Source organism: Planktothrix sp. PCC 11201, assembly GCF_900009135.1.
Lineage (GTDB): Bacteria > Cyanobacteriota > Cyanobacteriia > Cyanobacteriales > Microcoleaceae > Planktothrix.
In genome coordinates, this window is record NZ_LT797693.1 from 293,377 (window position 1) to 351,047 (window position 57,671).

A 57,671-nucleotide genomic window follows, 5' to 3' on the forward strand; every position below is an offset into this window, starting at 1 on the left:
TTAACCAGCACCGACCCCGACACAGGTGATACCTTTACTTATAGTTTAGTCACGGGTACAGGTTCAACAGATAACACCGCCTTCGCTATTGTTGGCAACCAACTCAACATCAACGCCTCCCCCAACTTTGAAGCCAAGTCCAGTTATGCTATCCGAGTACGGACTACCGATCAGGGGGGACTAACTTACGAAACCCCATTGACGGTTACTGTTAATAACCTCAACGAAACTCCTACAGCCCTAGTCCTCAGCAGTACCAGCATTAACGAAAACGTCGCAGCTAATAGCGCAGTCGGTACCTTCACCAGCACTGACCCCGACACCGGAAATACCTTTACTTATAGTTTAGTCACGGGTACAGGCTCAACAGATAACACCGCCTTCGCTATTGTTGGCAACCAACTCAACATCGTTGCATCCCCCAACTTTGAAGCCAAGTCCAGTTATGCTATCCGAGTACGGACTACCGATCAGGGGGGACTAACTTACGAAACCCCATTGACGGTTACTGTTAATAACCTCAACGAAACTCCTACAGCCTTAGCCCTCAGCAATAGCACCATTAACGAAAACGTCGCAGCTAATAGCACCGTCGGTACCTTCACCAGCACTGACCCCGACACCGGAAATACCTTTACTTATAGTTTAGTCACGGGTACAGGCTCAACAGATAACACCGCCTTCGCTATTGTTGGCAACCAACTCAACATCAACGCCTCCCCCAACTTTGAAGCCAAGTCCAGTTATGCTATCCGAGTACGGACTACCGATCAGGGGGGACTAACTTACGAAACCCCATTGACGGTTACTGTTAATAACCTCAACGAAACTCCTACAGCCTTAGCCCTCAGCAATAGCACCATTAACGAAAACGTCGCAGCTAATAGCACCGTCGGTACCTTCACCAGCACTGACCCCGACACCGGAAATACCTTTACTTATAGTTTAGTCACGGGTACAGGCTCAACAGATAACACCGCCTTCGCTATTGTTGGCAACCAACTCAACATCAACGCCTCCCCCAACTTTGAAGCCAAGTCCAGTTATGCTATCCGAGTACGGACTACCGATCAGGGGGGACTAACTTACGAAACCCCATTGACGGTTACTGTTAATAACCTCAACGAAACTCCTACAGCCTTAGCCCTCAGCAATAGCACCATTAACGAAAACGTCGCAGCTAATAGCACCGTCGGTACCTTCACCAGCACTGACCCCGACACCGGAAATACCTTTACTTATAGTTTAGTCACGGGTACAGGCTCAACAGATAACACCGCCTTCGCTATTGTTGGCAACCAACTCAACATCAACGCCTCCCCCAACTTTGAAGCCAAGTCCAGTTATGCTATCCGAGTACGGACTACCGATCAGGGGGGACTAACTTACGAAACCCCATTGACGGTTACTGTTAATAACCTCAACGAAACTCCTACAGCCTTAGCCCTCAGCAATAGCACCATTAACGAAAACGTCGCAGCTAATAGCACCGTCGGTACCTTCACCAGCACTGACCCCGACACCGGAAATACCTTTACTTATAGTTTAGTCACGGGTACAGGCTCAACAGATAACACCGCCTTCGCTATTGTTGGCAACCAACTCAACATCAACGCCTCCCCCAACTTTGAAGCCAAGTCCAGTTATGCTATCCGAGTACGGACTACCGATCAGGGGGGACTAACTTACGAAACCCCATTGACGGTTACTGTTAATAACCTCAACGAAACTCCTACAGCCTTAGCCCTCAGCAATAGCACCATTAACGAAAACGTCGCAGCTAATAGCACCGTCGGTACCTTCACCAGCACTGACCCCGACACCGGAAATACCTTTACTTATAGTTTAGTCACGGGTACAGGCTCAACAGATAACACCGCCTTCGCTATTGTTGGCAACCAACTCAACATCAACGCCTCCCCCAACTTTGAAGCCAAGTCCAGTTATGCTATCCGAGTACGGACTACCGATCAGGGGGGACTAACTTACGAAACCCCATTGACGGTTACTGTTAATAACCTCAACGAAACTCCTACAGCCTTAGCCCTCAGCAATAGCACCATTAACGAAAACGTCGCAGCTAATAGCACCGTCGGTACCTTCACCAGCACTGACCCCGACACCGGAAATACCTTTACTTATAGTTTAGTCACGGGTACAGGCTCAACAGATAACACCGCCTTCGCTATTGTTGGCAACCAACTCAACATCAACGCCTCCCCCAACTTTGAAGCCAAGTCCAGTTATGCTATCCGAGTACGGACTACCGATCAGGGGGGACTAACTTACGAAGCCCCATTGACGGTTACTGTTGCTAATGTTAATGAAACTCCTACAGCCCTAGCCCTCAGCAGTACCAGCATTAACGAAAACGTCGCTGCTAATAGCGCCGTCGGGACATTAACCAGCACCGATCTGGATGTCGGTGATACCTTTACTTATAGTTTAGTCACGGGTACGGGAGATACTGATAACACCGCCTTTACCCTTGTGGGTGACCAACTGAAAATCAACGCTTCCCCTGACTTTGAAACTAAGTCCAGTTACAGTATCCGACTGAAAACCACTGATGCTGCGGGACTGACTTTCGAGAAGGCATTGACAGTTAATATTAATAATCTCGCCGACCAAACCCCTACTAATCTCACTCTCAGCAGTAACAACATTGATGAAAACGTGGCTGCTAATAGCATCGTTGGGACATTAACCAGCACCGATCTGGATGTCGGTGATACCTTTACTTATAGTTTAGTCACGGGTACGGGAGATACTGATAACACCGCCTTTACCCTTGTGGGTGACCAACTGAAAATCAACGCTTCCCCTGACTTTGAAACTAAGTCCAGTTACAGTATCCGACTGAAAACCACTGATGCTGCGGGACTGACTTTCGAGAAGGCATTGACAGTTAATATTAATAACCTTAACGAAAAGTTAGTCTCCCTCACACCCAATAACGACATTTTCAATGGGACTGCTAGTGCCGACCAAATCGACGCTTTAGCAGGCAGCGATCGCATCTACGGTGAGGGCGGAAACGATACCATCGATGGTGGCGAGGGCAACGATATCCTCTACGGTGGTGATGATGATGATTTGCTGCACGGTGGCAATGGCAGTGATCGCCTTTATGGTGATGCAGGTAATGATCAACTTTATGGTGATGCGGGTAACGATATCCTCTATGGCGGCGACGGTGACAATCTCCTTGATGGCGGAGCGGGTAGCGATCAAATTTATGGTAACACCGGGATTGATACTTTTGTTCTAGCTGCTGGAATGGGTCAGGATCTGATCAACGGTTTTGAAGATGGCAAAGATAAAATCCGATTAGATGGTGGTTTGACTTTTGCCGATTTAAACATTACCACAAGTGGCACTTCTACCTTAATTAAAGTGTTAGCAAGTGGAGTAACTCTTGCTTCTTTAATTAACGTAAATTCAACCCTGATTGGGTCGGCTGATTTTATTTAATGTAGACTAGAAAACCGAAAGTTCGTTGATTTCTTTATAGTCTTAGACCCCCCTAGCACCCTTGGAAAAGGGAGATTTAGGGGGATCTAATCTCAAGGTGTAATCGGGGTTTAAAAACTGTTAACTCATTTCTATAATTTCCAGCGAGTGAGGACACTCACACTACCACAAAATACTCTAATTAACAGTCCTCTAATTCCTAATTTATTTTAACTTTTAAGTCAGGATGTTTTAATTGTAAAAAATTTGATATTAGAATTTGTTACTGTATTTACTATTATATCAACCCTCGATTTAATTGATTTATAATCATGAACTTTCCCCGAATAATTCTTAACTTTGATCCCCGTATTTCCACAACATACAACCGTACTATTTCCCTCGGTTTAACTATCTTTAGTATTGCAAGTGCAGCCCCAATTTTTGCACAGACCGAATCCAATTTACCCAACAATAACCCAGATCAAAATGCCTCAGAGATCAGGGTTCCCGAGTTTCCAGAAGCCCTCTCCTTGTCACAAACACTCCACTGGTCTCATTCTGCTATAGACCTGCAACCTTTATCACAAAATTTATCACAAAATTTAAGCACGGAACCCAACCCCAAAGAACTATTTTTAAATAAAAAGTCTAAAGGTTTAACTACCTCCCCCGACCCCAATTATATTATCCCACCGCGCATTGATCCTAAAGAAAAAATCAACCCAGGAACGACAACGTTACCGCTTAATGATATTCCCATTAGTCACTTAACAGAATGGCAATTGAGTGCTTTACAAGCCTTTGCTGAGACTACAAACAGCGATATTTTTTTTAATGGTACGCTCAAAATTCAGAATCGAGTTATTGAGAGTTTAACCCGCGATAATATTTATACCGTAGATCAAAAAGGAAGTTATTTTCAATTGCGAACTGTTCCCTTAGAAAGAACCATTACCACCACAACCATTGAGCCCCAAACCATGACGGGTTTAGAACTACAAATGAGTTTAACCGGGGCTTGTATTTTTTCGGGAACGACCCCTAATCAACAATGTACTTATATGCCTGGTTTAGTAATTGATCGCAATAGTATTGATCCCAAATTTTTTGTCCCCACTCGCGTTTTTCAAACCTCGACCGTGGGGGAAGTTCTCAAATCAGAAACCTTAGCTTTTGTCGAGCGTCCCGGCTTTCAAGGAGGAACAAGTAGTCAACCCATTGGCGTAGATTTTTATTTTCCAAATACGGGTGCTTTCCCCGGAAATAGTCAATCTCAAGAAACAGATTTTCAGCGAAAAGAAGAAATTAATTATACCCTTGTTGGGACATTTTCCAGGGTGCGTCAAGTCATTAAAGCCAATGATACAGAAGCTGTTTTAGGGAGAACTATTCGAGGATTTACTCTATTTTTTGATGACGAAAATCGCTGGAATAATACGATAATTCAAGCTGGGGCGCAATTGTTACCCGATGTCATTCCTGATTTAGAAGGCAGTGAAAAGCCGGCTAATCCTAATATTAATCTTAACTTATTTTTTGCTGCTAATAATACTCGTTTACCCAGTAGTAGTTTTACTATTTATTCCGCCGGACTTGGACGTGCCGAAAGTTTAACTTCTAATATTACTAATTTAAGCCAAATTCCCAGAGCAAATTATCATAGTCTTTGGTTCGGTCTTTCTCCCGTTATTAAACGCAACTTTGAAGATAGTCAATTTTTTTACCAGCCCACAGGCCCACAATTTACCCTTGCCAATGCGGGTGCAGAAGGTGGGGCAAATACGGATGTTCAGTTAATCTCTGCAGTGAATCAAGATACCTATTCAACGGCGAATCTACAAAATTTTTATGCTCAAGTTTATTTAGGTTTTTTCCAACAAAATGTTAACTTAGTGACGGAAAATATCTATCGAGAAAAAATGGGTTATTATCCCCATTTAAGCTTTACAGGAGATTGGACAGGTAGCCAATATATTCTCCGATATTATACGGGTATTATTGCGTCAGAAGAAGTTAAACCTTATCTGGGTACTGATTATACCAGAAACACGGTTAACGGTTGGAATTTTCGGGGTGGTGCAATTGGTTATATTAATCCCGATCAGGATTATTATAGTCAAGTTTGGGGTGGTGTCGCCAAAATAATTAGCTTTAGTAAAAGTGCTAATTTAACTTTATCATCGGGATTCAATTATGCTATCGATCGGGATACAACGATTGGTGATGTTGTTAGTATTTCACCCGCGAGTGAAGTTGCCGTTGCTGCGCGCTTAAATTGGGGAATTGTTTTTATTGGTTTAAGTAACTATTTTGGCGGTATTCTTCCTAATTCCTACGATAATCGCTTACTTGCTGAATGCAGTATCAGTCCGACCAAAACCCTGACTCTCTCTGGTTATATCGCACCCATTGATGAAACTTCTAATCGTTCTCTCTATGGTGCGGGTATCATTTGGCAATTCAAAAACCAGTATAACAGTCCCACTTTATCCTTTAATTGGCAAAATCAACAATATGATTATGGGAATGATGTTTTCGGGAATAAATTATTAGTTAATGATAATATTTTTACGGTGTTATTTCGAGTCGGTCATCCGGGTAACCCATTCCAGTCGGGGCGCGAAGCTCAGGGCAAGAATTAATCAAGTTTAAGTCCCATTTAAACAATAATCCCACGCCAAAAAAATCCGTATAGCGTGGGAAAAGTTATAAAAAATTGCAATAGCAAAAAAACGTTAAACCAAAACCGGAATAATCTGAGATTCTTCCGGGAAATAAGGACAACTCAACTGAGGGTTTAAGCCACTTCGTCAGCCACCCCTGAAACTAACTCTTTGAAGGCTTTACCCGCCGAAAATACCGGAACAGTGGTCGCCGGAATGGTCATGGGTGCACCCGTACTTGGGTTACGACCCTCACGGGCTTTACGTTCTCTGGCTTCAAAGGAACCAAAACCTACCAAAGTCACTTTTTCCCCATCCGCCACCGCTTCCATGATGGACTCACAAATGGCTGAAACAATTAAATCCGCTTGTTTTTTAGTCACACCAGCTTTAATGGCCGTGGCTTGAACCAGTTGTTCTTTATTCATCTGATATGAACCTCATAAATTATGTGAGCAAGTCTGCAAATAGTGAACTACTCACCGCTAACCTGGAGTACCAGGCAGAGCGGAAGTTTCTGTACTTACACCGCGAGTGCCTCAAGACAGACTTGCGTCCCCCTTTTGGTCTTACCTCCCCTCAACCAGCATCAAACGGCTGAACCATCCGTCTTTAACATTCTGATGCCTTCTGCTCTGATATTGATCGCTGCGTTTCCATCTCGGTCGTGATCGGTACCACAATGGGGACAAGTCCATTCACGAACATCCAACGGCATCTCACTCACCTGGTTACAGGTAGAGCGGGGGACTTGCCGGCGGTGTAAGTTAAGGCTGATGGCAGTGCTAGCACAACCCCATCAGCAATTGGCAAGCCCAGAAAGCCTCAACCACCTTAACCCTAAGTAAAGTTGGTGTTTTTGGGTTCTCCGTCGGTAAAGCCCGAGTGGATGATGGGAAGTCATCCTGACAGAACACCAATTTACCGCTTTTGTAGAGATTAGCATTGATTTGAGGGAGTTTTGACACTCTTACGAATAGAATTTGAGAGATTTAAAGCCCAAGTAGAAGGACGGGGCTTGATAGCCTATTTTTGGGCGACAATAGAATAGACCCTAGACTGGAAAAGATCAAATATGACGGCTGAAGAACTTTTGATGGCTTATGCCTCTGGAAAGCGGGATTTTCGGGATACAGACCTATTTCGGGCTGATTTTAATAATGCTGACTTGAGTGGAGCCAGCCTATTTCGATGTCACCTGTTTCGGGCTAACTTATTTCGGGCTAACTTGATTGGGGTGAATTTATACAATGCCGATCTCGTTGGTGCTAACCTCTACTGTGCTAATTTAAGTGGGGCTAACCTGAGTGGGGCTAATTTGACGCGGGCGGATTTAACCGGGGCTAACCTGAGTGGAGCCGACTTAAGTGGGGCGGACTTGAGTGGAGCCACTTTATCCCTGGCAAATTTGAGTTATGCTGATCTGAGTCGAGCCACTTTATTAAAAGTCGATTTGGTGGAAGCGAATTTGAATCATGGGAATCTCAAAGGAGCTAATTTGAAAGATGCTAATTTCACGGATTCAACGGTTCAGGACGCTAATTTTACGGGTGCAATTAATATAAGTTTAGATTTACTCAGTTACCTGCAACAGCAGGGGGCAATTCTATCGAAATCGGAGCTTTCGGTGACTCAGTGCTAGACCCTTGAACGTGCGGACTTGGCTTCCGCACCCAGCCCCTCAAAATCGTGGCAATATTCGGTGTGGCTTCTTAATCCCCCCAATGCTCTCTATCGCGCGCTATACGACCTTGGAACCAACTCCCCACTTAGTCTTACATACCGAAGGTGGTAATCGCTATTTACCACTGATGGGTAAAAATTACTGGACATTGGGTCGCAGTGAGGACAATACTTTTGTCGTCAAAGACCGATGGATGTCTCGTAACCATGCCATGTTACAACGCATGGAAAATGGAGAGTTTTTTTTAATTGATTTAGGGAGTCGAAATGGTTCCTTTGTCAATGGTCGGCGGGTGACAATTCCGGTTACCCTTCATAATGGAGATCATATTGTTTTCGGACAAATGGAATTAGAATTCTATTGTCCTGATGTCACCCAAGAAACTGACCCTTCCGAACCTGAATCGGAAGATTTTACCGCTACATTAACGGTTCGCCGTTTGATATCAGTCATGGTGATGGATATTCGGGATTTTACCGTATTAACCCGACAATTAGATGAACGGATTTTATCAGAAGTGATCGGTCGTTGGTTTCGTCACGCCGGACAAATTATTCGAGAAAATGGCAGTTGGGTAGATAAATATATTGGAGATGCGATTATGGCGGTTTGGTTTCATGGAACCCAAGGAGTCACTCCCCAAGAAATGTTAAAAATTGCTAACGCATTAAGTCAATTACATAAAATTACAATAGAACTGAGTAATCATTATCCCTTGCCTTTCCCGTTGCGAGTCGGTGCTGGAATTAATACCGGATATGCCATGGTCGGTAATACTGGAAGCGGTGGTACTGCTGATTATACAGCTTTGGGAGATACGGTAAATGCAGCCTTTCGTTTAGAATCTTCGACCAAAGAAATTGGTATGGATATTGCATTAGGAGAAACTACCTATAAATATCTATCCCAGGCTTGTCCTCAACAAAATTTTCAACAATATACTGTTAATCTTAAAGGCTATGATACCCCTACAATTACCTATGGGGGAACTTTTGCCAATTTAGATGAGTTTTTGGAACCGAAATCATAATCTTGTAAAGTGTATAATATTAAATCAGAATATTTTACCTACTTGATCATGAAACTTGCCACCGACATCAAAATTCCCTTCCCTCGTCCCCTAGTTTTTAGTACCTACAGAGACAATTTAATGGATGTGGTCAACTCATTACCCAATAAAAATGATGTTAAATTAGTCTCTCATCGAGTAGAAGCCGATACGGTTTATACTGTTTATGATTGGCAATCGGATGAAGATATTCCCGCCCTGATTGAAAATATATTAAAACAGGATAAACTCCGTTGGACAGAATACGACACTTGGAATAATCAAGATTTTACCTTAGATTGGAAAATTCAAACCCAAATTTTTACAGAAGCATTCCAATGTTCAGGAAAAAATACCTTTTTAGAGGATAAAAATAATACCATAATTCAAACCCGAGGCGAAATTCAACTAGACCCGAACAAAATAGATGGAGTTCCCGATTTTCTCAAGACTCAATTAGCCAGTTTGTTTGAACAAATCCTAGGAAGTAAACTCGAACCCAATTTAATTGATATGGGGAAAGGAGTACAAAAATATTTAGAAAAACACAAATAATAGGTCTAGGGTGGGTGAGTTTCTAGTCGTTTTTTAATCAAGATAACAGAATCACCCACTTTAGAAAAACAAAAATCAACGATAATGTGTCTACCTTCGGAGCACTTTCTAATTTTTAGAATACTCGGAGAATTGCAAGTTGTTAAGGGCGATCGCAGATACACAGATTACTCTATATCAAAAGCATTTCACTGCGCTGGCACAAAATCATAACCAGTACCAGAACGAGAGTTTTCGTCCCCAATAATTTTCACGAGTTGAATTGGGGCGTTACGATCGCCTGTTGGCAAAAAGGTCACGACTCCAGAAGCACCTTGAACAGAAAAGTTGGGCGATGAAAGCGCTTTTTGCACCCCACTGCGAGTGGGATTTTCCTGTAAAGCAGCAATTAATGCTTTAGTTGCATCATAAGCCATTGCGGTGCGCCAGTTAACGTCTGCACCCCAAAGGCGATCAGCATCTGTAGTAAACTTTTCTTGCAAATTTGCTTCTCTATGCCAAGGAATTGCTAGTACCATGCCCATAACATTTTCTTTACCTACTTTTAATGTATCAATATGGTAAGCACTGTCTCCTCCTAAAAGTGGTAGTCTTCCCTGGTTTACTTGCACTACTTGTAAAGATTGATTGCGTGTCTTCTCATTGGGCAATAAAGTAATGACTTCTGCTCCCTGACTAATTGCCGCGTCTACGTTAGCTTTAGGGCTAAAAGATGTATTACCCAAGTCAAATTCTGCTACCACATTGCCATTATTTTGAGCCAAATTTTTTGTAAACTCATTTTTTATTGATTGGCTATAGTTACTAGAAGAATTAAAGAAAATAGCAGTTTTTTGTAGTCCTGATTTATTAGTCAGGTAGTTGCCAAGAGCTTGACCAGCTAATTGATCGCTTGGTACTGTGCGAAAGATATAATTGCCTAAGCTAGAAAGTTTAACTGAAGTGCTAGTCGGCGAAATCATCGGAAATTTGGGTAGAAACCCCGTCCTTTTAGGACGGCTTTATATTTAGAGGTTTTCGCTATATACTAGAGGAATAGTGAAACACCTGAGAAGATGTACGCCACTCAAAAGAACCAACTTAGACGACTTAGCCAGCAGGAATTTAACGCCCTGACTGTTTTGTGTCGTTTGAGCAAGAATCTTTTTAATGTGGCTTTGTATGAATGTAGGCAGTATTTCTTTACTCAAAGAAAGCGACTGACCTATGAATCTAACTACCATATTTGCAAGTCTAATGAGAACTATCGGCTTCTTAATACCGATATTGCTCAACAGACAATGAAGGTGGTAGATAGAAGTATGCGGTCTTTCTTGGGACTTCTTCAAGCCATCAGTATAGGACGCTGTGAACAAAAACCACAACTGCCTAAATACTTGCCCAAAGATGGTTATTTCCCTTTGATTATTCCGAGAATTAAAGTTAAAAATGGGGTGTTTAATATCCCCATGTCTCAACAATTTAAACAGGAATATGGGGAAGTGAAAATCCCACTCCCAGAAAGACTGAAAGACAAGAAGATTAAGGAGGTACGAATACATCCGAAATACTCGGCTCGATGGTTTGAGATTGAGTATATTTATGAAGATGAAAAAATCGAAACATCTGTTGATTCCGAAAAAGCGATAGCTATTGACTTGGGGGTTAATAATCTGGCAGCTTGTTTTGACACTGATGGGCATCAATTTTTGATTGATGGCAAAAGACTTAAAAGCATTAATCACTGGTATAACAAGCGTAACGCCCAGCTTCAATCTGCCAAAGACAAGCAAGGGATAAAAGGGATCACAAATAAACAGGCACGACTTAATCAAAAGCGGAATGACTCTATTCGAGATTATTTGAATAAATCGGCTCGAATAATAATCGACCATTGTTTGACTTATCAAATTGGTAAATTGATAGTTGGTTACAATCCGGGTATCAAGCAAGAGATTAATATCGGACGTTCTAATAATCAAAACTTTGTCCAGATTCCTTTTTGGCAGTTGAGACAAAAACTTAAAGCTTTGTGTTGTCGATACGGAATTGAGTATGGTGAACAAGAGGAATCTTACTCCTCTAAGGCTAGTTTTTATGACCAAGATGAGATCCCTATTTACAATGCCGATAATCCCAGTAAACAGAAGTTTTCTGGTAGAAGGATTAACAGAGGATTGTATAGAACAAAGGATAGACATCTGGTTTCTGCCGATATTAATGGTAGTGCCAATATTTTGGTTAAAAGTAAGCACAGACTTGATTTTGAGCGAGTGTCTAGCGGGTTTTTGGCTAACCCTTTAAGGATTTACGTCTCTTAAGAATCCCCGCCGTTTTACGGCGCGGGAGTGTCAATTACCAAGAAATTCGGGAAGATGGTCTCCTTGAAGGTCTCCAACAAGGAGTCCAACAAGGAAGACAACGGGAGGCGATGTCATTTGTTACTCGCTTAGTGACTCGACGAGTCGGTGCGATCGCTCCTACAATACAAGAACAAATTCAGACCCTATCTGTAGAACAATTAGAGGATTTAGGGGAAGCACTTCTGGATTTTTCAGAAGCAACGGATTTAGAAAATTGGTTGAATCAAAGTCAGCCTTAATGAGTACAATAGAGGTTCATCTGTTTAAAACTTCACCTAATACTTTAAGGACATTTAACCCATGACCGTTGATGAAGTTCTTGCGATCGCAGAAGTTGTCCTTGATGGGGAATGCTTAAACGACGTGCGAGAGCTAATATTTAGACAATGTTGGGAAGGTAGATGCTCCTATGAGGAAATTGCTAAACTTTCCAAGTATGATGATGAATACATAAAATCCATTGCTGCTAAACTAGTGTTGGGTTTTGTTGTCACTCAACCCAACCAAATATTAAGAAATAATCTAAGAAGGAATTTTAACAGTTTCCCCTAATAAACTCGACATTCGTGCTGCCTCAGCAACTTTCAGGGTAGATAAACTGGCTTCTGGGCTAACATAAAGGGGCGTTCCTTCATAGAGACAATCTAAAACCATCTGAGTATCTTTAACAAATAATCCCCGACGGGAAGCCACCTCAATATTTTGAACAGTATCCTTTTGAATCAGTTGACCCTTTTCGGGAGTAAAAATTAACGTTCCCTGTTCACCATAGAGGGTAAAAGTGTTATCAGACTGCCAAAAAACTTCTCCTTTTCCATAAACAGACTCTCCCAGGATGCCATTATTAAAAGTTAACCTAGCATTACATAAACAGGCTTTGTAGAGATCCGGTTCAATATCCCAATATTGGACTTGACAATTGACACTAGCTACTGTCCCAAATAAATCGGTAAATCTGTGCAAACGGGACAAAGCCCCAGTTATCGGAAAACCAAATAAAGAGGGCTGATATGTCCATTTAGCCGGGGCTGGATTTTGGGGGTTAATAGTGACATAACGAACATAGAACACTTGACCAATGGCCTCCAGGGACGCTTTGATAGCATTGTGCATTCCTCCCAACAGTTCAAGATGTTCGACATGGAGGAGTTTATTTTTCTCTTGCGCCAGGGCAATTAAAGATTCTGCGTCCTGGGGATCTAAACTCAGGGGATATTCAACGACAACGTGTTTATCCTGTTCTAAAGCATAACGAGCAATCTTGCCATGATCTCGATTTACCGTGCAAATGATTACCAGATCAATATCTGGCCGTTCGACTAAATCAGCCCAGGATGCAGATACCGTAACATCAAATTCTTGACTAAAGGCAATTGTGGAGGCCGGGGTATTACCCGCAATGGCCACAAGCTGCGATCGCAGATCGGCAATTAGAGCCGCCGCCCGCATTTTCGCCACATATCCACTGCCAACAATTCCCACTCGTAGAGGATGGGAAACCTTACTAACAGAAGAAAATAAAAATCGACTCATGATATCAGGGTTAGGGACAAGGGTGCTAGATATAAGTAATCAAGATGCAATTAGAAAAATTTATAATAAATCCCATTCTAAATCTAGGTTGACAAGGTTTTACAACTTCGGCTTTTTCTCCTAATATCGAGATGTGAAAAAAATCTGTGATGCAGGCAAAAGCCCATTAATGCTTTTGGTTTGTATAAGGGATTTTTATATTTTTATCGAAATTAACGAGAGGAACACTACATGGCTAGTTATAAAGTCACATTGAGAACTCCAGACGGCGAGAAAACCATTGAAGTCGCTGATGATGTTTATATTTTGGATGCGGCGGTAGACGACGAAGGTATTGATTTGCCCTATTCCTGTCGTTCGGGTTCTTGCTCATCCTGTGCAGGTAAACTTGTTTCCGGTACAGTCAACCAAGACGATCAGAATTTCTTAGAGGATGACCAAATCGCAGCAGGATACGTTTTGACCTGCGTGGCCTACCCCACTTCTGATGTTGTGATCGAAACCCACAAAGAAGATGAGGTGGAAGCCTAGTCATTTGCGTGTTCGTTCAAAGTTCAACGGTGATGGTTATTATCGGCGTTGAGCTTTGAATTCATCAGGGATTGACGGGCTGAAGTTCGGTTTTTGGGAATTAAGAGTTTAGTTACTCACTACCCTAACTTCGCCTGTTGATCCGATTCCCAACCCAAGTCTTATATAAGGAATCAAGATGTAATTGGAAAAATTTATAATAAATCCCATTGTAAATCTGGATTGATCAGGTTTTACAACATCGGCTTTTTCTCGTAATATCAGAGGGGAAGAAAATTCCACGATGCAAACAAAGCCTAATCAAGCTTTTGCTTGCTATCAGGGGTTTTTAGAGTTTTTATCGAAATTCGTGAGAGGATCACTACATGACTGCTGATGCTACTGCTATTTACAAAGTCACACTGAAAACACTAGAAGGCGACACCATAACTGAAAATACGATTGAAGTCCCCGATGATGAGTACATTTTAGATGTAGCAGAAGAAGCCGGACTGGAACTACCGTCTTCTTGTCGTTCAGGTGCTTGTTCTACCTGTGCGGGTAAAATTGAATCGGGTACTGTTGACCAATCGGATCAGTCTTTCTTGGATGATGACCAAATCAAAGACGGATATGTTTTAACCTGCGTTGCCTACCCGACTTCTGATTCCGTGATCTGGACGAACAAGGAAGATGAATTATATTAATTGAGGTTTGACACTCCCTGTGCCTAAAGGCGTGGGGATTCTTTGTTCATAGAGCTAACTTAAAGGTTTACAATAAAAAGCCGTCGTAGAAGGGTTTTAAACCCATTTTTCCGATAATCATTATCACCTATTTAGCTCTTTATTTCTGTTTAAGTCCCACTAAGCGTTATGGCCACTGCTATATCAACGGCGTTGAACTCTAAATTTTTTTTAATTCTCCGACAGCAGGGATGAATTTAAAGGTTGCAGTTGGGTTCCTGGGAAGTAAAAGTTTAAAATTTGTTCACTTGACCATCCTAATTTAGCCAGATGATAAGATCCTGTCTGACTCATTCCTACTCCATGTCCGAAACCACCTCCAACAAAAACATAACCTTTAAGGGTTTTATTGGGATTGTAAACGGGATCAATATAAAATAAAGTGCTAATCGGGGGTAAAAATGCACTTTGAATTTCATCTTTAGCAATTTCTAACACCCCTTGATCTGTCGTTACTGTCATTTTCAATATCCGCCCGGTTTGCGATCGCTTTACAATCTCAACCTTTTGAACTTTCTTAAAATTAGCTTGAGGCAAATTGCGCCGTTTTAAGTAAGATCGCAATTGTTCTGCAATGGCTTCTAAAGTAGCTTCTTCCCGCCAACGAAAATCAAGTTCTCCGGTTTCATTAAATCCGGTTTTTAGATTGATAAACTTTCTAAAATTAGGTTCGGAAGCTAAATTTTGTTGAGATAAATCCCAAATTTTATTCGGGGCATCAATTACCCCTAGCAAATAGGGCCGGGGTTCTCCATTCCAAATATCATTATAATTTGCCGTGACTCCCCCACTGGCGGAAAAATACACCGCATCTGTCAAGGTATTGTTATGGGTTAAAACTAAACCCTTAGTCACCTCAATAGCTTGATCCGTACTCCCATAAACTTCCGTTAGTCCTCGATAAACTTGACAGTCTGTATTAGCACAAAGATGATAATTGTCCGCTTCAAACCGTTGTAGGTTTCGCAAGGCGTAGGTTCGCGCTAGAACAGCCTGGGCTTCGATGGAGGCTGCCGGGGGCCAAGCCCCAATTTCATGGGGCACGACGCCCCGCAAATAGGTCTCTAACGGCACGTTATTAACCAGGGTATAGGTTCCATAAGCGTCGGGTTGTAGTCGCAAACTCCCCCCATAGACCAGAGGTTCGGGGTCATTGGTTTTTTGACTAACTTGAATCACATTCTGGGGACTGGTAATCTCCAGTTGATTGCGGTTATAGCGATATCCGGCTGCCGTCCAATAGGGGGTACGTTTTTGGGTGAGAATTTGGGTTTCCAATTGGGGCAGTTTATGGCCTTGGGCTTGTAAACTATCGATTAACCACCGTCGCAACAGGGGGGTATTATAAACACTGCGTTTGGCCCAAACTTGCCAGCGATCTGGTTGGGCTAATTCCACTTCTAAACCCAGCGATCGCCATTGTTGAGCATCTTCTTCGGCATTTTCATAGCTGCGGTGGGTACTCAAAACCACTCTTTCTTCGACTTCTGGTTCCAGGAGGGGTTCAACGCCCATTTTCAGGAGCACACTCTCAGTCTGGAGTTGTTTTTCCCCTTGGGGCGTCTGAAATTGCAGGGTTAAGTAGTCTCCCGGTTGGGCTTTGAGAATTAATTGATCACTGGGTTTATCCCCAAAGTGTTGCACTACACCGATTTTTAATGTCGGGTTGAAGTCTTGATCTTGGGGTTTTTGTTCTTGGGCACTGGTGGGAGTGGGGGAGAGGATCAAAAAGCATAATATACTGAATACCTTTGGAGGGAAAAATAATATCATCTTAGCCATATTAATTACTGCTATAGTTGTTGATTGAGTTATTCTTCTTCAGGTGATTCTTGATCGGAAAAAACAGCTTCTATATTGCGATAACCACTGACTATCCGAACAATTTCTACACCATTTGAAATCGGGCGATAAAATATTAAATAGTCTTCTACTGGAAATCGTCGTAGACCTTCTGATAGTTCATTGCAGCTTTGTCCCATGTTAGGAAAATCCGCTAAACGTTTAAATTGTTGTTGGATTTTTTCATTAATTTGTCTAACTGCTACGGGACTAAAACGGGTGAGGTAGTTGTTGATTTCTCTTAAGTCTTGCTTGGCTGGAAGTGTAATTAAATATCGGCTCATGATATTACTTCCTCTGCTTGAAGTTCAGCTTCCATCCGTTGCAAATCGGCTTCTAATTCAGCAAAAACTTCTTCCCCATCAAATACCTCACCTCGTTCTGAAGCTGCAATTCCCTCTTGAATTTTAGCTTTTAATTTGGCTAACTTAGCTTCCCGAATGCGATCGCGTTGATCTAATAACATTAAGGCTTCCCCAATGACGTCACTGACAGAAGCATAGCGACCGCTATTAACTTTATCCTGAATAAACTCTGTTAAGTGCTTCGTTAATGGAATTTGCATGGTTTAAATATCCTGAAGTTGTCTTGACCATCAATTTATATTTTAATCGTTTTTTAGGATAACTGCAAATAAAATCCGGCTATCTTTGGGAGACAAAATCAAGAAAACCGGATTCAATTAATACTAACCTATTAAGGATTAATTAATAGGGGTTTTTTGTCGCGATCCCATCCATCGGGGAAAACCATTTTCATCGCGTAATTGTAAGGTTTGATTTCCTTTTTTAATCTCTCCAACAATTAAATTGGGTTGTCCTCCCCAGTCAACTCGTGTTCCCGTAACTTCTACGGTGTCATTGGGTTTAATTTGAAAGTTTTGTTGTTCTAAATACCACACGGGGGCAACATGAAGCCCGAGGGTTTCTGTATTCGTTTTCATCAATAAATACATACCGTGAGGCATTTGATTTCCTCGATTTTCTGGTTGTATTTCTAATATCGTTCCTTGAACTGTTTCTACATGACTAGGATCATACATCATCCCAGAATATCGCCCTTTTCCTCCTGAACGATTTCCCCTTCCACCTTGACCCATCATCGGATGATTTTGTCCCATAAGTTGTTGACAGGGGGGATAAAAATTATTGCCATTTGTAGGAGTAGGTTGGGGAGAATTTGAGTTAGACTGTGCAAATAAAGGTGGGGAATAATTCAGGGAAATAAAAGCAATCCCCGTGGCAATTATAACCCCTTTAACTTGAGTTTTAGATAAATTAGTTTTCATGGTTCAGTCCTCCTGGTGAATAATTAACCAGTTTTGCTGATAGATATATGATAAAGTATCCTGTAAGTGGAGAGTCTAGTTAAGTTGATAAAACTTTATAAAAAACAGCAAATCTTCATCAGATTAAGATTCGAGATTGTTCAGTTAAAGGAATACCAATTCCCGATAAGCCTGGTAATAACCAATCAAAAATAACTAAAGTGTATTGTGTCCATTGATTTTCCAAATAATCCCAAGCTTCCATCTCATCCTGAACCCAATCTACAATATATGCTTTTTGGGTTAATATTCATTTAATGGCTTCCCCTAAATTGGGTTCATCTTCCACTAGCAAAATTCTCATGGTTTAAAATCCCTAAAAGGATATAAAATTTCTTCCAGTATAACCCACAAGAACAGTGCTATGATTCGACGACGTTCAACTCCTTGGATTCATCAACAATCGAGATTTATCATTGCTAGTGTAGCTGCTTTTGGTGCAGTGATTGCCGCCTATTTAACCTTTGTCAAACTGACAGGAGGAAGTGCGGCTTGTCCGACAACAGGTTGTGATCAAGTTCTGGAAAGTCCTTATGCCATTGTTTTTGGTTTACCTCTACCTCTGTTTGGGTTGGTAGCTTATATTATCATGGCAGGCATGGCAGTTTCCCCTTGGTTAATTAATTCTGAAACCCAAAAAAAATTAAGAATAAAAACAGAAGATTGGACATGGCTATTGATGTTTGCTCAAGCATCTGCCATGATGATTTTCAGTTTTTATCTGATGTATATAATGGCATTTGTCATTAAATCCTTGTGTATCTATTGTACTGCTTCTGCAATTTGTTCTATTAGTTTATTCGTTTTAGCTTTATTAGGTAAAGATTGGGAAGATCGAGGTCAAATATTTTTTATTGCGGTAGTAGTAGCAATGATTACTTTAATTGGAACCTTAGCGGTATATGCTCCCATTAATAGCCCTCGTGCCGAAAAAAGCACATTTCAAATTACAACTACCTCTGACCCCGCTAATATTGAACTGGCGGAATATTTAACCCAGTCTGGAGCAAAAATGTATGGAGCTTTTTGGTGTGGTCACTGCCATGATCAAAAGCAATTATTTGGTCAACAAGCAGTGGATAAACTGCCTTATATTGAGTGTGACAAGGAAGGTAAAAATCCTCAACTTGATTTGTGTAAAGCCAAGAATATTGAATCTTATCCTACTTGGGAAGTTAAGGGTCAGATGTATGCAGGAGTTCAGAGTTTAGAAAAGTTAGCAAAGGTTTCAGAATATAAGGGATCTCGGACTTTTGGTGTTCGTTAATAGACTCTCAAAACCTAACCCCAAATCAAGTAGAGACGTGCCAAGCGCGAATTGTGCCGTTAGACTGTTGGCGCGTCTTTACAAGAGTCCCTATCGGGGAAAAAAGCACTCAATATTCAGATCAAATTGCTACTTGAGGACTCTTGTAGCATTGAAAATTGCCAGTAGCGCCACTCCCACATCGGCAAATACTGCCTCCCACAAGGTGGCAATTCCGATCGCACCCAAAACAATGAATAATCCTTTAATCGCCATCGCCAATACAATATTTTGCACGACAATTTTGCGAGTCTTTTTAGCGACTTGAATCGCCTCTGCTACTTTAGACGGGGCATCGGTCATAATCACCACATCAGCCGTCTCAATAGCCGCATCTGACCCTAATCCTCCCATTGCTATACCCACATCGGCTCTAGCAATTACAGGAGCATCATTGATACCATCGCCCACAAATGCAACTTTGCCTTTTCCGGCTCCACTCAGCAACTTCTCGATCGCCTCTACTTTTCCTTCGGGTAACAATTCAGCAATATAGGAATCTAAACCCAGACTTTCTGCTACGCTTTTAGCAACAGCCCGGTTGTCACCCGTAAGCATCATAATTCGCTCGACTCCCACCCTTTTAAGATCTTGAATTACCTTAATCGCATCGTCCTTAATTTCATCTGCAATTAAAATGTAGCCCCCATAGCATCCATCAATCGCAACATGAACAACAGTACCCTCTAAATTGCAGGTATCGTGATCAATATTTTCTCGATGCAAGAGACGATCATTCCCTGCCAAAACCACTTGATTTTTCACTTTTGCCCGAATACCATGACCCGCAATTTCTTCGTAGTCCGTTACATCCCCGTCATCAATAAGTTGACCGTATGCTTCTCGAATTGACTGTGCTACTGGGTGGTGAGAATGAGATTCCGCTTTGGCTGCCAACTTCAGTAATTCCGACTCAGAAAAACCGTTTTGAGTTACAATTCTCGTCACTTTAAACACACCTTTGGTCAAGGTTCCAGTTTTATCAAAAACAACGGTTTTAACAGCAGTCAAGGTATCCAAAAACGTCGAACCTTTGACCAGAATTCCTCGTTTGGCAGCACCTCCAACACCACCAAAATAGCCCAAGGGAATACTAATCACCAATCCACAGGGGCAGGAAATAACCAGTAAAATTAGGGCGCGGTAAACCCATTCTGTGGAAGTTGCACCGGGAATAAACAGGGGGGGTAAAAGGGCTACAGCTAAAGATAAAACGACTACAACGGGGGTATAGTAGCGGGCAAATTGGGTAATAAATTTCTCGGTTTCTGCTTTCTTGCTGGTAGCATTTTCAACGAGATCGAGAATTTTGACAATCGAAGATTCCCCAAAAGGTTTGGTAACTTGAATCGTTAAAACACCACTTTGGTTAATCGTCCCTGCTAAGACAACCTCTCCAACTTTCACCCGGCGCGGAACAGATTCTCCAGTTAATGCTGAAGTATCAATCTGAGAATTACCTTCGATAATTTCACCATCTAAGGGAATCTTTTCTCCGGGTTTGACTAGAATAATATCTCCCACGTTGACGGTTTCTGGGGAGACTTGTTTGACTATTCCATTAACTTTTAGATTGGCAGTGTCCGGGCGAATTTCCAGCAGAGATTTGATCGTGCGGCGAGAGTGACCCACAGAGTATTCTTGAAACAATTCTCCGATTCGGAAAAACAGCATGACGGCGACCGCCTCCGGGAGTTGATGAATGGCGATCGCTCCTACCGTCGCAATGGTCATCAAGAAGTTCTCATCAAACACCTGTCCCCTGAGAATATTCCGTCCAGCCGTTTTCAACACCGACCAACCACTCAGTAAATAAGCGGGGATGAATACGGCATATTCACCCAAGCTGTAGGGCGTATTATGCAGGGGTTTCTCAAAAACTATTCCTAAAACAAGTAATGTGATTACTGCCAACACCGAGGGAAGTTCCCGTTTTAGGTTAAACTCCCCTGAACCGTGATTATGCTCGTGGTTATGGTCATGGTAGTGAGTCTCTAAATGAGATTCTGGGCTGATGATGGTGAAGCCCAGAGAGATGACGCGATCGCAGATTTCCTGTTCATTCACCTGCTTTGGGTCATACATCACCCTTAAGCGTTCCGTCGCAACACTGACGGATATTTCTGCCACACCTGGTATTTTCCCAACACCTACTTCGATCTTAGTGGCACAGCTACCGCAATCCATACCGCCGATCTGCATCTGTTGAGTTTTAAGGGAAGGAGTCTGAGTCATTGCTCATTTGCTGAATAGATCGTAATTACCAGCATTGTAATCCAATTCATGAAATATATGAGCAGTTGTTCAGTTATTAAAATGATTCTCATTCTATGTTTATACTGAAGGTGTATGAACAAACCCAACCCTTTACAAAAGTCACTATCCCAGGAGTCGGACGCACCAAGTTGTGAGTCTCACCTGGTCAATTTAGACAACGTGCGCTCCTTACAGCCAGAAATCTTGCCACTTGAGGAAGCACAGCGCATGGCGGAATTTTTTGGCGTACTTGCCGATCCGAGCCGTCTGCGTCTCCTCTCTTGCTTGGCAAAGCAGGAGTTATGTGTTTGTGACTTAGCGGCTAGCTTAAGGATCAGTGAATCTGCCGTTTCTCATCAGTTGCGCCTCCTGCGAACCTTGCGCTTGGTTAAGCATCGCAAAGAGGGTCGTAACGTCTATTACAGCTTGGCAGATAGGCACGTTATCAATCTGTACCGTGAAGTTGCAGAACATCTAGGTGGGACAAAATAACCCTAAGTAAATTAGTGATGTTTACCTCAAATTTACTAATCAGATATTCTGACACCTGCCCCGACAATCCAATCTAATAAAATAGGATTAACTAATTCTGGGGCTTCATCTTGGGGACAATGACCCACACCTTCTAATCGAATAAATTGTTTTACCGTCGAATAGTGTTGAAATTGTTCAGCAATTTCTATCGGTTCCCAAGGGTCATTCGTTCCCCATAATATTATCGCTAAACAGGGTAATTTTGGCAATAAATCCTCCGGCAATGGCCCTTGGGAATAGCGAGTAAAGGCGGCGAAAACCTCAACCGCTCCTTGATCTTGGGCAGGTTTTAATAACATTTCTACTAATTCATCCGTAACAGCTTCATCCCGTTTATAGGCTTGTAATAATACTTTTTTAACGGTTTTTGGGGTAGCTAAAAGATTAAAAAAAAATTGATTAAACCAGGAATACTTTAATAACTCCTGAACCACACTGGAGCCATAATTTCGATACCAAGGAAGTTCGGAGCGTTTGCGATCGTGTAATAATCTTAAAGAACAGTTTAATAAAGCAATTTCTCGAACAATATCAGGATAATCAATAGCCGCCTGCATCACTGCAATACAACCAATGGAATTTCCTACTAAAAACGCAGATTCTTGAACAATTTCTCGACAAAAATCAGCGATTTGTTCTCCCCAAGTTTCAAAGGTATAACCCATTTCTGGACTCGGTTTCGGTTTCGCTGACCCCCCAAACCCAATTAAATCTAAAGCAAAGACTCGACAATGTTTTGCCAATTCAGGAATATTTTTTCGCCAATGACCCCAAGATGCCCCAAACCCATGAATTAAAACCACCGCCGGGCCATTATTACCTTCGCTGACATAACAAATCGGGTATCCTTTCCAAATCCAAGTTTGTGGTACAGATGAAGTAGTTAACATGAGTTTAAGGGAATAGGGATCACGGATTTAAGAGGATTTCACGGATTTTAATTTGTGTTAATCTGCGTCATCTTTTTAAATGCGTGATCGGTAATGGGTAAGGGGATTGATTTTTTAACTGTTATAATAATAGCAATAAATTATTCTATTTTCTAATTCTGTGTCAAAATTAAAAGTTGTTAGTTTCCTAAATTAAAATGACATCAACTCTCCCTCAGACTACGACTATAGACTTTCTGGGTTCGGAAATTGTCCCGGAATATGAAACCGCTAAGGTTGTGATTTTACCGATTCCCTATGAAGCCACAACCAGCTATAGAAAAGGATGCGAGAACGGCCCTGATGCGCTGTTAGAGGCTTCCCATCAGTTAGAATGTTATGATGAAGAACTAGACAGGGAAATCTGTTTTGATGCGGGAATTTTTACCCATGCTCCGATTGCAGATACTCGCCATGGAAAGACAGTTTCAGACACAGAAATGTTGCGGGTAACCCAAGAAACCCTCCAGTCTTTAATTGAACAGAAAAAATTTGTGATTTCCATTGGGGGAGAACACAGTATTACCGAAGGAGTGGTACAGGGATATCGTCAAGTCTATCAAGAATCTTTTACTGTAGTTCAAATTGATGCCCATGGGGACTTAAGGCATGAATATCAGGATACAATTCATAGTCATGCCTGTGTTATGCGTCGAATTGTGAATATGGGATTACCGACGGTACAAGTGGGAATTAGAGCCATTTGTCAAGAGGAAGCTGACTTAATTAAAGAGAAAAATTTAACGGTTTTTCGGGCGAGAGAAATGGCATTTAATCTGGATTGGATTGAAAAAGCGATCGCCAGTATTCCCACCGAAAAAGTCTTTTTAACTATTGATGTTGATGGCATTGATCCGAGTTTAATTCCTGGGGTGGGAACTCCCGAACCCGGGGGATTAAATTGGTATTCTACCCTAACCTTTTTACGCCGTCTATTTGAATCTAAAGATGTAATTGGGTGTGATGTAATGGAACTAGCTCCCGTGGTTGATTCAGTGGTTTCTGAATTTACCGTTGCTAAATTAACCTATAAATTAATTGGCTATCAAACTTTAGCCAAAGGATGGATTAAGGATTAAAAATTAAGGTTTGATGGTTGAGGGTTGAGGGGAGCCAAAGCGGGTGAGCTTCAGCCCAAAATCCCTAATAATAGCAGTCGCGCAACCCTGATATTTGACAAAGACCGATCTAGTAAACCAGACGATGAAGTCTTCTACCTCTAGTTGCTTTTCCCTGCTACACCTTAAGCGATTGACACCGTTGATGAATCAAACAGATAGTCCGTTTCCACCAAATCCCAAGCTTTACCATCTAATGCCATTTGTTCAATTAAACTGGCCAGACGTAAGGCTTTTAAGGCTTGTTCTCCACCCACGGATGGTTGATTTCCACCCCGAACACAACTGACAAAATGTTCTAATTCAGCGTGTAGGGGTTCAATATTACTGGTATGAACTTTTTGAATTAACCCATCTTGACGATAGAGAACTTGACCATAATCCGTAACATAATTAGCCGTGGTTTGTCGATGAATTAAAATTTCATTATTGAGAAAATCGGCTTCAGTTAAGGAATTTTTGCAATGGGCAACAATAGAACGTAATTTGCGATGGGTGACTTTACTGCTAATTAAATTGGCGATCACGCCATTAGCAAAACCAAGGGTAGCGGTCACATAATCTAAATAGCCAGAGTCCGAAGCCCGACTACCACTAGCCGTTAATTTAACAACGGGAGCAGCCACTAGATCTAACATCAAATCAATATCATGAATCATTAGATCTAAGACCACCGAAACATCATTAGCTCGGTTAGAATAGGGACTCATCCGACGGGCTTCTAAGGCTAAAACTTCCTCCGTTTTTAAAACTTTACTAAATTCTTGAAAAGCGGGATTAAACCGTTCAATATGACCCACTTGCAAAATTCGTTGATAATCCGCCGCCGCATTGACTAATAATTCAGCCTCACCAATACTTGCAGCAATGGGTTTTTCAATTAAGACATGAACCCCGGCTTGTAAACAGGCCATCCCCACAGGATAGTGTAACCGGGTGGGAACTGCGATACAAACGGCATCTACTAAGGGTAAAAGGTCTCGATAATCTTCAAAAAACCTCACTCGGTACTTACTCGCCGTATCGAGTCCCCGTTCAACACTGAGGTCGGAAACTCCCACAAGTTCCACGTCCTTAAGCATACTCAAAACCCGGGTATGATGCTGCCCCATATTACCGACACCGATCACACCAACTTGAATCGGGTCAAGGTAATTTCTTCCAGCCATAGCATTTGAATATCCAAGGGACATCCTATTTTGCACTCCTCTACTCTCCTCCACCACAGAAATTAAGCCCATAGGCTGTCCATCAGCAGTGTAAATCCATCCAGATACTATCACAGCCTTGGATTTTGTAAAGAAATTTTAATTAGGGGTGGGCGGTTGGGGTTTGAGCCAGGAAGGACGCACTCCCCCTGCCTCCCCTACTCCCCCTGCTTACCACCCAATATTGTCTTTACTTATTGTTACAAAAAGAGATTTTTCTGAAAATGGTATTTACTAAAGATCCAGTTTATTTTATAATTTGTTTAGCTTTAATCCAAAATTAATGCCTAACCCCTCCTTAATTGAGTCAAAGGTTAGGGAAATTTCAGCGATGAAATTAATAACAGGGTTAAGTATAAATCAAGAATTCACCCTGTAAAAAAACTAGGTATTTATCATGACAGTTAGCTCATCTACACCAAAAAGGGGGGATGCTGGGAAGCGAACCAGTGGAACAGCAAACTCAAATCAAGATAATAAAACTGAAGCGGATCAGCTTAAAGTAGATTCTGTTGAAAACGAACCAACCCCAAATATGAGCCAAGAAACCAAGTTAGATATTGTGGACAAACCTGCAAAAAAAGGCTCTGAAGCCAATACTGCACCCACTCAAATTCAAGTCGCTTCAATGGCGACATTTATGAATCGTCCAATTGAACATAGCCATCTTGAAATTTCAGGAATGCTGTCACCAAGACGTCCTATTTTTAAAGCGAATAGTGCTAGTAATGTAGCCTTTATTCATTTAGAAGATGCGGTGGGAGCTTTAGCTAATCGCCCCATTGAAGTCAGTCATTTACAAATTACTTCAATGATCATGAACCGTCCTATTGCCACTAATGATGTTGATGATCCCTTCACTTTAATGGGATTTCTGGATTAAACACCAAATTGAATCATTTTTCATAGAAATCGGGTTTCTGAACCAAGGCTTATGTTTTAATTCATGAGTTAGATAGTGGAAATCCGATTTATTTTGTAAGGAAAGTTGGGCAGGTTTAGAAAGGTTATGGGTGGGAAGCATAGATTTTTACCGAACCTGCCCCTACAGAGCATTATAGATTAGTTTAGATAAGTTTTTAAAGTAAAAACCCACCAATCATTCCCCCTAATAAAATAAAACCAATTCCCACATTATTCCGAAAAATTTTAGCATAAATAGGTTTAGGAAGATCGGGATTTAGCAGTTGAAAATATTGCCTAGACCATAGTATAATAGAAAGGATTAGAGTTAGCCAATATTCCCAGTTTAATTGAAGATTCCAGCCTAAAATTCCCAATAATATTCCCGTCCCTAAAAACAAAATTCCCACGGCATTCGCAGATTGATCTCCAAAAAAAATAGCACTGGAATTAATACCCAAACGCTGATCATCTTCCCGATCGCTCATGGCATAAACCGTATCAAATCCCAACGTCCATAATACCGTGGCTCCCCATAAAAACCAAGTAGATGTTTGTAAATTTCCTACCGCCGCCGTCCAACTAATTAATACCGCAAATCCCCAAGCAATTGATAATACTAATTGCGGCACAGGAAACACTCGTTTTGCCAAAGGATAACCAATAATAACTGGAACTGCGGCGACCGATAAACCCAAACTCAAGGGGTTTAAATAGACCGCCAGTCCCGCCGCGCAAATAAAAGAAATCAAAGCGATCACAATAGCCGTTTTGACCGTTAACGCCCTCGAAGCCAGGGGACGGGTACGGGTGCGTTCGACTTGGGGGTCAATATCCCTATCCCATAAATCATTCACCACACAGCCCGCCGCACTGGTGGCCAAAGTTCCAAAGACAATAATTAAAATTAGGCTTAGGGGCGGTGTGCCATGGGTAGCCAGAAAAATTGCCCACAATGCCGGAATCATCAAAATTAGACGTCCGGCGGGTTTATCCCATCGCAACAGCCGCATAATCGTTTGCCAAGTGGGTTCGGGGGGATTAGATTGGGTCAGCATTGCAGGTTGAATCAAAAAAATTGAATTGAATCTTCACAATATTTTGTAACATAGATCCGCCCTCGGTTTAAAATTAAAAGCAGTAGCTTTTTAGAGACTAATTATGGTCACATCAATGCCTTTGGTGAGAGGATATGAACCCACAGACGACCGAGATCGAATCCTAGCCGCCATTGATTTAGGCACGAATTCTTTACACATGGTTGTGGTGAAAGTGCAACCTCAATTGCCTACCTTTACGATTATTGCCCGGGAAAAAGAAACCGTTCGTTTGGGAGATTGTGAGGAAAAAGGCAATCTCAAACCGGAGGTAATGGAACGAGCTATTGCTTGTTTAAAAAGGTTTCAAGGTGTGGCTAAAACCTTTAACGCTGAACAAATTGTGGCGGTAGCCACCAGTGCAGTTAGAGAAGCGCCCAATGGTCGGGAATTTATTAGCCGAGTCGCCGATGAACTGAACTTAGAAATTAGTTTAATTTCCGGTCAAGAAGAAGCCCGACGCATCTATTTAGGGGTGCTGTCGGCGATGGAATTAAATAACCAACCCCATATTATTATTGATATTGGTGGGGGGTCTACGGAATTAATTTTAGGGGACGGTTGGGAACCTCGATTTTTAAGTAGTACAAAAGTCGGTGCTGTCCGATTAACCAAGGATTTTGTTCATAGTGATCCCGTTAGTCGCACGGAGTTTTTGTATTTACAAGCCTATATTCGCGGAACATTAGAACGGGTTGTGGACGAATTATCTTCCCATTTACAACCGGGTGAAATTCCTCGTTTAGTCGGAACTTCTGGAACTATTGAAACCTTAGTGGCAATTAAAGCCAGGGAAAAATCAGGAATAGATCCGACTCGTTTGGGGGGCTACGAATTAACCTTAGAAGAATTAAGAGAATTTGTCAATAGAATTCGCAAATTATCCTATCAAGAACGATTACAAATTCCGGGTATGGCTGACCGTCGGGCGGAGATTATTGTCGCCGGAGCCTTGATTTTACAAGAAGCCATGACCTTGTTAAATATCCCGTCTTTAAAGGTCTGTGAACGGAGTCTGAGGGAAGGAGTAGTTGTAGATTGGATGTTAACCCATGGGTTAATTGATGATCGTTTACATTATGGCAGTTCTGTTCGAGAAAGAAGTGTTTTAAACATTGCTCAAAAATATCAAGTTGACTTAGAACATAGTCAACGGGTTGCGACTTTTGCTTTAAGTTTATTTGATCAGACTAAGGGATTATTACATAATTGGGGATTGGCCGAACGGGAGTTATTATGGGCGGCGAGTATTCTGCATAATTGTGGATTATATATTAGTCATTCAGCCCACCATAAACATTCCTATTATTTAATTCGTTATGGGGAGTTATTAGGATTTACGGAAACGGAAATTGATGCGATCGCAAATTTAGCCCGATACCATCGCAAGAGCAATGCTAAAAAGAAACATGAATCCTATCAAAATTTACCTCGAAGGTTTCGACAAGTCATTGATCAATTGCATCCTTTATTAAGGTTATCAGTCGCCTTAGATAGACGCATGATTGGTGCTATCTCTCAAGTGGTTTGTGAATATAAATCCATGACCCGAGAGTTTCATTTGAAGTTAAAACCGACCCATGCTAATGATGATTGTGCATTAGAATTGTGGAGCTTGAATTTAAAAAAAGAAGCCTTTGAAATTAACTATGGATTAAAGTTAGTAGCTAAATTAGAATCTAGCAATCATTCAAACCCCACATTCCCCCAGTAGAGACGTTATATACAACGTCTCTACTATTCTTATTCCCAGGTTTCTAATTCTGCTATCCAGTTATTCCAAAGGGTGATTAACTGTTCTCGACGGGTTTCAAAATTAGCTGCAATCCACATTAAAATCACCCCTAAAATAAACAAAATTATCCACTTGATAAAGGAATAAACGGAATTAAGAATAATCAGTTGATTTACAATATCAATTAAAAATATTGCGGTTCCAATATAGAGAAAAGCTCTAATTCTTAATCCTAGTCCGACAAAAATTGTAACTAAACTTAAAATTCCTGGGAGAATTCCAGTTCCTTGGAAATTACCCAGGGAAGTTCCACATAAAAGACCCGTCCCCAAAACCCGTAACCCATGACGTAAATTCCGATTTTCTTCTAATTTTAGAGTGGGTTCAACCTGGGAAAAATAGAGTAATGAGCAGGATATCGGGAGAGTAAAAATAAATATATCATCTATTGAGCCTAGCCAATCATAAAAGGTAAAACTGATTAGGATTAAACTTAGGTAGGTTAACCGAATATTTTGAGTAAATTTTGCTAAAATAATATAGAATAAAGTTCCAAAGATTACTGAAAAATACCAAGTTAACTGTTGTTCTGGTTGCAGAATAAAATGGGAACCGATAAGGGTGATTACAGGGAGAATAATAGCTGTTCTTTTCCAAGGTCTAACTGGCCATCCCCAAGTATTCCAAGGAAGAATATAAAAGAAATAAGATAAAATTGAGACTAACGACCCCGACCAGGGAATCAAAAAGTTACTTAAATCGACTAAATGCTGTAGATAAATTACTAAACCTGTTGCTTGGATTAAACCAATATAAACCCAAGTTTCTGCTATATCTAAATTTGAATTATGGCGACCTTGGAATAGGGCATAACGAATTAATAATACACTAGTTCCAATCGTTAATAAAAATTGGGGGTTAATGGGAATTAAAGTCACTAAACCTAATAATATACTACTGATAAACCAATGCAAATGGGCAATGTTTTTAATTTCGGCTTCAGGAATTCGTAAATACCCTGTTAACCAGGGACTGAGAATTCGGTAACCATACATTAAACTGGTTCCTAATGTGGCAAAAGCAATCCATTGTTCTGTTAAAGTTTGGGAATTAATTTGATATAATAATATTTCATAGGTAGAAACAGAAACCCCGATTAATCCTAAATAAACTAGAGGTTTAGCTTCAATATTTCTTCTGCCAATCCCAATTAAAATTAAGGCGAATGCTAGAGAAATTAATCCCGTCCAGTTAGCGGAGGTTTGAACTCGAAAAACAATAGCTAAAATACCGTAAATAATTGGAATAATTTGCCAAGGATTAGGCAATTTTTCAATTTGATAATGACGTTGCCACCAATCCCCGAATAGTTGGGTAGTTAATCCTAAAATAATATTAGCAACCGCCAAACTAACTAAAGATTGATTGCCAGAAATCAATATTTCAACAATGAGTAATTCTACAGCCAAAGCTAAACCATATAATATCCAAGGAGAGAATCCAGACCTAGCTATTTTCCGAGGGTTTTCCCAATCTAATCCTCGAAAAATCAAGGCTGCAATCAAAATAATTAAGGTAGAAGTTAGGGTGAAGTTTCTAGGGATTTTATACAATAAAACTCCAAAGGAATTAAGGGTTATGATTGATATTTCAAATCCCAAAAAAGTCATAGCCCAACCATCAAATGCTTGTTGATAAAGTCTAACAATATTGGATTGAGTCACACCATAACGGAATAACATAAAACGGAATACCCATAATCCTGCGATGGTTAAACTTAAAAACATTAACCATCCTTCTATTGTGACCAAATCCTTGACGGATAGGAATAAAAAAGCTAATCCTAAACCCACGGTAAAAACCGATGAAAATAGGGTTTTAATAACTTGAGTATTAACAACCATGAATACTGTTGTTAAGCCTAAACTCCATAAACGAATTTGAGGGTGGGGTAGGGTTAAAACCTGAACTAAACCACAGGCTATTATACTAAAAATAACGGCTTTTTTTTGTTGAGATTCTCTGGTTTGTGTCGCGACATAGGTTAATCCTAGGGGTGTAATTAACCAAGCCATTGTTGAGGAATGGGGCGTGGAAAAATCAAAGTTATTTAAAAATAAAATATAACTGATTCCCGATAATAATATTCCTAGGTTTAAGGCATCTTTACGGATAACAGTTGCCACTGGACTATTGACCGTAAACAATATAAATTCACCCACCATTAAGACTAATAAAATAATCGCCCAATCCTCTAGGATTAAGTTGGGAAATTGCCAGTAAACCAGATTAGCAAAGGTGACTAACCCCAAAATATGGGTTGCCAAAACAACTATCGGTTTTAGGGGTTGACGACGACTGATAACAATTGCTAAAGTAATAGTTGAGGCTAATAGATTTAGCGATCGCAATGCCGGATTCAATAGAGACAAATAGGTTAAAAATGCACCAAATCCTAAACTCAGCAAATCTCCAAAATGGGCTACCTTTCGTTGTGGACGGTGATAAATCCAATCGGTTACAATCACCATAAAAATCAAATATGGAAACCATGTTAAACTCAGTAATGCCCAAGGAGAATCCTGAGAACTGGATATTTCTACCCCTACGCTAATGGCAGTTTTCCTTAATTCTCGTGGAATTAAACGACCGACTAAATCCACCATTGATAACCCAAAACCAAATATTGCCGCCAAATCTCGCCGTTGCCAATATTTTAATAAATGATTACTGAAAATCCCCACACCAATTCCACTCACTAAAAACCCCTGCCAAGGTTGGATATAAACAGTTACTAACCAACCAAACAATAAAATAAAATAGCTAGAACGATGTAAAATTAATGAAGAAGAAATATAGAGAAATCCAGCAAAAATTCCCAAAGCTAATCCCAGTTGACTAATATCAACATTAACCACAAAAATCGCCCGTCCGAAAAGCAGAGTTAAAAGATAAATAACAACAATTTTAAAATCAATCTTTGGGTTAGGATGGGAGGACGAAGTAGGGGGAGGGTTGGCAATGGTTAAAAATCCCGTAATAATAATCCCCAAATAAACAGCAATGAGAGAAAATCCAGGAATTTGCCATCCCCAGTTTAAATAACTTAATCCTAAATGATTGAATAGAAAGCGGCGTTGGAATTGTCCTTGATTTCGATATAAAGTTACGGTTAAAGTAGTGAGGGCTACCGCAGCAATAGCAATGGTTAATAAACCCCAGGACTCTGACCACAACTTCAACCCATCCATTGCCCAAAAATTCAAGGGAATTAATAATAAAGTGACTAATTTTAAGGCTTCAGCAGTGACGGGTAAACGGGACTGTTGAGCGCCCCATAAACTCGCCCCCCAAAAAGCAAAAGTATAGGCAAATAAAATCAAATATTGTCCAGTGGCGGGAAATTTTTCCCACTGACTCGCCGCTAAAACTCCAGAGGAAACAATGACTAAAAATAATCCTAAAAATAATAGCCAACGAACACTCAACTCGGACTTTAAGGATGCAACTAAATCCGTGGCAAAAGTAGGAAATTGCCAAGCGGGTTGGGGTGATTTAGAAACAACACGCTTTGGAGTTATTTTTTCTGCCAAAACCCGTTGATTATTTGCAGAAGTAACCGTCTTTTTAGGTAAAGGGTCACTCAAATAAAGTTCACCAATTTGACGAACTTGTCTATCGGATAATAAACCCAAATTCAACCAAACTTCTAACCCCTCTAATAACCTGGGATTGGTGCTATCCGCCTGAATTAAAATGCGAATTAAAGGTTTTGAAACAGACATGGGCAAAACCGGGTATAGGGTAGGGGAAAGAAAACTGGGTAGACTTTAATTTAAGCTATTTTTGTATTTTAAAGTATCTATTATGATATACTAAATTGTAGGTATTGATTCAGTCTGCTATGTACCAAACCGACCCCCCACGTTCCCCGAAAGAAGTCCTACCGACAATGTATGACCTAAAAAGTGAAGACCCGCAGGAACCAGGTTTGCCCGACGAATTTCACGATTTACAACCCGAATTATTAAGAATAACTTTCCGTCCCCCGAGTTATTCCCCCGACTCTGTTTTTATTGCCAGTGACCTGAATCTCTATTACGACCCTCGCCATTTTAATTGGTATAAACGTCCCGATTGGTTTGCCGTCCTTGGGGTGTCTCGGTTGTATGAACAGCGAGATTTACGCTTGAGTTATGTAACTTGGCAGGAGGGAGTCAACCCATTTGTGATTGTTGAATTATTATCCCCAGGAACAGAAGCGGAAGATTTAGGTCAAACCCTACGAGAAATTAATCAACCACCGACCAAATGGGAAGTTTATGAACGGATTTTACGCATTCCCTATTATGTAGTTTTTAGTCGCTATACCCATCAACTTCGGGTCTTTCAAAATAGTGCTAGTCGCTACCAGGAACTCACGGTTTCCAACTCGCGGGTTTGGATGCCGGAATTAGAATTGGGTTTAGGATTATGGCAGGGATGCTATCAAGAAATTGCGGGATTGTGGCTGCGTTGGTATGATCAAAATCAGAACTGGATACCGACACCCACAGAACAAATAGAACAGAAACAGCAAAAAGTTGAAGAACTAGAGGCAATATTGCAACGTTATCGACAGCAATATGGGGATTTGCCCGAATAATTAAAACAGAGAGACGCGCCGTGGCACGTCTCTACAGGTTTTTGTGGGTTTGACCGCAATCTTTGTTAGAATCCGTTACGCGCCCAAACAACCATGGAAATCGAAAAAGTAAATAGCACTAACAGCGAAACCCAACCCAGTGACACAATATCCATAGTGATGTATTAAAAAAACGTGGCAAAATAACTCTACCGTAGATCATAACTTGAAATGGAGCGATCGCATGAACCCTAACTCCTCCTCAAATTTTACGGCTACCGAACGGTTAGAATCCCTAAAGGGGGGTCTTCTGGCAGGTTTTTGTGTGGGACTAAGCCATCTTGTCCTGAGTTGGGTTAACCTCTGGTTGGGGGACACATCCATTAATCTCCTATTTTCGACCCCTCTAGCCGGGTTTAGCGGGTTTTTGTTTGGAGTCACCTATCGCTATATTATTCGCCGAGACGATAACCCCCAGTTAAAATTGGGGGGTATTTTTGCCTTTGGACTGGTACGCGCCCTCGCGGGACTAGAAATTCAACTCCATACCCCAACTTCCCTCGCACAAATAGCCCGGTTTGGGGGAGAAAGTTTATTATTATTTGGAATAGCCGGATTGATTTTAGATATGGCGTTACAAAAAGGTTGGGTCAAACCTTTTAATTAATCTTAAACCAAAATTCCTTCTGCAACTTTGATCACATTTCCCCCCACTTCCACTTGAATTAAATCTCCTATTTTTTCAGCTTTTAATAAAAGCAAAGAAGGACGATCAATTTCATATCCTTGTTCTACCCTAATATTAACTTGATCGGAACCAAAATAATGATAATTTGACAGATATCCAGCCAAACAACCATTAGCACTTCCCGTTGCCGGATCTTCTGTAATTCCTAAAGCGGGGGCAAACATTCTAGCACATAACTGATTTTCGGGATGATGGGTTTCAGGACAAAATAGAAAAATTTCCTGGGCTGTTGTGATCTTAATCAACTCAGTATAACATTCCAAATCAACCTTGGCTTTTCTTAATGCAGACTGAGTTTTTAACGGAACAATAATAAACGGAATCCCGGTAGAAACCTCTTGAATGGGATAGTTAGTATCAAAATCACAGGGTTCTAAATTAAGAACAGGGGCTAATAGTTTATGATCATAACTATTAGTAAACTCGGGAGAATTTTGTCGCATCCAGAGCATTTTTTTTCCTGATGCTTCAGGTTTCCAAGTCACCGGGATTTGACCCACCGCTAAATTTAAAATCACCTGATTAACAGAATCTTTAATTATCTCCTCTGCAATGATATAAGCAGTTCCCAAAGTAGGATGACCCGCAAAAGGTAATTCCTTTTTGGGGGTAAAAATTCGCACAGGATACCCCCCATTTTTAGGTTCAGAAGCACCAATAAATGTGGTTTCTGAATAATTCATTTCTTGAGCAATTTTGAGCATTTCTTGATCAGATAATCGCTCTACTCCTTCCCCCCAAATCACCGCTAATTGATTTCCGGTATATTGGGTTTCGGCAAAAACATCAACAATTGAGAATTTCATAAAATTTGTAATTGATGGAATAGGGAATGCTTTTGCTGGATATGTAGGGGCGGGTTCCATGCAAATTTCTGATCCTCACAGATATCCTTTCTAAACCCGCCCTTACTTTATATTGCGTTAATTTACAACTGATATAAAACAGCCATATTATCCGGTGTTTCCTGTTCTGGTGTTCGGGATTTTAGCGATTAGGAAAGAGTGCTAAAGCACAACAACGGCACAATCATAAACTATTATCGTTCATTCCAAGTTTTTTCTGCATCTGCGATCGCTTGATCAACCGTTTTTTGATTCAACATTGCCGCTTGTAAATTATCATAGATAATTTTTTGCAACTGTTTAATATCTTTTTTCGGGGGAATCAAAACCTGGGCATTTTTGAGTTCTTCTGCACTAATTAAACGGGCTTGATCTGCTACCGTTGAATTAGCAGGAAGGGTGGTAAAATAACTATCTTTAAGAGCTTCTTGAATTGAAGGTAAAACATTAGCAGCTTTCGCAAAAGCCAGTTGATTGGTACTATTAGTTACAAACAAAGCAAACTTTAAAGATTGTTCAGGAACATTCGTAGATCTGGGCATAACTAAATTCATGACCGCCACCGTGGTTTTCCTCGTATCTCCAGTAATTTGAGGAGCGGGAATAGAAACTTGAGCAACCGTAGGGGCGTTTTGACTAATAGCTTTTAAAAACTGTGGCCCCGAGGCTAATAAAGCTATTTCTCCGGCCTGATATAATTCAATTGCCCGGCGATGTCCTTGGGTCAAAACTTCCTTGGGAAGTAAGTCTTTTTGATATAAATTAACCCAATATTCAAAAGCAGCTTTTCCCTCGGGAGTATTAAAAGCTGCTTTCCCATTTTTGTCCAGTAATACCACTCCCATCTGCACCAAAGATTGTAAAATCTGGGCAGAATCTTCCGGCACAAAAGAGACAAAAAACGCATATTTTCCCGTTTTTTCCTTGACTTTTTCTGCGATTTGTGCTAGTTCTTTATAGGTTTTGGGCGGTTGAGTGACTCCCGCCTGTTGCAACAATTGTTGATTATAAATGGTAATTTGAGTTGTTAAATACCAAGGAATCCCAAAGGTAACAGTTTCACATTTATTATTCGGACAAACATCAATTTTATTAGCCTGCCAAATATTCGGTAAATATTGAGATTGCACCGTTTCAGGAACCATTTCATTCAAATTTAACCAGGCATTCCGTCCTGCAAGTAAGGCAGCAAAATCAGGATTTAAATTAATCACATCAGCAGCCGTTTTCGCCGCTACCGCCGCCAGCACCTTACTTTCCATGGCAGACCAAGGAATATCAACCCACTTCACCTTAATATCTGGATTTTCCGCTTCAAAATTAGCAATTAATTGATTAAAATAATCCGTAAATTGTGGTTGAAGTTGCATTGTCCAAAACTCAACTTCCTGCTTGCCATTTTGAGAAGTAGAAGAAGGGCTGGAACAACTAACTCCCCAACTTAAACATAACCCTAAAACCAATAACAAACCAAACCGTTTCCAAGATTTTAATTGTTGCATTTTATTCATAAATTAACTAAACCAGATAAATTTTGTTAAACTACATCTTATATCTTCCTTCGTGTATTTGTGTCTTTGTGGTGACTTATACAGTCAAAAAATCCCAGGTATTGATCAAAAAAACAGGGTAACATAGGGAAAAATAATTGTACCTGTTTACTCGGATCGATCACTCAAACTAAAAATATGGTTAGTCTATTAAAAGGACTGTTTTCCAAGCGCAAGCCGGGAATTGGCATCGAGTTATCCACGGAACGAATTAATCTCGTCGAACTGAGGAAAAAAGGCAACCAATTAAAGTTAGTCACCTTAGCGATTACTCCAGTTCCCGAGGGGATTGTCCAAGATGGTCAAATTGTCGATACCCCAGCCATGGCTGAGTTAATTCAGGCAACCGTCACCGATAACAATATCAAAGCTAAGACCGTTGGCACAGCCATCCCCGGACGGGAAGCCGTAACCCGGATTATTCCGGTTCCGGCTGAACTCAACGACGACGAACTCAAAGACTACATGAACGCCGAGTCGGGACTGTACCTGCCCTTTCCCCGGGAAGAAGGAGATGTCGATTATCAAAAATTAGGGCGGTTTGTGGATGAGGATGGCATCGAAAAAGTACAGGTTTTATTAGTCGCAGCCCGCAAAGAAGTGACGGATACCTATGTAGAAACCTTTGCTCAAGCGGGTTTAAAAGTAACGGTATTAGAGGTGAGTAGTTTTTCTCTGATTCGTACCCTAAAACACCAACTTGAGCAATTTTCCTCCACCGAAGCCGCCATTATTGCTGATATTCAATTTGATAGTACAGAATTAGCGATCGTGGTCGATGGCATTCCCCAGTTTAACCGCACCATTCCCATTGGCCTATTCCAAGTGCAAAGTGCCTTAAACAGTGCGATGAATTTACCTCCAACGAGGGATGTCAGCGAATTACAAGCCATGACCCTTCCGGTGACTGATACAATGGGAGCATTAAATGATCCCAATCCTGGAACCAATGCCATCATTAAGGTTTTCGCAGAATTAGCCGATGAACTGCGTCGTTCCGTTGATTTTTATATTAATCAAAGTGATGGCTTAGAAATGGCCCAGTTACTATTAACTGGCCCAGGTGCTGCTATTGGACAACTCGATGAGTTTTTCATGCAAAGGTTAGCCATGCCCGCCACCCAAGTTGACCCGATTGAATCCCTCGCCCTTACCTTTGAGCGGGAAATTCCCCTAGAACAACGTGCTAGTTTAGGAGTGGCATTAGGTTTGGGAATGCGAATGACCTAAATCCGGGATCACTCGGCCATAAACCGTCAATACTTCAACTGATTATGTATAACTTAGAGATCAACTTTTTGAATGATCGACCCGATCTATTAGAACGGGAAGTTCGACGACAGGTGAGTACCACCGAGAAGGTTGACCAGACCCCTATTTTAATCGGGGTCGGGGCAGCTTTAGCCCTGAATGCCATCATTGGTGGAGCTTGGTTTGTTTTTGATCGACAAAATGCCGATTTACAACGGGAACTCGATACCCTGGTTGCCACCTTGGGAACAAAAACATCGGAGGTACAAGCCTTAGATCAAATTAATGCCCAAACTGCTAAAGCCAATCAGGAAGCGGATGCCCTAGCCACCGTATTTAATCAGATTAAACCCTGGTCAGCCCTCAGCCTAGAATTAGGACAACTGATGCAGATCGCCGGGGTGAGAATTGTTGATGTTAAACAAACCGAACCCGAAATCGCCCCAGCAGCAGCCGCACCCGCAGCAGCAGCCACACCCGCAGCAGCCCCCGCCGACGCTCAAGCCGCGGCTCCGCCCCCAGCATCAGAACCAGCAACCGCTAAACTAGAAATTTCAGGAGTGGCTAACTCTTTTACCCAAATTAATGACTTTGTATTATTACTGAATCAATCCCCCTTCTTTAATGGGGAAAAAACCAAATTGATTTCGGCTAAATTAGAAGACAATCCTACTCAACTTGTGTCTAAACTTGCTAGTAAGGACGGGGAGAATCTTAAACCCCAGTTACAATCGGTGGTCAAATATACGATTGAAACAAATCTCAGTCGAGCCACCGCTTCCGAGTTGTTACCTGAGCTTCAAAGTAAAGGGGCTTTAGGATTGGTAAATCGGATTAAAACCCTTCAGGAAAAAGGAGTCATCAAGCAATGACCGTAGCCAATGAATTTATTCAAGATGTTGAGGGCGAAGGCGGTGGGCCAGTTATCTTTGGTGTTGCCCTAACGCCAAAAGTTATGGGGATTGGTGCAGGAGTTCTCGGTGTACTCCTCGCTGGTTTCTTAATTTATAAATTAGTGCTTCCCACCTTAACCACAGGACAAACTCTGCGGGAAGATATTAAAACTAAACAAGACGAAATTGAGAAACAAGATCAGCGTTTGCGCGAAAAGGATAAGGCTAAAAAAGAATTAGCCGATGCTAAAACTCGTCGAGCTACAGTTACAGCTTTATTTGCCAATGATGCCAGTTTAGAAACCCTGTTATTTGATATTAATGAACAGATTGATAAAATTAACGCTGGGATCATTGATGATCGCAAACGAGCCCAACTCAATCAGTTTAAACCCATTCCCATCGAAAAACCAGAGGATGAGATTGTTAATGATAGTACCCTGGGGCCAGAGGTAAATGGCAAACTCAGAAGAAGGAGGTATGAAGTCGAGTTAACAGGCAGTTTTGAGCAAACTCGCCAGTTTTTAGTAGCATTAGAAAGACTACAACCTCTGTTAGTAGTCAGAGGCTTAAAATCTCAATTAGGAGATCAAACTTCAGTGATTGAGGGAGAATATCGACAAGGGAAATTTGTTCCCTCTCCAAATCAACCGCAACGACAGCTAAAAAGTAGTTTTGAGTTGCAGGTGTTACTCCCCTTGAGTCAAGAAGAAGTGAAAGCGGCTGCGGCGGCTGCTGCTGAACCTCCTAAATAGTTGGAACTTCTGGCCCAAGGTGTTGTAAGGTGTCAGGATATTAGGGATTAATGGGTTGAGGCCTTCAAGCGTGGGCTGTTAAACTAACACCCAAAATTTAGATATTGTGTTGAGGAGCAAACGTGAAACATTTTCAAAGAATTGGTACAGGAATTTTAACTGGTGCTGCGATCGCCATTGTGGCACCAACCCCGGCATTTGCCCAAACTCAAGTCCAGGATATCCGACTGGTGGAAATGAACGGGGAAGTCGCTCTAATATTAGTAACTAAAAGTGGAGAAAGACCGGAAGTTTTTGTGGTCAGACGGGGCAATGATTTTGTAGCCGATATTATCAATACCCAACTTCCGGCCCAAAAACAAAACTTTCAACAAAATAATCCTATCCCCGGGATTGCTTCGGTGGTGGTGACCCAACTCGATTCTACCAGTGTGCGGGTGATTGTCAGTGGAGTGAATAGTCCCCCCGAAGCCCGAATTATGCAAGGGGCTAACGAAGGGATTGTGATTAGTATGGGTGCGTCTGGGGGTGCCGTGGCTCAAGTACCGAATCAAGCTCCCCCAGTAGCACCCCCACCGACCGCTTCTAACCCCCCAGCCAGAAGCCCTCAACCGGTATTAGTTCCCGATCCTCAAATTACCATTGAGGGCCGTAATGCTCCCCAGAGTGGGATTCGCCCTTCCGATGCGGCTCCTCCTTTCCTCTCCCAGGCTGTTGCCCCACCCTTGGGTGATATAGCCGTTTCTAATATTAACGCCGGAGTCCCAACGATTCGACTCAATACCAATCAACGGATTCCCCGCTTAGTATTACGAGATGCCCCGGTGAGTGATGTCTTAGCATTATTAGCGAGAACTGCTGGACTGAATTTAGCAATCAGTAATTTAATCAAAGATTCCGCAAGTGGTGACTTCCGAGCCCCCAATGATGAGAAGGAAGAAAAACAAATCCTAGGACGAAAAATATCCTTAGACATTGAAAATGAATCCGTTGAAGATGTGTTTAACTATGTTTTACGTTTAAGTGGATTACAAGCAAATCGTGTCGGGAATACGATTTTTGTTGGGGTTAAACTGCCTACTGCTGCTAGTGATGTCGTAGTTCGCAGTCTCAGACTGAATCAGGTTCCTGCCAAAACCGCAGCCGGTTTTTTGAGTAGTCAAGGGGCAGGAACTCAAATTCAGGTCGATCAAGTCCGTATTGAGCAGGTGGGAACCGGGATTAATTCAAGAGATGTTGAGACCAGAACACCTGCAATTACATCCTTAGCGGCTAAAGAGTCCGATAGTCCCCTGGTGCTCAGAGGATTATCCATCTCTACCGATGACCGACTCAATTCTATCACCCTCGTTGGCCAGGCGCACCTAGTAGAAACCGCCGTGGCGATGTTGACACAGATGGATTTACGTCAGCGTCAAGTCGCCGTTAACGTTAAAGTCGTTGACGTTAATTTAAGTGGAGAAGAAGCCGCCAGTAGCAGTTTCTCCTTTGGGGTTAACGACACCTTCTTTGTCAATGATGGCGGTGCCGCATCAGTTAATTTTGGTGGATATAATCCCCCCAGTGGGACAACCGCAACCAGTGGGATTAATGCCCGACCGATTATTCGGAACCGAACCAGCGATGGTCAACTTTTAGATAGTCAGAGCCCTTTTTATAATCCTAACGCATTGTCTACAACTCCTTTAACAGCACCCGGAGGGGGCGTTGGTTTAGACCCAATAGCACCCGTAACTTCCCGTCCGGGTCAAATCGGGATTTCTGCGTATGACCCTTACACCCGAGATTTAGCAACTGGAGCAGTGACAGCTTTAGGTACAGTTACGAATAGCGTTTTTCCCTTCTTCCAGTATCCCCGCAAGTTCTTATCCACTTTAACCGCTCAAATTATCAGTGGTAATGCTAAGATTCTCACCGATCCGACCTTAGTGGTTCAGGAGGGTGAAACCGCAAAAGTGGCTTTAGTTGAAGAAATTGTTAAATCAGTTACAACAACCTTTACAGACACGGTTTCCGGCACAAGGGACAACAAAAACTTTACCTTTCAAAATGTGGGTTTAACCCTGGATGTTAACGTGGAACGGATTGATGATAACGGCTTTGTTTCCCTGCGAATTAACCCCACTGTGAGTGCCCCTGGAGATCAAGTCAATGCTGGTGGTGGTGATTTCGCCCGGCAGATTCTCAGCCGGACTGTCGAATCTGGTTTAATCCGTTTGCGCGATGGTCAGACCTTAATTTTATCGGGGATTATTCAGGAAAATGAACGGGCTACGGTTAGCAAAATTCCCCTGTTAGGGGACTTACCCATTGTGGGTTCATTATTCCGCAGAACCAATAAGCAGAATACAAGGGCGGAAGTGATTGTGTTGGTCACGCCTCAAATATTGGATGACAGCGATCGCGCTCCCTACGGTTATCAATATAACGCCAGTCCCGATGCCTTACGGATGATGCAAAAACGATAAATCAGTAATACAGACCTTTTTGCCCCCCTTAAGAGTTGGGCGGGAAGACCCCGCCCCTACAACTTCTTACCAACAGGGGGCTAGGAGGGGCAAAACCTAATTTCAACTCAAATTTCTAGCTTACTGATCGCTTTAAGTTGACAATGATTGGTCACTTCGTTCTTATCAGTTAACAGCCAACAGCTATACTATTGATTGCTTCATGCCAATTTTAAGGAGTAAAAACTCAAATGAACAAAGGTGAATTAGTGGACGCCGTAGCAGAACGGGCCAGTGTAACCAAAAAACAAGCTGATGCGGTGTTAACGGCAGCTTTAGAAACCATCATGGAAGCAGTTTCCAATGACGACAAAGTGACACTGGTTGGCTTTGGTTCCTTTGAGTCCCGCGAACGCAAAGCCCGGGAGGGTCGTAACCCGAAAACTGGGGAAAAAATGGAAATTCCAGCCACCAAAGTCCCGGCTTTTTCATCGGGTAAATTATTCAAGGAAAAAGTGGCTAATACCAAAGCAGAGCCAGACAGTGATGAGGACTAATTTCTAGGCGTGGAAGCAACCCATTCACCCCGTCATGGCGGAAACTTGATTTGGGCTGCGACCGTGGCCGACTGCTCTCCCTTGGATATTCTGGATTTTTCCGCCAGTATTAATCCTTGGGGGCCGCCTGCGTCGGCTCTGGCGGCAATTCAAGACCATTTGAGGGATTTAAAAGCCTATCCTAATCCTGATTATGGACAGTTGAGGCAAGTGATCGCCACTCAGATCAACCGCGAAACCGGATCGAACTTCCTAGGGGCAGATTGGATTTTACCCGGCAATGGGGCGGCAGAGTTACTCACCTGGGCAGGACGGGAACTGGCAGCATTAGATGCGACCTATTTACTGACTCCTGCCTTTGGGGACTATGGGCGCTCACTCCAGGCTTTTGAGGGGAATGTGATCGAATGTCCGCTTTCGATGGCTTCTGGTGGGTGGGATTTCTCTATGCCTCAACCCTTGAGTTCTAACTCGGGGTTATTATTAAATAATCCCCATAATCCCACCGGAAAACTGTTTGCTTCCCAGATGTTATTGGAATCCTTAAAACAGTTTGCTCTGGTGGTGGTGGATGAGGCATTTATGGATTTTTTACTGCCCACTCAACAGCAAAGTTTAGTATCTTGGGTTAAGGAATACGAAAATTTAGTGATTTTGCGATCGCTAACCAAATTCTATAGTTTACCCGGACTGCGTTTAGGATATGCGATCGCCCATCCCCAACGCTTAAAAAAATGGCAACGGTGGCGCGATCCTTGGCCGGTGAATAGTTTGGCGGTGGCGGCGGGAATTGCTGTTTTACAAGATGATAAATTTCAACAACAAACCTGGAATTGGTTAGAAGAATCCCGTCCCCAATTATATCATAATTTAGCTAATATATCGGGATTAAAACCCTATCCAGGTGCCGCTAATTTTATTTTAGTAGAATCTAATTTTTCGGTTTCTCAACTACAATTCAATCTATTAAAAAAACATCGAATTCTAATTCGAGATTGTTTAAGTTTTCCCAGTTTGGGCGATCGCTATTTCCGAGTGGCAATTAGAACTGAAGCCGAAAATCAAAGGTTAATTGAGGCGTTAAAATGGGTAATGGGTAATGGTGATTTATTCGTCAATTAATTGACTCTTACACTGATAACTGGTAGGGGCGGGTTCTTTTAGATCTTTGTTAATCACCGCGCATCTCGATGAACCCGCCCCTACAACTGATAACTGATTTATGGTTTAACCTCTACAGGGTTAGTAGGGTTAGTCAAAGCTTCGGTAACTTCAGGTTCTTGGAGGAGTAAGCGTTGTTTTTCCCGAAATTGAGTCGCCGCATCTTGAATATTTTGGCGCTGTTTATTTCCTACTGCTTCATAATCAACATTAAATCCCCCCAACCGAGAATTATGAATAATATCTAACATTGTTCTCCCACTATTTTCACCACTCAGGGGGTCTGGGTTATCAGAACGTTGAAATTGTTGTAAAGGGGTAGCGGAAGTGGATTGAGCTAGACTGGTGGAAGTGAACCCACAAACTCCCATCCCGACGGCCACAACAGCAGAGGAGCAGATTCCCAGAACCGATTTTAAGGCTTTAAATTGCATGATCACAACCTCACAATTTCAAAAATAACTATAAAAACTTAGATTTCTATAATTGTAGCTATTTTTCTGAAAATTTAACATAAATATTCCCCCCTAACATTGATGAAGGGTTGGGGGGATTAATAGGCAGAAAAATTTTATAAAATTGATGGGTTTGTTTAGGCAAAACGACGCTTTAATAAAGGCTGAATCGATAATAAAGCCACCGTTGCAAACCCGATTAATACCAACAAGGCACCGCCAAAAGTAATCGTAGCAAAGGGGGCTTCCATGACCACACTATTGAACGCCCAATCTTGATGGAGGTATAAATAACGAATAGGTTCAATCGCATAACTTAGTGGATTTAGACAAACCACCACCTGTAACCAATGGGGCATAAAAGATAAAGGAGCCAGGGCGGTACTAGCAAATAAAAGGGGTAAATTGGTTACAAAAATTACTGCAATTAATTCAATATGACCGGGCAAGGCAAAAGCTAATCCCAGACTTAATCCCGTTACTCCCAAAACTAAGAGAAACACAATTAGGGTAATGATACTTAATCCGGCAATTCCGGGTAATCCTGCCCCTAAAACGGCTCCGGCGGCAATAATAACCGAGGTTTGAATTAAACTCAAGGTCACGATATAAATTGCCGAGGCTAAAACAATCGAAAACCGAGAGACTAAAGGGGCGACTAATAACCGATTTAGGAAGCCAAATTCTCGGTCAAACATAATCGGTAATCCTGCATTTAAAGCCCCGGCAAAGGCAGTGAAAACAATCACTCCCGCCCCTAAAAATTGAGCATAATTCAGGGTTCCACCAAATAATCCTTTGGGGGCATTTTGAAATAAAGCTCCAAATAAAACTAACCACATTAACGGTTGAATAATCCCAGCAATTAAGGTGGAAGGACGACGTTTTAATTGAATAAACAATCGACGGGTTAAGGCCATTGTTTCTTGGATAAATTCCCCCACTAAATTCGGTTGCTGATCAACCGTTTGATTCGAGGTTAAAATTTTAACAGAGGTTGTTGAACTACTCATGGTTTTTGAGGTTTTGGCTGTTAATGATATAGAAATAAGGGCGGGTTTTGGTAGATTGTTTGTTGATATCAAAGGTTAACGCGAACCCGCCCCTACGATTGTTTACGGTATACATATCTTACAAAAATTTAGAAAATATTGCCTTAACGCATACTTTTCTTTTTCTCGGCTTTCAAATCTCGATTACTAGAAGCAGCAATTTCAGCATCTAGTAAAGTTCTACCCGTGGCAGCTAAATAAACATCATCTAAACTAGGTCGAGATTGGGCAATCCCAAAGGTGGGTAAACCCGCATCTTTTAACGCCTGTTGAATTGTAAATAAAGCATCACTTTGAGTTTGAACCACTAAATTTAAAGAATTGCCTTGAGCCGGATTAATAATAATCTCCTGTACAAAAGGCAAAGATTGTAATAGGGATTTGGCTGTTTCTGCTTCTGCAACCGGGGAAAATTCTCTAATTCTGAGGGTAATGCGATCGCCTCCAAGTTGATCTTTCAAAGCCGAAGGCGTACCCAGGGCAATCACTAATCCTTGGTCAATAATAGCTACCCGGTCAGCTAAAGCATCCACTTCCTCTAAATAGTGGCTTGTAATTAAAATTGTTGTGCCATTTTCCCGTAATTGACGCAGAAAATTCCAGACCACCACCCGACTTTCAATATCTAAACCGACAGTAGGTTCATCTAATACTAATAAATCCGGTTGATGGAGTAAACCCGAAGCTAAATCTAAGCGTTTGCGAATCCCCCCGGAATAGGTTCCGGTTTTTTGATCTAACCAATCTTGTAATCCTAATAAATCCGTAACTTGATGAATGCGTTCGGCAATATTAGCGCGAGGGATATGATAGAGGGCGGCTTGTAATTGTAATAACTCTCGCCCGGTTAATACCTTATCTAAGGCGACCTCCTGGGCCACATAACCGAGGCGTTGACGAACAAGTCGCGGTTGATCGACCACAGAAATACCAGAAACCTCCAAACGTCCAGCATCGGGAGTAATTAAGGTACACAAAGCCCGTAGGGTTGTGGTTTTTCCGGCTCCATTGGGCCCGAGCAGGCCAAAGATCTCCCCCTGTTGGACATCAAGAGAGACATCTTTAACGGCGGGACAGGTGCCATAGGATTTTTTTAAATTTTGAATCAGAACAGCAGGAATCATAGTCAACGCTTAAATAATCAATTAGCTTAACACTTCTAAACAATTTCCTACTATGGCTTTTCTGTGGTTTTTCCCGCCTTAGCTGCTGATTATTGAGGCTGCGACCAGGCTTTATGGGAGAGCAGGGCTTCGATGACCCTAACGCCTCGTAATTGATTAGATAGGGGAAGATGACCTTTCGGGGCGGTTAAATCCCAGGTAAATCCTTGGGGGTAGCGTGTCCAATTGCGACCTTCACGCCAGCCAATTTTAGGCCATAATTTATCCCAATTTTTATTAACGCCCAACCAAAGTTCTCGCTGGACAGAATAGCCAAATTTACCCTCGGAATGGATACGCCAAAGGGTATCAATGGTTTTTAAATCCGTGATGGGAAAGCGTTCAATTTCGGAAAAATACAGCCATTTTCGTTGCACCGCAGAACTTCCGGCTAATTCACAAAGTTTTTGGACGCTTAATTTATCCGCTTCTAAAAAGTCTTGTTGAGCGAGTAAGGTTTGTAGGGGGATATAATCAATTCCAGCATCGGAGGCCAGGGAAACAATGCCCGTCGGGAAATGAAGTTTTAAAAAATGACTCACTTTTTCAGAAGTGGGAATCGCCCGATATAGAATTTGATAAACCTTGCCACTGACTAGACTTGGGGAGGTAGACTGTTGTTTTAATAAAAATTCCATTAACACCTCCCAAACCGTTTCCCCACCTTGGGTTAATGTTTCTAATAGTTGGAATTGAGCCTTGGATGAGGCACCAAAAAGCCCGGAGCGCAATTCATCGGCACTCATGGCATGGTTTTGTTGGGGGGAAGTGGTCAGGTCAGTCATAGGGAGCGTGGCATTAGGTAATTGGGAGTGACTCTGGAATTCTTAATATCGACTCTTTATTGTACAAGGAGCAGGCAATAGTTAACCGTTGAGAATCCGTTGAATCAGGGCACTGGTGGAGGAGGGGACTTCAATATTAATGAAGGCAACTTGACCTCCATAGGCTTGCACAATCGGGGCTTCTGGCAGGGTTTCTAAGGTGTAGTCTCCTCCCTTGACATAAATATCAGGTTTTAGGGTTTGAATGAGATGATCGGCGGTGGTTTCAGAAAAAATAACCACCCCATCGATGGGCTTGAGACTCGCTAAGACTTCAGCCCGTTGTGCTTCGGGGACGATGGGGCGGGGAGGATGTCCGGGTTTTTGCGGTTTAATCTTTTGGACGGATAAATCGCTATTTAATCCGACCACCAGCGATCGCCCCAATGCCTTAGCCGCTTGTAAATAGCGAACATGACCCGCATGAATTAAATCAAAACAACCATTGGTAAAAACCAGGGGACGCCATCGTTGAGGATTCAGGGTGATGTCTTGTTGTAATTCGGTTAAGGTGTAAAGATAAGCAGTCATTCCAGTTGATTGGGGAGGGGGAATTTACTCAAGTCAATCTATCCAGAGGTCTGAACCGATTAGAATTGTAACGTTTGTTGATCTTAATCTCGAATATTTCCGAGCCAGCCCTACAAACTTAGGGTCAGGGAATATATCAACAAGCCCAAATCGAGATCATAACTTAGTTTACGGATCATTCAATGAAAGCTACTTCTAGCCGTCAATTTTCTTCTACAACCTCTCTCATCCTGAAACTGGTTGGAGTAATTTTGATTTTCTCGTCCCTAGTGGATTTTTTGGTAATTTTGATTCCGCCCAATTTTCTCAACCGAGGCTGGCAAATTAGCGTCACCAGTGATTTAGTAGATCGAGGCATTGTCCCGATGGTGGGCATGGCCTTAGTTTTTATTGCTTTTTGGATGGATGCTGCCACCGAGGGGAATATCAAACCCGCTAAACCCTTTGCGAGTTTAAGATTTTGGGTGGCATTGCTGGCGAGCTTATTAGGGTTATTGTATCTTTTACTGTTTCCTTTGCATCTCAATAATACCCGTTTAGCTAGAGCCGAAGCCCTCACGGAAATTAGTCAACAAGCGACTCAAGCTCAAACTCAATTGGAAAATCAACTCGGAAGTCCCCAATTTCAGCAGCAAATTCAACAGAAAAAAACTCAGCTTAAAGATCAACTTGCGGGGTTAGCACAAAATCCCGAGGCTCTGAATCAAGCCCTTGCCAACCCGAATCTTCCTAAGGAAGTTAGACAAATCTTAGAACAGTCTAAATCTAATCCCAAGGCGGTTGAGGAGTTTTTGAATCAACAGGCGGATAATTTACCCACACAATTGTTAGGTCAAATTCGCGATCGCAAACAAGAACTGGAAAAACAAGCCAAAACTCAATCCTTAAAATCGAGTTTGAGAACTGGAATTAGTAGTTTATTGTTAGCCATTGGTTATATTACTTTAGGTTGGACAGGACTAAAAGGGTTGGGAATTTTACGCAGTGGAAATCGTCGCAAAACACCAACAGCTTAACATTTATCATTTGTAGGGGCGGGTTCATCAAGATGCGCGGTGATTAACAAAGATCTAAAAGAACCCGCCCGTACCAGTTATCAGTGGCAGAAATAAAATCAAGATTTTATTAATCCTATTCCCTGTTCCCTGTTCCCTATTATCATTTTTCATGTTTTCAATTTATATTCTCACCGCCAACGAAGAAATTGATATTGCAGACTGTATTGATTCCGCCCTGTTGTCGGATGACATTATTGTGGTGGATTCCTTTAGTCAAGATCGCACCGTTGAAATTGCCCAACAGTATCCAGTTCGGGTGTTACAACATCGTTTTGAAAGTCACGGGAAACAACGCACCTGGATGTTACAGGAAATTCCGACCAAACACGATTGGGTCTACATTTTAGAAGCCGATGAACGAATGACTCCTGAGTTATTTGCAGAATGTTTACAAGCGATTCAAAGTCAGGATTATATTGGATATTATGTGGCTGAAAGGGTGATATTTTTAGGGAATTGGATTCGACGTAGTACCCAATATCCCCGGTATCAAATGCGTCTGTTTCGCAAGGATAAAGTCTGGTTTACCGATTATGGTCATACGGAACGGGAAGTCTGTGATGGCCCGACGGGATTTATTCGAGAAACCTATCCCCATTATACCTGTAGCAAAGGGTTATCCCGTTGGATTGACAAACACAATCGTTACTCAACGGATGAAGCAGTAGAAACCCTGCGACAGTTACAGACGGGAACAGTTAATTGGAAGGATTTATTATTAGGAAGTTCGGAAGTTGAACGACGACGAGCCTTAAAAGATTTATCCTTACGTTTACCGTTTAGACCTCTGATTCGCTTTATTTATATGTACTTTTTCTTGGGGGGGTTTTTAGACGGTCGTTCTGGGTTTTCTTGGTGTGTTTTACAAGCCTTCTATGAATATTTGATCCTACTTAAAGTTTGGGAAGTTGAAAATTCTCCTCAACTGTATGATCGGGTTTTAGAGACTTCAGAAAAATCAGAGTCCCAGAAAGTTATCTCCAATCTGGGAACATCAGACTCTTAGTTTTTATTTCATGCTTCAGGGTGCTTTTATTTCAGGAACTTACTAGAGCTTTCAGTTCCGATTCTCCAGCTTTTTTCAATAATCGAGTCAGTTGGATATTGCACAGAATAGTGATTAAGACTTGACCCAGAAAACTGGTGATAATTAAAGAAAGTGGAGCCGATGAAACTGAGATGAAAGAGATAGCAGACACCACAAAAACGGCATAATAGTCAGGTTTAGAGGAAAACACCACAACTATAAATAATAGGGGAATAATCATCACCCCTAATACCATACCCGTTGCCCATAAAGTTCGTTTTGGGGTTTTCATCATTGCCATTAATTGAGCGATACTGGCACAAAGCAGCATAAAACTACAATGTAAGGCAACAGCTAACAACATTTCGACTTTTTCCGTGGGTTTAGCCACCAGGAAAATTGTAATTATCCAAATTGTAGAGGCAATCAAAAGATTAATCAAAATTGCCACAATTGCCGGACTTTTTTCACCCGAAATTAAATCTTTTGCTAAATTCGTCCACCAATGTTTTTTTCGTTCGATGCGATAGCGTACCCAATCCTGTAGGGTTTGTCGTTGAGGAGATAGGGCTGAAATTAAAGCCAAAATCAGGAAAATATTACCAATGAAAATAGTCCCATAATAACCATTATTTACTTCAAATTTAGAGAGAGAAAACCCTAGATTCATCAGCGTAAAGTTCAGGGTTAATAGATAACTCTGTTGTTTACTTAAACTCGGAAGATTAGGATGCTGATAGTTGCGTTTTAAGGCTTGCCAAATCCAATAGGTTAAAAACCCATAATTGAGTAAGGCTAATGCTAGAAGGGAAATTCCATTGGCTCCTATATTCAATCCAAACCATTTTAATTGAATAATATTGGCATGATTAAAAGGATAATTGGAGTAATCATTTCCTGTCTGATTAATTAGATAGCGAATCAGACACAGGGGAGAAAATAGATTCAGCCAATCCCAACCTTCAGAGATAATGGGTTTACTATTAGCTGCGGATAGAAAAATTAACGTTATTCCACTTCCAATCCAAGATTGTAACCCATGTAACCAGGTGCTAGTTGTCACTCCGACTAATAAAGCTAAACTATAGAAAAATGCACAACTGGCTACGGTTAAACCATAGAAACTACAAATTTCTAGGAGGGAAATATGAGCAGAAATTCCCGCCCATAAATGAAAGGGAATCGTGAGGAAAACTCCCAGATATAATAAAATGGGTACACCCAATAATTTACCCGTTAAAATATTCTGAGCCGATTGGGGACTTAATCGAATAAAGTTTAGGGTTCCTCGTCGTTCTTCCGTGGCTAAATCATTAATTAGCATATAGGTTCCCAGCACAATTAAGCCAAAAACTGCTACAACACTAATCCAGATAAAAATGCTTGTCCAATAGTCCGTAAACCAACGGTTAAAATCAATTAAATCCTGGGGACAGACCGCATCTCTGATTTTGTCGAGGTCTTGCAGTTGTTTTTCTAAATCGGGACGTTTTCCGGCATTACCTAGGGTATTGATTTGATCATAAATCTTCCAGTATTGTGTCTCAGATTGAGTATATAGTTGGTTTTTAGAAGGACAGTATGGGCTACTAATTACAATCTGATTAATGCCAGGAAATTGGTTCAGGTGACTCAAAAATATAGTCAGTTGGGTGAGGAGAGAAATTCCAATTGTTATCAGAATATTGCGAACTTGAAATCGACCTTTAAATTCTCGAACCAGTTGGGGGTTCCACTCATTAAATTGAGGTAAAGAAAGACGGTTCATGACTTTTTATTCCTACATAAAATTGAACGGTTTATGGCTTTTAAGAGGCTTGTTTGTGTCCGAGTTTTAAGAAAATGGATTCTAAGTTTTCTTGAATTCGATTAAATTCACTTAAAGGAACTTCAGCAGAAATCAGCGATCGCAATAACATTGCTGCATCTTTCTCTGTACCTGAAAATTGAACTTTTACCTGTTGTTTCCCTGGCAAAACTTCCCAACTCTCCACCCCAGGATGATGTTTTAATTCCCCGATGAGTATATCCATTTTACCCAAGGTCGAAATAAAAAGATGCTGCACACTCAAACGTTTATACAAGTCTTGTATTGATGCACTTTCAACCAGATACCCCAATTCCATAATCCCAATATAACTACAAAAATCCTCCAAGTCACTTAATACATGGGAAGAAATCACAATCGTCATTCCCGCTTCATGTAAACTTTTAATAATCTCTCGAAACTGCATTCGGGCAATCGGATCTAAACCGGATACGGGTTCATCAAGAAAGAGTAATAAAGGTTCGTGAATAATGGTGCGTCCTAAACTCAATCGTTGTTTCATCCCCCGGGAAAGGGTAGAAATTAAATGATTACGTTTTTGGGTTAACTGCACGATTTCCAAGACTTCATAAATTCGTTGAGTCCGTCGAGGTTCCCGCAGATAATATAACCGAGCAAAGTAATCTAAATAATCCCAAACTGTCAAATCATCATAGAGAGGAAAATCATCGGGTAAATACCCTAAACGTTGTTTAATTTTAGGATTGGTATGATCCCGGGATACAGCTTCTCCATTAATATAAATTTCCCCTTTTGTGGGTTCTTCTATGGTGGCTAACATCCGCAATAATGTAGTTTTTCCGGCTCCATTGGGCCCAATTAATCCATAGACTTCTCCCATGGGAATTTGTAAATCTAAATCATTAACCGCCAGATGGCGCTCAAATCGTTTTGTTAGTCCCCGGGTTTGAATTGCAAGTTCTTTCGCCATAGCAATATAAGAAGAATTGGGTTTGAAGTTTTAACTTAGATTCCCTCTACAACCTACTCTAACCGATTTACGGAATGTAGAGACGAGCCACGGCGCGTCTCTCTCTATTCTGATTGAACCTGAGCACCATGGGAACGGGGATCACTACTGCTAGGGTTATCAATATTTAGGGGAGAATTAAATGCAGAAACTTGACCACTGGCTTGAGTATAGGGAAGGGGATTTTCTGCGATTAAAGACTCTAAATTGGCTTCTAAAATCGGGCGAGGAATTTCACCGATAGTTTGGGCAATTGTTTCGGCTTTTTGATTCAAATAAACGAAATGAGGAATGCCATCGACTCGATATTTGAGGAGTTCGGGTAGCCATTTACTATTATCAACATTCAACATCACAAAATTGAGTTTTTCAGAATATTTATGTTTGATTTCGCTTAATTCTGGTGCCATAGTTTGACAACTGGTACACCAATTTGCATAAAATTCCATTAAAGTCGGTTTGCTATTACTCAAGGCAATATCTAGGGGAATTGATTCTTCTACGAGTTGAGGGAGGGAAGTGGAGGTGGCTTCGCTACGAATTCCTAAGAAAACCGAGAGACTCAGAATGATAGCTGCGATAATAATTAAAAAGTTTCTGATTCGTTTGGCTAAATCAGAAGGTTCCGTTGAGGAGGTTGAATGTAATGGGTTTTCGTTCATGTTGATATCGTCAAAGATGATAATTATTATTGATGATTTTAGTTTAACAAAATTTTGAACCAAATTGATTAACGTTCTTCTGAAAATTGTTGTAAAATAGAAAAGTCAATGAAATATAAAAGGCATAAAAGTCTGTAGTGCAATACTAACCCATCCTGAAATGGACTATGGGACAGAAATAAATTTAGGACTAATAACATGAAAAAACGAGTGACGTTGACGTTTCCCAAACGTTCTATTCAAATGCCGATTACCTATAGATTAGCTAAGGATTTTAATGTAGCTGCTAATATTATTCGCGCTCAAGTTGCTCCGAATCAAGTCGGAAAATTAGTGGTAGAATTATCAGGAGATATCGATGAACTAGAGTCTGCTATTGAGTGGATGCAAACTCAAAATATTGGAGTTTCTTTAGTCGGACGGGAGATTATCATTGATGAGCAAAGTTGTGTGGATTGTGGACTCTGTACTGGAGTTTGTCCGACAGATGCTTTAACCCTAAATCCAGAAACCTTTTATTTGACCTTTACTCGCTCACGGTGTATTGTTTGTGAACAATGTATTCCTACCTGTCCCCTTCAGGCAATTTCTACTAATCTTTGAAGGGAAATTGCATCTAAAAACTTATTTTTTATCCTAATCTTTCAATGAAATCAAAACAAGAAATTACAATTATTACTTGGTTTTCCTTTGGATTACTTCTCGTGACTTGTCTACATTTTGGTTGGTTTTTATTTGAATCGAGTTGGTATTCCTTAGTTTCTGGTCTATTTTTAGCGTTAATTTGGTTAATTGATTTATTCTTTACCCTACCGTTTAATCAACTTAATTCATTTGTTTTAAAGAAAATCAGAACGGATTTAGGAACATTTTTAATGATTGTGTTCATCTCTATTCTGGGTGTATTTATGCTGACCTGGATCAAGGTTTCTATTAATATTTTATTAATGGTTTCGGCGACAGCTTTAGCTCGATTAGAGCTACAAACTGCCCGATTTAAGGATTGGCACTCTTTTATTATTTTATCAATATTATCTACCCTGGGTTTAATATTAGGATGGGGATTGAATCACTATTTTTCCTTTGGGCATTTAGAATCCCAGTTTTGTTTACCCTTTCATTTAGGATGTATTCATGTTCCCTATCATGGAGAAATTCCCCTCCCTGAAAATTAAATATAAGGAATGGGGAATGGGGAATGGGGAATGGGGAATGGAAAAAATATAAGTTTGATCTGTAAACTCTTTAACTGATAACTGATAACTGAATTAACCGATTATTTTAAATCTAATAATCCACTGGTTTTTAATTTGGGATTAAAGCGAATTTCCTCTTGTAATCCTCGGGTTTTGAGTTCGGATAAAATCTGTCCTTCTACACGACGGGCAATTTGTTTTAAAAGTTTTTCTTGACCGATTTCATCAGTTTTTTGATACTGATCTTGTTCTTCTGGGGTCATAAAAGGTTTAACTTGAATCGGATCATTCCAGAGAGCTTCATCTTCCCCATTTCCGGGAGGAATTGAACCATTTTCATCAATCCAAGCCTTTTGAATCCCTTCTAAAATGGTTCGACTCGGACGTTCAATAGTTTGTAATTTTAACCAATAGCAGCCTTGATTTTGACGAATAAAATGTTGTTTTAAACTCAAATATATATCCCGAGAATAACCTACATATTTTAAATTTTTATCTAAATTAAAAATAGCATAAACTCCGATTTTCCCTTGGAGGAATTCAGGAATTTTGCCATTTTCATCCAGATAGGGGATATAATCTAAACTATTAAGGGAAGGAATTTCGGTGGGAGTAGTCATTGATCCAAAAAATGCTTTCTCCCTAATTTTAAAGGTATTGGTCTCGATTTCTGAAAATTGGATACTAAAGTTTTATTAAGCCAAGCTCCAGATTAAGGTTTGAGTCAGAATTTTTGAACTGGTTTAAGGATTATTGTGGAATTTGAGTTAGCATAACTCTAAGATTGTATTAAGTCAGCCACGACCATGCAGAATAGTGAAGAAGAATTATTAAAACCGTCGCGCCACCCAGTCGATGGGTGGAAGTTAGCAGAGTATGTTTCTATTGCGGGGACAGCAGTGGGAACACTCATTGCTGCGTGGTATCAGCCTATTCTGTTTGCTGGGACTCCCCTAACTTTAGCCTTGATTTTAAATGTGGTGAATCGCCAACGGTTTGAACAGGATATGCGTCAAGATATGGATGCAGCGATTACGGATGTTCGGATGGTGGTAGAATCGCTCCATCAACAAATTCAACTGCTACCCCCGGAGTCGAACGAACTTGATCCGATTACGGATGTCCTGACGGAGTTACAACGGGTGACTAAAGGGTTAGAAAAAAACGCTCTGCGACAGGATGATTGGGAAGTGATGAATGTGCGCTTTCAGTTAATCCAAGAAACAATTGATGAATTGAAAACATCGATGGAGACCTCGGGACTTAATTTTGAAAAAAACGATCAAGAATCTTTAAACACAACTTTAGAAGCATTTGTAAGTCAGTCAATTACAGATTCAGCCACCATGCAAATACAAATAGATCAGATTTCTGAACAGGTTAATGCCTTACAAACGGAACAGCAAACCCTAATTAAACCTTATATTAAACGCTTAGTTAATGCGGTTAAGGAGTTAAAAAATCGTTAAATTTTAATCTTATCCCCCCATTTTTTATGGGGCTTAGGGGGGATTAGTGTGGGAAAATATCAAGGGATTTATCGATATTCGTCACCACAATCACCAATTATTTGCATGAGATCTTGGGAAAGAACAGAATTAATATTTTGATAATCTTCGGGGTCGAGACTAAATTCAAAGACTTTAGCATTATCTTTGATATGGTCAGAAAGCCCTAATCTTGTCCCCACCATGGCTCCAGCAACAGTGGGCTGTTCTAGGATATAACGAACTGCAATATTAGGAATTGTTACTTGGTGTTTTTGAGCGATCGCATTTAAAGTTTTTAAGAGAGTTTGAAATAAATTCCATCCTCCCCAAGCATCAATCATATTTTTATATTTTTTCAAGCTAACGGTTTCCAAACTAAAGCCATTCGGTTCGGATTTTCCCAAATATTTTTCCGATAAAAAACCGCCACAAACCACACCATAGGGAAGTAACTTAATATTATGAGCTTGACAAAATTCGGTCATTTGAGCTAAAGGACGGCGATCAACCAAAGAAAATTGTACTTGATTGGATACAATTTTAATCCCATTTTCAACAATAATTTTTAAGTGTTGGGTATCAAAATTAGTTAACGCTAAATGTTTAATTTTACCTTCAGTTTGTAGTTGCGCTAGATAATTTAAAGCATCTAAATAATTTTGATCTCGATAATCCCACCAATGAAATTGTAGTAAATCGAGACAATCAACTCCCATGCGTTGACGGGAAATATCAATATTTTTTTCCACCAGGGCTTTGGTCATTTTACCAGGACGGGGAACCCATTTCGTAAAGGCTTGTACTTGGGATAAGGCTTCCTGTCCACGGGTGGTAATTAATTGTCGCCTAAATTCCCCAATAAAATCCTCCGCCGGGCCATAATGATCAGCCAGATCCCAAGTGGTATATCCCGCGTCTAAGTATTTAAACATACTCTCAATGGCAACGGTGGGGTTAATTCGACCATGGGCACCGGAGACTTGCCACATTCCGTTTAAAATACGACAAATATTCAGGTCTTCTGTGAATTGAAAACGACTAGAATCAGGAAGTTTCATAGGTTCTTTCGTTTAAACTAAATAGTGATCAATATAACATAAATAACAGAACGTTTAACTTTAAAGATCTATAACATAGCATGACAATTTGATAAATTTAAGCCACAATAGAATTTCTAAGCGTGCCTTGAGTCGCCTTCCCCAAATAAGCAGTTACAGAAAATCAAGTTAATCGTTATGGTTTTGAGCAAAAAATTGTTTCAGACAACTATGAATTCTAGTTTGTTATCAGAAGCCGAACTACGGGCTATTTTTGCAGCCATGTCAGATTTAGTATTAACTTTAGATCATCAAGGACGTTATCTAAATGTGATTACAAATCAGCCCAAACTTTTATATAAACCCGTTGATGAAATTTTAGGTAAAACCTTGCATGAAGTTTTCCCTCAACCCCTAGCCGATTATATCTTAGAGACAATTCAAACTGTGCTTCAAACCCAAGGAACTATTCTCTTGGAATATTGTTTGGAAATTGAAGAAAAAAATATTTGGTTTTCTGCTAATCTTTCTCCATTATCTGATCATTCTGTTGTCGCGGTGATTCGAGATATTGGCGAGCACAAACAGGTAGAAGAAACCCTACAAAAAACGAATTTAGCCCTGGCAGAAGCTCAAAAACTGGCTCATTTAGGCAGTTGGTCTTATGATCTAGTAACTCAACAGATTTATTGGTCAGAGGAAGCCTTTTCGATTCATGGATTAAGTTCTGATCAACCTGTTCCGAGTTATGAGGA

At 41.1% G+C, this 57,671-nt stretch carries 55 protein-coding genes and 1 pseudogene (1 of these 56 running past the window's edge); 29 read left to right on the forward strand and 27 right to left on the reverse strand.

Annotated features, from left to right (window positions below; translation table 11 throughout):
• On the forward strand, nt 1-3,474 hold a 3,474-nt coding region (locus PL11201_RS25865; protein ID WP_369821830.1), incomplete at its 5' end, for a beta strand repeat-containing protein.
• A gap of 311 nt (nt 3,475-3,785) precedes the next feature.
• Complete coding sequence (locus tag PL11201_RS06180) at nt 3,786-6,098, forward strand: hypothetical protein (RefSeq protein ID WP_234996624.1); 2,313 nt, start codon at nt 3,786-3,788, stop codon at nt 6,096-6,098.
• A 155-nt stretch (nt 6,099-6,253) separates the two neighbouring features.
• On the opposite strand, the gene PL11201_RS06185 is transcribed toward PL11201_RS06180, so the two are convergent.
• Complete coding sequence (locus PL11201_RS06185; protein ID WP_079677707.1) at nt 6,254-6,547, reverse strand: HU family DNA-binding protein; 294 nt, start codon at nt 6,545-6,547, stop codon at nt 6,254-6,256.
• 161 nt (nt 6,548-6,708) lie between these two features.
• Nucleotides 6,709-6,831 carry a zinc ribbon domain-containing protein gene (locus PL11201_RS26750; RefSeq protein ID WP_369821831.1) on the reverse strand — a complete coding sequence of 41 codons (123 nt, stop codon included), beginning with the start codon at nt 6,829-6,831 and terminating at the stop codon, nt 6,709-6,711.
• Nucleotides 6,832-7,194: 363 nt separating this feature from the next.
• On the opposite strand from PL11201_RS26750, the gene PL11201_RS06195 reads away from it, so the two are divergent.
• The 3 genes from PL11201_RS06195 (at nt 7,195) to PL11201_RS06205 (ending at nt 9,406) form a co-directional block, all read left to right on the forward strand.
• The gene (locus PL11201_RS06195; RefSeq protein WP_079677708.1) at nt 7,195-7,761 is read left to right on the forward strand and encodes a pentapeptide repeat-containing protein; all 567 of its coding nucleotides are present in this window, start codon (nt 7,195-7,197) and stop codon (nt 7,759-7,761) included.
• Between the two features lie 82 nt (nt 7,762-7,843).
• Nucleotides 7,844-8,833, forward strand: coding sequence for an adenylate/guanylate cyclase domain-containing protein (locus PL11201_RS06200; RefSeq protein WP_079677709.1), 990 nt, complete (start codon nt 7,844-7,846; stop codon nt 8,831-8,833).
• 48 nt (nt 8,834-8,881) lie between these two features.
• The gene (locus PL11201_RS06205) at nt 8,882-9,406 is read left to right on the forward strand and encodes a hypothetical protein (protein ID WP_144017679.1); all 525 of its coding nucleotides are present in this window, start codon (nt 8,882-8,884) and stop codon (nt 9,404-9,406) included.
• 188 nt (nt 9,407-9,594) lie between these two features.
• Here the strand turns inward: PL11201_RS06205 and PL11201_RS06210 are convergent, their stop codons facing one another.
• A complete protein-coding gene (locus PL11201_RS06210) occupies nt 9,595-10,368 on the reverse strand; it encodes an ABC transporter substrate-binding protein (RefSeq protein WP_079677711.1) in 774 nt (257 codons plus the stop codon).
• A gap of 93 nt (nt 10,369-10,461) precedes the next feature.
• On the opposite strand from PL11201_RS06210, the gene PL11201_RS06215 reads away from it, so the two are divergent.
• The 3 genes from PL11201_RS06215 (at nt 10,462) to PL11201_RS06225 (ending at nt 12,300) form a co-directional block, all read left to right on the forward strand.
• Nucleotides 10,462-11,706 (forward strand): RNA-guided endonuclease InsQ/TnpB family protein, encoded by a 1,245-nt coding sequence (locus PL11201_RS06215; protein WP_079677712.1) that lies wholly within the window; start codon nt 10,462-10,464, stop codon nt 11,704-11,706.
• A gap of 44 nt (nt 11,707-11,750) precedes the next feature.
• The gene (locus PL11201_RS27030; protein WP_255377557.1) at nt 11,751-11,987 is read left to right on the forward strand and encodes a DUF4351 domain-containing protein; all 237 of its coding nucleotides are present in this window, start codon (nt 11,751-11,753) and stop codon (nt 11,985-11,987) included.
• A 61-nt stretch (nt 11,988-12,048) separates the two neighbouring features.
• Nucleotides 12,049-12,300, forward strand: coding sequence for a hypothetical protein (locus PL11201_RS06225; RefSeq protein ID WP_079677714.1), 252 nt, complete (start codon nt 12,049-12,051; stop codon nt 12,298-12,300).
• Here PL11201_RS06225 and PL11201_RS06230 read toward each other — a convergent pair.
• Nucleotides 12,271-13,281 carry a Gfo/Idh/MocA family protein gene (locus tag PL11201_RS06230; protein WP_079677715.1) on the reverse strand — a complete coding sequence of 337 codons (1,011 nt, stop codon included), beginning with the start codon at nt 13,279-13,281 and terminating at the stop codon, nt 12,271-12,273. The genes PL11201_RS06225 and PL11201_RS06230 overlap by 30 nt on opposite strands.
• 231 nt (nt 13,282-13,512) lie before the next feature.
• Here PL11201_RS06230 and PL11201_RS06235 point away from each other — a divergent pair, with 231 nt between their 5' ends.
• The gene (locus PL11201_RS06235; protein ID WP_079677716.1) at nt 13,513-13,812 is read left to right on the forward strand and encodes a 2Fe-2S iron-sulfur cluster-binding protein; all 300 of its coding nucleotides are present in this window, start codon (nt 13,513-13,515) and stop codon (nt 13,810-13,812) included.
• A 365-nt stretch (nt 13,813-14,177) separates the two neighbouring features.
• Nucleotides 14,178-14,498 (forward strand): ferredoxin, encoded by a 321-nt coding sequence (locus PL11201_RS06240; protein ID WP_079677717.1) that lies wholly within the window; start codon nt 14,178-14,180, stop codon nt 14,496-14,498.
• Nucleotides 14,499-14,708: 210 nt separating this feature from the next.
• Here PL11201_RS06240 and PL11201_RS06245 read toward each other — a convergent pair whose 3' ends face one another.
• The 5 genes and pseudogenes from PL11201_RS06245 to PL11201_RS06265 all read right to left on the reverse strand — a co-directional run.
• Nucleotides 14,709-16,319, reverse strand: a complete 1,611-nt coding sequence (locus PL11201_RS06245; protein ID WP_079677718.1) for a SpoIID/LytB domain-containing protein — start codon at nt 16,317-16,319, stop codon at nt 14,709-14,711.
• Between the two features lie 29 nt (nt 16,320-16,348).
• Nucleotides 16,349-16,663, reverse strand: a complete 315-nt coding sequence (locus tag PL11201_RS06250; protein ID WP_079677719.1) for a type II toxin-antitoxin system RelE/ParE family toxin — start codon at nt 16,661-16,663, stop codon at nt 16,349-16,351.
• Nucleotides 16,660-16,944 (reverse strand): type II toxin-antitoxin system ParD family antitoxin, encoded by a 285-nt coding sequence (locus PL11201_RS06255; RefSeq protein WP_079677720.1) that lies wholly within the window; start codon nt 16,942-16,944, stop codon nt 16,660-16,662. The genes PL11201_RS06250 and PL11201_RS06255 overlap by 4 nt, the downstream gene beginning before the upstream one ends.
• A gap of 138 nt (nt 16,945-17,082) precedes the next feature.
• Complete coding sequence (locus tag PL11201_RS06260) at nt 17,083-17,667, reverse strand: hypothetical protein (RefSeq protein WP_079677721.1); 585 nt, start codon at nt 17,665-17,667, stop codon at nt 17,083-17,085.
• A 157-nt stretch (nt 17,668-17,824) separates the two neighbouring features.
• Nucleotides 17,825-17,956: pseudogene (locus PL11201_RS06265) on the reverse strand (DNA-binding response regulator); the annotation flags it as partial.
• A 114-nt stretch (nt 17,957-18,070) separates the two neighbouring features.
• Here PL11201_RS06265 and PL11201_RS06270 point away from each other — a divergent pair.
• On the forward strand, nt 18,071-18,973 hold the full coding sequence (locus PL11201_RS06270; protein ID WP_079677722.1) for a vitamin K epoxide reductase family protein: 903 nt from the start codon (nt 18,071-18,073) through the stop codon (nt 18,971-18,973).
• A 129-nt stretch (nt 18,974-19,102) separates the two neighbouring features.
• On the opposite strand, the gene PL11201_RS06275 is transcribed toward PL11201_RS06270, so the two are convergent.
• Entirely contained in the window at nt 19,103-21,247 is a 2,145-nt protein-coding gene (locus PL11201_RS06275; protein ID WP_079677723.1) for a heavy metal translocating P-type ATPase, read from the reverse strand.
• 114 nt (nt 21,248-21,361) lie between these two features.
• On the opposite strand from PL11201_RS06275, the gene PL11201_RS06280 reads away from it, so the two are divergent.
• Nucleotides 21,362-21,760 carry an ArsR/SmtB family transcription factor gene (locus PL11201_RS06280; RefSeq protein ID WP_079677724.1) on the forward strand — a complete coding sequence of 133 codons (399 nt, stop codon included), beginning with the start codon at nt 21,362-21,364 and terminating at the stop codon, nt 21,758-21,760.
• 35 nt (nt 21,761-21,795) lie between these two features.
• On the opposite strand, the gene PL11201_RS06285 is transcribed toward PL11201_RS06280, so the two are convergent.
• Entirely contained in the window at nt 21,796-22,692 is an 897-nt protein-coding gene (locus PL11201_RS06285) for an alpha/beta fold hydrolase (protein WP_079677725.1), read from the reverse strand.
• 197 nt (nt 22,693-22,889) lie between these two features.
• On the opposite strand from PL11201_RS06285, the gene speB reads away from it, so the two are divergent.
• Nucleotides 22,890-23,810 carry an agmatinase gene (gene speB, locus PL11201_RS06290; protein ID WP_079677726.1) on the forward strand — a complete coding sequence of 307 codons (921 nt, stop codon included), beginning with the start codon at nt 22,890-22,892 and terminating at the stop codon, nt 23,808-23,810.
• Between the two features lie 164 nt (nt 23,811-23,974).
• On the opposite strand, the gene PL11201_RS06295 is transcribed toward speB, so the two are convergent.
• A complete protein-coding gene (locus PL11201_RS06295; protein ID WP_079677980.1) occupies nt 23,975-25,042 on the reverse strand; it encodes a Gfo/Idh/MocA family protein in 1,068 nt (355 codons plus the stop codon).
• A 412-nt stretch (nt 25,043-25,454) separates the two neighbouring features.
• Here PL11201_RS06295 and PL11201_RS06300 point away from each other — a divergent pair, with 412 nt between their 5' ends.
• On the forward strand, nt 25,455-25,940 hold the full coding sequence (locus PL11201_RS06300; RefSeq protein WP_079677727.1) for a hypothetical protein: 486 nt from the start codon (nt 25,455-25,457) through the stop codon (nt 25,938-25,940).
• 196 nt (nt 25,941-26,136) lie between these two features.
• On the opposite strand, the gene PL11201_RS06305 is transcribed toward PL11201_RS06300, so the two are convergent.
• Entirely contained in the window at nt 26,137-27,018 is an 882-nt protein-coding gene (locus PL11201_RS06305; RefSeq protein ID WP_079677728.1) for a 4-hydroxybenzoate solanesyltransferase, read from the reverse strand.
• A 103-nt stretch (nt 27,019-27,121) separates the two neighbouring features.
• Here PL11201_RS06305 and PL11201_RS06310 point away from each other — a divergent pair, with 103 nt between their 5' ends.
• Complete coding sequence (locus PL11201_RS06310; RefSeq protein WP_079677729.1) at nt 27,122-28,771, forward strand: Ppx/GppA phosphatase family protein; 1,650 nt, start codon at nt 27,122-27,124, stop codon at nt 28,769-28,771.
• Between the two features lie 29 nt (nt 28,772-28,800).
• On the opposite strand, the gene PL11201_RS06315 is transcribed toward PL11201_RS06310, so the two are convergent.
• Nucleotides 28,801-32,577, reverse strand: a complete 3,777-nt coding sequence (locus PL11201_RS06315) for a hypothetical protein (protein ID WP_079677730.1) — start codon at nt 32,575-32,577, stop codon at nt 28,801-28,803.
• A gap of 119 nt (nt 32,578-32,696) precedes the next feature.
• On the opposite strand from PL11201_RS06315, the gene PL11201_RS06320 reads away from it, so the two are divergent.
• Complete coding sequence (locus PL11201_RS06320) at nt 32,697-33,437, forward strand: Uma2 family endonuclease (protein WP_079677731.1); 741 nt, start codon at nt 32,697-32,699, stop codon at nt 33,435-33,437.
• A gap of 65 nt (nt 33,438-33,502) precedes the next feature.
• On the opposite strand, the gene petN is transcribed toward PL11201_RS06320, so the two are convergent.
• Nucleotides 33,503-33,592 carry a cytochrome b6-f complex subunit PetN gene (gene petN, locus PL11201_RS27290; RefSeq protein ID WP_071782645.1) on the reverse strand — a complete coding sequence of 30 codons (90 nt, stop codon included), beginning with the start codon at nt 33,590-33,592 and terminating at the stop codon, nt 33,503-33,505.
• A gap of 50 nt (nt 33,593-33,642) precedes the next feature.
• Here petN and PL11201_RS06330 point away from each other — a divergent pair, with 50 nt between their 5' ends.
• Nucleotides 33,643-34,083 carry a hypothetical protein gene (locus PL11201_RS06330; protein ID WP_234996626.1) on the forward strand — a complete coding sequence of 147 codons (441 nt, stop codon included), beginning with the start codon at nt 33,643-33,645 and terminating at the stop codon, nt 34,081-34,083.
• Between the two features lie 2 nt (nt 34,084-34,085).
• On the opposite strand, the gene PL11201_RS06335 is transcribed toward PL11201_RS06330, so the two are convergent.
• Nucleotides 34,086-34,970: a PhzF family phenazine biosynthesis protein gene (locus tag PL11201_RS06335; protein WP_079677981.1), complete on the reverse strand. Its 885-nt coding sequence runs from the start codon at nt 34,968-34,970 to the stop codon at nt 34,086-34,088.
• Nucleotides 34,971-35,203: 233 nt separating this feature from the next.
• Nucleotides 35,204-36,511: an ABC transporter substrate-binding protein gene (locus PL11201_RS06340; protein ID WP_079677982.1), complete on the reverse strand. Its 1,308-nt coding sequence runs from the start codon at nt 36,509-36,511 to the stop codon at nt 35,204-35,206.
• 186 nt (nt 36,512-36,697) lie between these two features.
• On the opposite strand from PL11201_RS06340, the gene pilM reads away from it, so the two are divergent.
• From pilM to cobD, 6 genes are all read left to right on the forward strand, one after another.
• The gene (pilM, locus tag PL11201_RS06345) at nt 36,698-37,789 is read left to right on the forward strand and encodes a type IV pilus biogenesis protein PilM (protein WP_079677733.1); all 1,092 of its coding nucleotides are present in this window, start codon (nt 36,698-36,700) and stop codon (nt 37,787-37,789) included.
• 44 nt (nt 37,790-37,833) lie between these two features.
• Entirely contained in the window at nt 37,834-38,682 is an 849-nt protein-coding gene (locus PL11201_RS06350; protein WP_079677734.1) for a PilN domain-containing protein, read from the forward strand.
• On the forward strand, nt 38,679-39,458 hold the full coding sequence (locus PL11201_RS06355) for a pilus assembly protein PilO (RefSeq protein WP_079677735.1): 780 nt from the start codon (nt 38,679-38,681) through the stop codon (nt 39,456-39,458). The genes PL11201_RS06350 and PL11201_RS06355 overlap by 4 nt, the downstream gene beginning before the upstream one ends.
• 122 nt (nt 39,459-39,580) lie before the next feature.
• Entirely contained in the window at nt 39,581-41,926 is a 2,346-nt protein-coding gene (locus PL11201_RS06360) for an AMIN domain-containing protein (RefSeq protein ID WP_079677736.1), read from the forward strand.
• A 230-nt stretch (nt 41,927-42,156) separates the two neighbouring features.
• Nucleotides 42,157-42,462 (forward strand): HU family DNA-binding protein, encoded by a 306-nt coding sequence (locus PL11201_RS06365; protein ID WP_026795206.1) that lies wholly within the window; start codon nt 42,157-42,159, stop codon nt 42,460-42,462.
• A gap of 9 nt (nt 42,463-42,471) precedes the next feature.
• Nucleotides 42,472-43,584 (forward strand): threonine-phosphate decarboxylase CobD, encoded by a 1,113-nt coding sequence (cobD, locus tag PL11201_RS06370; RefSeq protein WP_079677737.1) that lies wholly within the window; start codon nt 42,472-42,474, stop codon nt 43,582-43,584.
• 98 nt (nt 43,585-43,682) lie between these two features.
• On the opposite strand, the gene PL11201_RS06375 is transcribed toward cobD, so the two are convergent.
• From PL11201_RS06375 to rfaE2, 5 genes are all read right to left on the reverse strand, one after another.
• Nucleotides 43,683-44,057: a hypothetical protein gene (locus PL11201_RS06375; protein ID WP_079677738.1), complete on the reverse strand. Its 375-nt coding sequence runs from the start codon at nt 44,055-44,057 to the stop codon at nt 43,683-43,685.
• 158 nt (nt 44,058-44,215) lie between these two features.
• Nucleotides 44,216-45,091, reverse strand: a complete 876-nt coding sequence (locus tag PL11201_RS06380) for an ABC transporter permease (protein ID WP_079677739.1) — start codon at nt 45,089-45,091, stop codon at nt 44,216-44,218.
• A 143-nt stretch (nt 45,092-45,234) separates the two neighbouring features.
• Complete coding sequence (locus tag PL11201_RS06385; protein WP_079677740.1) at nt 45,235-46,254, reverse strand: ABC transporter ATP-binding protein; 1,020 nt, start codon at nt 46,252-46,254, stop codon at nt 45,235-45,237.
• Nucleotides 46,255-46,343: 89 nt separating this feature from the next.
• Entirely contained in the window at nt 46,344-47,078 is a 735-nt protein-coding gene (locus PL11201_RS06390) for a GUN4 domain-containing protein (RefSeq protein ID WP_079677741.1), read from the reverse strand.
• Nucleotides 47,079-47,159: 81 nt separating this feature from the next.
• On the reverse strand, nt 47,160-47,648 hold the full coding sequence (gene rfaE2 / locus PL11201_RS06395) for a D-glycero-beta-D-manno-heptose 1-phosphate adenylyltransferase (protein WP_079677742.1): 489 nt from the start codon (nt 47,646-47,648) through the stop codon (nt 47,160-47,162).
• Nucleotides 47,649-47,830: 182 nt separating this feature from the next.
• Between rfaE2 and PL11201_RS06400 the strand changes: the two genes are divergently transcribed.
• Together PL11201_RS06400 and PL11201_RS06405 are read left to right on the forward strand one after the other, a co-directional pair.
• Nucleotides 47,831-48,664, forward strand: coding sequence for a hormogonium polysaccharide biosynthesis protein HpsJ (locus tag PL11201_RS06400; protein ID WP_079677743.1), 834 nt, complete (start codon nt 47,831-47,833; stop codon nt 48,662-48,664).
• A 151-nt stretch (nt 48,665-48,815) separates the two neighbouring features.
• On the forward strand, nt 48,816-49,712 hold the full coding sequence (locus PL11201_RS06405) for a glycosyltransferase family 2 protein (protein ID WP_079677744.1): 897 nt from the start codon (nt 48,816-48,818) through the stop codon (nt 49,710-49,712).
• Between the two features lie 31 nt (nt 49,713-49,743).
• On the opposite strand, the gene PL11201_RS06410 is transcribed toward PL11201_RS06405, so the two are convergent.
• From PL11201_RS06410 to PL11201_RS06420, 3 genes are all read right to left on the reverse strand, one after another.
• Nucleotides 49,744-51,501 carry a hypothetical protein gene (locus tag PL11201_RS06410; protein ID WP_079677745.1) on the reverse strand — a complete coding sequence of 586 codons (1,758 nt, stop codon included), beginning with the start codon at nt 51,499-51,501 and terminating at the stop codon, nt 49,744-49,746.
• Between the two features lie 40 nt (nt 51,502-51,541).
• Nucleotides 51,542-52,492: an ABC transporter ATP-binding protein gene (locus PL11201_RS06415; protein WP_079677746.1), complete on the reverse strand. Its 951-nt coding sequence runs from the start codon at nt 52,490-52,492 to the stop codon at nt 51,542-51,544.
• 104 nt (nt 52,493-52,596) lie between these two features.
• The gene (locus PL11201_RS06420) at nt 52,597-53,193 is read right to left on the reverse strand and encodes a thioredoxin family protein (RefSeq protein ID WP_079677747.1); all 597 of its coding nucleotides are present in this window, start codon (nt 53,191-53,193) and stop codon (nt 52,597-52,599) included.
• Between the two features lie 198 nt (nt 53,194-53,391).
• Here PL11201_RS06420 and PL11201_RS06425 point away from each other — a divergent pair, with 198 nt between their 5' ends.
• Both PL11201_RS06425 and PL11201_RS06430 read left to right on the forward strand, forming a co-directional pair.
• Entirely contained in the window at nt 53,392-53,796 is a 405-nt protein-coding gene (locus PL11201_RS06425) for an NIL domain-containing protein (RefSeq protein WP_079677748.1), read from the forward strand.
• A 44-nt stretch (nt 53,797-53,840) separates the two neighbouring features.
• Complete coding sequence (locus PL11201_RS06430; protein WP_079677749.1) at nt 53,841-54,368, forward strand: hypothetical protein; 528 nt, start codon at nt 53,841-53,843, stop codon at nt 54,366-54,368.
• A 101-nt stretch (nt 54,369-54,469) separates the two neighbouring features.
• Here the strand turns inward: PL11201_RS06430 and PL11201_RS06435 are convergent, their stop codons facing one another.
• Nucleotides 54,470-55,009: a GIY-YIG nuclease family protein gene (locus tag PL11201_RS06435; protein ID WP_079677750.1), complete on the reverse strand. Its 540-nt coding sequence runs from the start codon at nt 55,007-55,009 to the stop codon at nt 54,470-54,472.
• 186 nt (nt 55,010-55,195) lie between these two features.
• Between PL11201_RS06435 and PL11201_RS06440 the strand changes: the two genes are divergently transcribed.
• Entirely contained in the window at nt 55,196-55,858 is a 663-nt protein-coding gene (locus tag PL11201_RS06440; protein ID WP_079677751.1) for a hypothetical protein, read from the forward strand.
• A 68-nt stretch (nt 55,859-55,926) separates the two neighbouring features.
• Here PL11201_RS06440 and PL11201_RS06445 read toward each other — a convergent pair whose 3' ends face one another.
• Entirely contained in the window at nt 55,927-56,937 is a 1,011-nt protein-coding gene (locus tag PL11201_RS06445) for an aldo/keto reductase (protein WP_079677752.1), read from the reverse strand.
• A 210-nt stretch (nt 56,938-57,147) separates the two neighbouring features.
• On the opposite strand from PL11201_RS06445, the gene PL11201_RS06450 reads away from it, so the two are divergent.
• On the forward strand, nt 57,148-57,671 hold the 5' end (the start) of the coding sequence (locus tag PL11201_RS06450) for a diguanylate cyclase domain-containing protein (protein ID WP_159451516.1). The gene runs 1,807 nt beyond the window's last position; 524 of the gene's 2,331 nt are visible here — the first part of the coding sequence; the start codon lies at nt 57,148-57,150; its stop codon lies beyond the right edge, outside the window.

Excerpts from the sequence above, each read along its gene's own strand:
- PL11201_RS06310 (WP_079677729.1), top strand. The coding sequence starts at position 27,122 with ATGGTCACATCAATGCCTTTGGTGAGAGGATATGAACCCACAGACGAC.
- PL11201_RS06245 (WP_079677718.1), bottom strand. The coding sequence starts at position 16,319 with ATGGCTAAGATGATATTATTTTTCCCTCCAAAGGTATTCAGTATATTA.
- PL11201_RS06430 (WP_079677749.1), top strand. The coding sequence starts at position 53,841 with ATGAAATCAAAACAAGAAATTACAATTATTACTTGGTTTTCCTTTGGA.
- pilM (WP_079677733.1), top strand. The coding sequence starts at position 36,698 with ATGGTTAGTCTATTAAAAGGACTGTTTTCCAAGCGCAAGCCGGGAATT.
- PL11201_RS06335 (WP_079677981.1), bottom strand. The coding sequence starts at position 34,970 with ATGAAATTCTCAATTGTTGATGTTTTTGCCGAAACCCAATATACCGGA.
- PL11201_RS06195 (WP_079677708.1), top strand. The coding sequence starts at position 7,195 with ATGACGGCTGAAGAACTTTTGATGGCTTATGCCTCTGGAAAGCGGGAT.
- PL11201_RS06390 (WP_079677741.1), bottom strand. The coding sequence starts at position 47,078 with ATGACTGACCTGACCACTTCCCCCCAACAAAACCATGCCATGAGTGCC.
- PL11201_RS06280 (WP_079677724.1), top strand. The coding sequence starts at position 21,362 with ATGAACAAACCCAACCCTTTACAAAAGTCACTATCCCAGGAGTCGGAC.
- PL11201_RS06440 (WP_079677751.1), top strand. The coding sequence starts at position 55,196 with ATGCAGAATAGTGAAGAAGAATTATTAAAACCGTCGCGCCACCCAGTC.
- PL11201_RS06380 (WP_079677739.1), bottom strand. The coding sequence starts at position 45,091 with ATGAGTAGTTCAACAACCTCTGTTAAAATTTTAACCTCGAATCAAACG.
- PL11201_RS06240 (WP_079677717.1), top strand. The coding sequence starts at position 14,178 with ATGACTGCTGATGCTACTGCTATTTACAAAGTCACACTGAAAACACTA.
- PL11201_RS06400 (WP_079677743.1), top strand. The coding sequence starts at position 47,831 with ATGAAAGCTACTTCTAGCCGTCAATTTTCTTCTACAACCTCTCTCATC.
- speB (WP_079677726.1), top strand. The coding sequence starts at position 22,890 with ATGACATCAACTCTCCCTCAGACTACGACTATAGACTTTCTGGGTTCG.
- PL11201_RS06250 (WP_079677719.1), bottom strand. The coding sequence starts at position 16,663 with ATGAGCCGATATTTAATTACACTTCCAGCCAAGCAAGACTTAAGAGAA.
- PL11201_RS06260 (WP_079677721.1), bottom strand. The coding sequence starts at position 17,667 with ATGAAAACTAATTTATCTAAAACTCAAGTTAAAGGGGTTATAATTGCC.
- PL11201_RS06420 (WP_079677747.1), bottom strand. The coding sequence starts at position 53,193 with ATGAACGAAAACCCATTACATTCAACCTCCTCAACGGAACCTTCTGAT.
- PL11201_RS06255 (WP_079677720.1), bottom strand. The coding sequence starts at position 16,944 with ATGCAAATTCCATTAACGAAGCACTTAACAGAGTTTATTCAGGATAAA.
- rfaE2 (WP_079677742.1), bottom strand. The coding sequence starts at position 47,648 with ATGACTGCTTATCTTTACACCTTAACCGAATTACAACAAGACATCACC.
- PL11201_RS06300 (WP_079677727.1), top strand. The coding sequence starts at position 25,455 with ATGACAGTTAGCTCATCTACACCAAAAAGGGGGGATGCTGGGAAGCGA.
- PL11201_RS06435 (WP_079677750.1), bottom strand. The coding sequence starts at position 55,009 with ATGACTACTCCCACCGAAATTCCTTCCCTTAATAGTTTAGATTATATC.
- PL11201_RS06355 (WP_079677735.1), top strand. The coding sequence starts at position 38,679 with ATGACCGTAGCCAATGAATTTATTCAAGATGTTGAGGGCGAAGGCGGT.
- PL11201_RS06415 (WP_079677746.1), bottom strand. The coding sequence starts at position 52,492 with ATGGCGAAAGAACTTGCAATTCAAACCCGGGGACTAACAAAACGATTT.
- PL11201_RS06205 (WP_144017679.1), top strand. The coding sequence starts at position 8,882 with ATGAAACTTGCCACCGACATCAAAATTCCCTTCCCTCGTCCCCTAGTT.
- PL11201_RS06320 (WP_079677731.1), top strand. The coding sequence starts at position 32,697 with ATGTACCAAACCGACCCCCCACGTTCCCCGAAAGAAGTCCTACCGACA.
- petN (WP_071782645.1), bottom strand. The coding sequence starts at position 33,592 with ATGGATATTGTGTCACTGGGTTGGGTTTCGCTGTTAGTGCTATTTACT.
- PL11201_RS06315 (WP_079677730.1), bottom strand. The coding sequence starts at position 32,577 with ATGTCTGTTTCAAAACCTTTAATTCGCATTTTAATTCAGGCGGATAGC.
- PL11201_RS06385 (WP_079677740.1), bottom strand. The coding sequence starts at position 46,254 with ATGATTCCTGCTGTTCTGATTCAAAATTTAAAAAAATCCTATGGCACC.
- PL11201_RS06235 (WP_079677716.1), top strand. The coding sequence starts at position 13,513 with ATGGCTAGTTATAAAGTCACATTGAGAACTCCAGACGGCGAGAAAACC.
- PL11201_RS06445 (WP_079677752.1), bottom strand. The coding sequence starts at position 56,937 with ATGAAACTTCCTGATTCTAGTCGTTTTCAATTCACAGAAGACCTGAAT.
- PL11201_RS06295 (WP_079677980.1), bottom strand. The coding sequence starts at position 25,042 with ATGTCCCTTGGATATTCAAATGCTATGGCTGGAAGAAATTACCTTGAC.
- PL11201_RS06180 (WP_234996624.1), top strand. The coding sequence starts at position 3,786 with ATGAACTTTCCCCGAATAATTCTTAACTTTGATCCCCGTATTTCCACA.
- PL11201_RS06365 (WP_026795206.1), top strand. The coding sequence starts at position 42,157 with ATGAACAAAGGTGAATTAGTGGACGCCGTAGCAGAACGGGCCAGTGTA.
- PL11201_RS06425 (WP_079677748.1), top strand. The coding sequence starts at position 53,392 with ATGAAAAAACGAGTGACGTTGACGTTTCCCAAACGTTCTATTCAAATG.
- PL11201_RS06185 (WP_079677707.1), bottom strand. The coding sequence starts at position 6,547 with ATGAATAAAGAACAACTGGTTCAAGCCACGGCCATTAAAGCTGGTGTG.
- PL11201_RS06305 (WP_079677728.1), bottom strand. The coding sequence starts at position 27,018 with ATGCTGACCCAATCTAATCCCCCCGAACCCACTTGGCAAACGATTATG.
- PL11201_RS06350 (WP_079677734.1), top strand. The coding sequence starts at position 37,834 with ATGTATAACTTAGAGATCAACTTTTTGAATGATCGACCCGATCTATTA.
- PL11201_RS06340 (WP_079677982.1), bottom strand. The coding sequence starts at position 36,511 with ATGCAACAATTAAAATCTTGGAAACGGTTTGGTTTGTTATTGGTTTTA.
- PL11201_RS06200 (WP_079677709.1), top strand. The coding sequence starts at position 7,844 with ATGCTCTCTATCGCGCGCTATACGACCTTGGAACCAACTCCCCACTTA.
- PL11201_RS06375 (WP_079677738.1), bottom strand. The coding sequence starts at position 44,057 with ATGCAATTTAAAGCCTTAAAATCGGTTCTGGGAATCTGCTCCTCTGCT.
- PL11201_RS06405 (WP_079677744.1), top strand. The coding sequence starts at position 48,816 with ATGTTTTCAATTTATATTCTCACCGCCAACGAAGAAATTGATATTGCA.
- PL11201_RS06275 (WP_079677723.1), bottom strand. The coding sequence starts at position 21,247 with ATGACTCAGACTCCTTCCCTTAAAACTCAACAGATGCAGATCGGCGGT.
- PL11201_RS06225 (WP_079677714.1), top strand. The coding sequence starts at position 12,049 with ATGACCGTTGATGAAGTTCTTGCGATCGCAGAAGTTGTCCTTGATGGG.
- PL11201_RS06285 (WP_079677725.1), bottom strand. The coding sequence starts at position 22,692 with ATGTTAACTACTTCATCTGTACCACAAACTTGGATTTGGAAAGGATAC.
- PL11201_RS06215 (WP_079677712.1), top strand. The coding sequence starts at position 10,462 with ATGTACGCCACTCAAAAGAACCAACTTAGACGACTTAGCCAGCAGGAA.
- PL11201_RS06210 (WP_079677711.1), bottom strand. The coding sequence starts at position 10,368 with ATGATTTCGCCGACTAGCACTTCAGTTAAACTTTCTAGCTTAGGCAAT.
- PL11201_RS06270 (WP_079677722.1), top strand. The coding sequence starts at position 18,071 with ATGATTCGACGACGTTCAACTCCTTGGATTCATCAACAATCGAGATTT.
- PL11201_RS06230 (WP_079677715.1), bottom strand. The coding sequence starts at position 13,281 with ATGAGTCGATTTTTATTTTCTTCTGTTAGTAAGGTTTCCCATCCTCTA.
- PL11201_RS06410 (WP_079677745.1), bottom strand. The coding sequence starts at position 51,501 with ATGAACCGTCTTTCTTTACCTCAATTTAATGAGTGGAACCCCCAACTG.